Consider the following 57,671-nt stretch of genomic DNA (forward strand, 5'->3'; position numbering starts at 1 on the left):
TCAAGAGCCATGACAACCACACTTTTTACCGCCCCCCGCACCCTCTTACAAATGATTGCCACTGGTGCAGTATTTGTGTCCGGATTCTCCGCCAATGCCCTTCCTACCACCGCTTCCCCTTTAACCGTAAGCCCCGCCCAGGATGCAACGTCCCTATTTTTTGAAGATTACACCTGGTGCGACGCAAAAATGCTGGGGGAATTCTGGGGAGAAGGCCCCGGTAATGCCAAGGTCAGTGCCGGCAAACTCCTCCAGGATGGTGACTATCAAACCGTTGAAAGTAAATTAACGGCGGCCCGGGACTATTACGGTGGCCAAGGTCTTTGCAACTATACCGACGAAGGCTTTAGCTATGAAGATATGGTTGTCGTCGCTGAATATTGGGATGTGTCTGTGACTGAAGCAAAAACAACCATCGCTGACAAATTGGAATGGGGCTTACCGGGTGTTGCCCATGACATCGTTGAGATGGCCTACGCCGAGCAATCCCACTATGATCCCACCGCGATTGTCGAAACCATCGCCTTTGAGAATTTGAATCGTGATGGCCACACTTTGGGTTATTTTGTCCAACGGGCCGATGGTCTATGGGTCGAGCTTACTGCTGCCGGGGAAGAAATTTTTTACTTCAATGAAATTGAGCGGGATCCGTTGGTGGTGACCCTCTTCGACGCTTCACGCAATATGGAAATTCATTTGGACTATCATTTCAATCAAATTCAATATCGCTATTCTTCCGATCCGGGTGCGCCCCAGCCCCTCTATGCGATGGGTTTCTAAGCGGCAATCGTCTTGGGAGGTGAGCCATCATCTCCCACATTTTTTTTGATAAACATCGACGACAACAGACAAGGGCCGAGGCGCAAAAACTGTGATTACTCTAGATTGGAAAATTGGCTTTGAAATTGAGTTATTGGCACCATCAGGAAGCAGTCGTCAGGAGCTAGCAGCGGCGATCGCCACTGCCCAGGGGGGGCAAGTCCATCGCTTTTTTCACCCCCAATCGGAACCCAGCAAAGTACCGGGTAAACCAGTCTTCCACAATTTAACCCTCGGCTTTGAGATCCGAGATCCCCAGCAACGGATGATCGCCCAATGTGTCGATGATCTAACGTTACAAAAAGACTTGAATCGCCAGGCCAAACCCCAGGCAGGTTGGTATCGCATTGTCAGTGATGACGAGCGTCTGCTGCGTTTGATTGCCCGTCAGACCGAGGCTAAAGCCCCTTTAGAAACCGTGATGGAACCTATCGGCGATTTGTTTGGCACGGTACCAGAACCGGGGCCAGGGGGGATGCGGCGGGTGAATGATCAAAGCGGGGCATCCGTGGCGATCGCCGCCCCACTACCCGGAGAACGAGAACGTCCCTGTGAATTGATTACAGCGCCCCTGGAGACAGACCACGAGCATCAATTAGAAACCCTATTATCCTTAGCGCGGCACCTAAAATTTACAGCTCCCGTTGAAGGCGCAACTCACCTTCATTTTGAGGCGACGCCCCTCCAGTCAGCCCCGGCGATCGCCAATTTAGTGAATCTGTTGTGGCGCTATGGGGCTATTCTCAAAACTCTTATGGGCACGAATCCCCATTGTCGTCGCCTCGGCCCCTGGCCCGAAACCCTTTTCACCACCGTGAACCAGCCGGAATTTCGACAACTTCCCTGGCCCGCCGTCCAGCAGCAACTCCATCGCCTCAAGCTGACAAAATATTGTGATTTTAATTTGGTGAACTGCATCAATGCCCTACCCTACAAAAACACGATTGAGGTGCGGATTCTCCCCGTTTGGCTAGAGACAACGCCAATTCTTCAGGCCGCTTCTTTATTTACCGCCGTTTTACATTTGGCTGCTCAGGGAGAGGCGATCGCCCCAGGCCCCCCAGAAAAATATACCCGTGCGAATGTCCAAGCTCTTTTGCAGCAACTGCAACTGGATACAGAGCAAATTGATCTTTGGTTGCAACAGGTGCCCCAAGGCAAGGCCCGGAAAAAAGGTTTTCAGTAATTTCAACGATGGAACCCTTAGATTAAGCGCTATCGCTAGGGCGACAAAGGCTGACCGCACTGGGTACAAAAGCGATCGCCTGCGGTAATGGCTTGACCACATTGGCCGCAAAACCGTTTTGGCTTATTATTTGCTGTCGAATTTGCTGCTGGCGTCGGTTGCTGCTGGGCCGGCTGATTCAGATCATCGATCCGCATCTCCATATTGCCCAGGCGCATTTCCATCGGCTTCATTTTCATTTCCATGTTGCCCATTTTGAGTGGGGGCAGGGGTTCTAAAGGCGACATTGGCTCCGGAGATTTCGCCGCCGTTTGCTCTAAAGGCAGCGATTGGGCATCCTGTAAATTGAGGGGTTGTTCACAAAGGGCGATCGCCTGGCCTTGTACAGTGATTTGCGTCGTTTTTGTCGCGCTAAAAACCGTGATCACCGTGATTCCGCCCGCTTGCATCACCGTTGGTTGTGCCGTCCAGGTGCCCGTTAGGTAGCGGTTTGTGCTTTGTTGTTGTTGTCCGGGGCCAGTTTGACTGAGGGTAACGACCGTATAGGAACCTTGGTTCGCCAAATCAAGCCGTTGCCCAGAACCGAGATAACAGACGTAATTCATGGGGAAACTCCAACAATAATTTGCAAAAATAATGCTCGCGCAGCTTGGAAGATATGCGATGATTAACGTGACAGCAACTGGCTTTTGTCGTCCATATCCTGACAGGTTACGCTCGGCCAACCCAAAATTTTTTCTGTGAATCCCATCAGGTCAAACGAGGTCATCAAGATTGACGTATTGTTTAGGAATCTTAGTTCGCCAGGGTTTTATTCTCGCCGCCGATTCACGCACCAATGCGGGGGTTGATTACGTTTCATCCTATCAAAAGTTATTTGATTTTTCCTGCCCAGGGGAACGGGTGCTTATTCTCTGTACTTCGGGAAATTTATCCATTACCCAAGCCATCACGTACCAACTAGAACAGGAGATTCGCAGTGGTACGCCCCACAATCTCCATACGATTCCTAGTCTTTATGATGCCGCCCGCTACATTGGCAAAAAGACTCGCCAACTGCAACAGGAAGATCGACCTTGGCTCGAAAAGGATCACATTGATTTCCAGTGTAATTTTCTCCTCGCTGGGCAAATTGCCGGGGCACCACCGGAGCTTTTTCTCATCTATAGCCAAGGAAATTGTATTCGCGCGACCCCAGAGACCCCTTATCTACAGATTGGCGAAACGAAGTATGGCAAACCGATCTTGGATCGTACCCTTTCCTATGAGTCTTCTTTAGATGCGATCGCCAAATCAGCCCTCCTCTCCATCGACTCCACAATGCGTTCTAACCTGTCTGTGGGGCCTCCCATCGATATGATTTCCTATGCGGTCAATAGCCTCAAAATCCAGCACCGTTTGCGGTTAGAAGCCCGCGACCCCTACTTACTCAAAATTCGTCGCTATTGGGAAAATGCCCTCAAGCAAGCCTCCGAAGCAATGCCAGGGGTGGAATGGAACCGGGACTTTAATCAGCAGGATCAAGATCCGGCAAGTAACGGGACAGATTTCCTTGAGTGACGCAATCGGGAGTATTGTTTGTCATCCCTAATCACGATACAGACGCTAATTCTTTCGTCTGGCCATGCAAACTAGAGACACGTTCAAGATTGCCTTCGATCACGTCACAAAGCTCGTCTAAGGGCAGATCATTAACATCAAAACCAAAGGGATTTTCTAGCTCCCGGGCGACTTCTTCAACGCCCAGTAACAGGAAGCTAACCACAGCCACAATCGGAATCGCCCACCAGGTCATCTCAGGCACCAAGCGGAACGGTAAACCAAAACAATAAATTAAAATCAAACGTTTTAAATAGACACGATAGGTAATCGGAATTGGGGTGGTTAAAATTCTTTCGCAACCACTCACACTGTCCGTGAGATTATTCAGCATACCGGTGGTCATATTTAGCTGCGCATCCCCAAAATTTTTCAGCTTGAGTTGCTGATGTAGATAGGTGCGTAACCAAAATTGAATATCAAGGGGGCGATTTTTTGAGTCTTTCAGTTGCGCGACCTGCTCCGGCTCGACCAATGCTTCTAGTCTGTCGTTTACTTGGTCTCCCCGTAGGTGCAACTTGGTGGCGATCGCAAAAGCAAGCAGTAGATTTAAAGCCTGTTTTTTGCCCTGTATTTCTTTTTCTGTTGAGGTCGTAATCCCAATCAAAATTTCCTGGGCAAGGTTACGGATATTCACAACGATTCCTCCCCATGCTTTTCGCCCTTCCCAAAAACGCTCGTAGGATGTGTTAGTGCGAAAAACGATGAGCAAACCCAGAATCAGATTGTAAATAACATTTGTGGTCAAATCTCCCAGTTTTTCAAGATAGATAGGCAAACCCTGAAGGTAGATAAATGTCAATGCTGCAGTCAAAATACAGAAAAAAAGGATGCGCGGCAAAATCATAGACAAGACAGCCCCCTTGACCTGAAAGATAGTACTGAGCCAATCGGGTTTATCCAGTTTGTCAGAGGTAATCATCGGTATCTAAAGTAATTTTTTGTGTGAGTCAACAAATTAAATATTCGGTTTTCAAATCAGATTTTTAAGTATCATCTCCTGCAGGTAATTGGTTGGGAAAATAATCATTGTATTTATCCTGATTGTAATAATATAAAGTGCGAATAGGATAGGGGATATTAATATCAGCTGCGTCGAATACTTCTTTGATCTTAATAATTGCTAGGGTTTGGACGCGACGGACTTCTTTTTGTTTAGGCGTTGTCCAATAACGTACAACAAAGTCAATCGAACTATCGCCAAAACTGACGAGATCAATTTCGGGGGCAGGCTGCGCCAAAACCCCATCCAAATTACTGATGGTTTCCTGCAATAAATCCTTGGCCATCGGTAAGGGCGTATTGTAATCTACCCCCACGCCGAGATCAGTGCGCCGATTAGGATAAGCTGTTTTCACCATCACCGCATCAGTAAACACACTAGCATTGGGTAGCAAGACTTTTTCTCCTTGATAGGTGCGAATGCTCGTAGTCCGGATGCTGATATCTTCAATGATACCTTGGTAATCACTGACTGCAATTTCGTCACCAATGCGAAAAGGCTCTTCAACCAATAAGATAATACCCGCAAAAAAGTTTTTGACGATATCCTGAAAGGCAAAACCAATCGCAATGGAACCCACCCCTAAGGTGGCCACAATATCTCCTAAGCTCAAGCCCGGAAAGGCGATTACGCAGGCAAATAAAACACCTAAAACCCACGTCCCCACATAAACGCCTTTGTCGGCCAGAATTTGTAATGAATGATTTTTGATTGTTTTATTCGTGATTTCTTTTGTTATCTTCTGGGAAATTTCCGAGCAATATTTCGTTAAAAATATAATAATGATTCCAGTCAATAAACCAGGAATACGTTGAATGCTAATGCTTAAAATGGCTTGAAGACTGTTAATAATAGTTTCTGTGATCTGGCTCATAAAATGCGAGGCTTTAATTTGGGATAAAAGTTGGCGCCATCAAGCGCATGACGCAACGAAAATTTTAGAATTGGCAACAATGCCATCAGTAATTGAAGAAAATAAAAGGTATTTTGCTCAAGTTAACTGAACCGCTTTTATGGTGAAAGCTTTCCGTAGAACTGTCAAGTTAACAGGGTTTGGCATACGAAAATGATTCGTCAATTTCATTGCTTGGCTTGATTGATGACAGGCCCTAGGGCATTATTGCGATTGAAATTGTGTTTGAGAAAAAAGCTCATCATCAACCAGACGAATATTGCAGACTAAGCTCGTCTGGGGTCTCCCCAAAGCACTCTGGATATCCCCCGAAACCGGGGCCGCCCAGGGAGGTTCTCCTGTTGCTGCGACGACGATGTGATCATCTGTGACCGCTAATCCTAAGGTCGGATCAAAACCGCGCCAGCCTCCCCCCGGCATATAAACTTCTCCCCAGGCATGGAGTTCGTGTTGGGTTGTGGTTTTATCGCCCCGTTGGTAACCACTCACAAACCGGGCTGCTAGGCCGACGACTCGACAGGCCTCAACCCACAGCAAGGCAAAGTCGCGACAAGTCCCTGTCCGCTGGCTAAGGGTGACCCCAGGAAGTTGGGGTGCTCCCTCAAGGCGATGGATATAGCGACAATCTTCATAGATGCGCTGGGTCAGTTGGCTCACAAAGAGGCCGGCATTCCCTTCTACTTGGTGCAAGAGATCCTGGGCTAACTCCACGACGCGGGGATGGGGAGTGGTGAGTTGTCGGTAGGGATACAGTCTGAGGGCGAGGGAACTGGGGTAGTCCCAGGGACAGGCGATCGCCCAGGGAGCCATCAGGTAATCGAAAGGATTCTGACAGACGACTTCCACCTCTGCTGTTGTGACGAACTTTAGGGATTGCACAGGTTTGGGGTCAAACCAGAAGCGATCTGCCACATTGCCATCTGGGTCCAGGAGACGGGTGTGTTGCCGGGGTAAAGGGTCAACCTCTAAGTGAAACTGCCGGAGCCGTTGCTGGCCATCGGTGCGTGGACATAATTTGACACAATGACTGCCCAGTTCTACGGGATGACTATAGGTGTAGAGGGTCGAATGGGTAATCTGATAGCGCACAACACAGGCCTAAAAAAGTAAACAGTCAATTCAAACTAAACCGCCAGGGGGACAGCGATGAAATCTTCATAAATATCCTGACCAACGCGATTCAATTTACTCTGAAGATCGTCAAGAAATTCATGGAGGCCCTGGTCAAAAATTTCATCCATCGTCATGTAGTCCAACGCAGAACAGAGGCGACCAAGGGAGCGCTCACTAGAGCAACTCCAGCTCCCAACGGGAGTCCCGGCAATGCAATGGAGAGATTTTTGGGCTTCGAGCAACGAAAAACAAATCGACCGGGGAAACTGTGCATCCAAGATCAAAAAGGCGGCTACATTCTCTGGGGTAATCCGATGTTGGCGTTTGCGGTACATCTCGTAGGCACTGGCAGATTTGAGCAGGGCAATCCACTGTAAATTATCTAAAGGACTCCCCACATCCTGCAAAGAAGGTAAAAGGATAAAGTATTTCACATCAAGGATTCGCGCTGTTTTATCTGCCCGCTCCAGGAGACGCCCCAACTGGCCAAAGTGCCAGCCTTCATTGTGGGACATCGTCGCTTCCATAATGCCCGCGAACAGATGACTCCCCATGCGAATGGCGGGATAAAATTGATAACGCTCTTCTAGGGTCATGGGCTGACTCGCGGCCCGTTGTACTGTGTGATAAAGCTCGTTGAGCTGTTCCCACATTTCAGAAGAAATATTGGCCCGGACAGCGTGGGCATTTTCCCGCGCCCGTTTGAGGCAGGACACAATTGAACTGGGGTAGTTCTGATCAAAGGTTAAAAATTGCAGGACATTTTCGCTGGTGGCTTCGCCATAGGACTCGCGGAATAGAGCAGAATCTCCTGTGGTGGTGATCAGGGCTTGCCAATAGTTGGTGGTGGTTGTGGTATCTAGCAGGAGGGTTAAATTGACCTCCACAAAGCGGGCGACATTTTCGGCCCGTTCGACGTAACGATTGAGCCAATAAATAGAATCAGCAACACGACTCAACATGGTGGATCTTTACTCCTCGAATTTGCTTAGGGATAGGGTGTAGTAGGGAGTTTGCAGTTTGGCGTAATTTTTTTAGGCGGCCTTGGTATTAATCACCCAGGTATCTTTGCTGCCGCCCCCTTGGGATGAGTTGACGACTAGGGAGCCTTGTTTGAGGGCGACACGGGTCAGGCCACCGGGGTTAACATAGGTGCGATCGCCACCGTTGAGGATAAAGGGCCGCAGATCCACATGGCAGCCGACAAATGCGCCATCAATCAAGGTCGGGACTCGCGATAAACATAATGTGGGTTGGGCGATATATTTTCTGGGGTTAGCTTTGATATAGCCTTTAAATTGTTCCCGTTCGGTGGGGCTGGCGTGGGGGCCGACCAACATCCCATAACCCCCGGAGGCATCGGTGGCCTTCACCACAAGCTCGTCTAAATGGTTCAACACATGGGATTGTTGTTGGGGATCTTCACAAAAATAAGTCTCGACATTGGGCAAAATTTGGTCTTCGCCGAGGTAGTAGCGGATCATCTGGGGAACGTAGCCGTAAACCATTTTGTCATCGGCGATCCCTGTCCCTGGGGCGTTGGCGATCGCCACCCGTCCTTGGCGGTAGACTTCCATCAGGCCCGGCACCCCAAGCACTGAATCCGAGCGGAAAACGAACGGGTCTAAAAAGTCATCATCAATGCGCCGATAAATCACATCAATCCGTTGCAATCCCTTGGTGGTGCGCATCTGTAAATAACCATCCACCACGACCAGATCGCGGCCTTCGACCAACTCACACCCCATTTGCTGGGCGAGGTAAGAATGTTCAAAATAGGCAGAGTTGTAAATGCCCGGTGTCAGCACCACAACGCAGGGATCGGCAATGTGATCGGGGGCCAAATTCATTAACAGATTCAGCAGTTGCCCCGGATAGTCATCGACGGGTTGAATCTTTAGGGTATTAAAAAAGCTCGGAAAAAGACTTTTCATCACCCGACGATTTTCGAGAACGTAGGAGACCCCGGACGGACAGCGGAGGTTATCTTCGAGGACGTACCATTGACCCTGGCGATCGCGCACCAAATCAGTACCCGTAATGTGACACCATTTACCCTTGGGGGGTTTGAGGCCGATGCAGGGTTTTAGGTAGCCCGACGCTGATTCCACCACATGGCGCGGAATCACTTGATCCTTGATAATGCGCTGTTCATTGTAAATATCGTCAAGGAAATGATTTAACGCTTCGATGCGCTGTTGTAAGCCTTTTTCGAGCCAATCCCACTCCGTCTGGGCAATAATCCGGGGAATCACATCAAAGGGAAAAATCCGCTCCGTCCCCTGGTTATCGCTGTAAACATTGAAGGTCACGCCCAACTTGAACAACATATTTTGCGCAGATTTTTGTTGTTGTTCCAGAACGTTGAGGGGGAACTTGCCAATATGCTGAATCAACGCCGCTGCGGCTGGTCGTGGTATCCCCTGATCCGCAAAAAGCTCATCATAAAAATCTCCGGGGTTGTAACCTTCTAGACTATTTACCATGCCATTACCCTCGAACCTGCTGTGAAGTGGGGCCAAAGATCAAGCTACAGTTCAGGCGATCGCCAAACAGACCACTGCCTTCTGTGCTTAAATCGTCCCAGCTAGCTAGATGTATCAAGCATTGAGCGACTGAAGCTGTAACAAGTCATACAGCTACCAAAGACTTCACAAAAATCAAGCTTCCCAAAAGACACCCTTCTCGCTCGCTTAAACCCTAGTGGAATCTCCTCTGAAGCCAAAACTTTGACCTCTGCAACAAAAAAAGCCGAGGCGAAACCCCGACTTTCTAGTGTTTATTTTTTGCGATCGCCCGACGATTGACCGGAGACAATGCAGACCTTGATCGAAATTCTGGATTATTTGACGATGACCGATTTTAGATCAGCCACCCATGGTTGCTTGGGCAAGGCCGATAAAAAGTGGTATGCCGATGGCGATCGCCACAGGAGTACCGATGGCCGTAGACGAACCGATGTAAGCAGAAGGATTAGCAGACGGAATCCCAGCCCGTAAAGTAGGTGGCCCGGAGATGTCCGAACTAGACGCCGCAATAATCGCTAAGAGGGCAACACCACCAGGACTGAACCCCGTAGCATAGTGGGCGATCATGCCGAGACCAAAGGCAATAAACCCATGGAGTAGCGGCGCAATAAACGCATAGACAGCGTACCATTGAGCAACTTTGCGCAGTTCCCCAAGCCTAGACCAAGCTTCCATCCCCATCACCAGCATCAAAATCGAAAGGAAACCACGGAAGAGGGGCTCATAGAAACTTTCAAAGACACTTTCTGGCCGAGTCAATAAACCGAGAGCAAGACCGAGCAACAATGCTGATAGGGCAGAACCCTGGAGACTTTCCTTAACAATGGGCCAAATTTCAACCCGATTAGTAGCCTTACCACGCTTTTGACCCAGATATTCCTGCCTCGTGGTGGGATAAACGGGTTCACCAGAATATTCACCAGCGGCAACGGGTTGTTTGCTGAAATCATCGGCTTCAACCTCGCGCTGCTTGCTCTTATAAAGACTGGCTACAACAATCGCTGTCACCAGGGCGGGAATATCCATAAAAGGATAAAGTGCCGCTGCCCAAGGTTCGTAGAAAACACCTTGCCCTTCCATAACCGTGATTCCAGCAGCAAGGGTCGAACCACTCACTGCCCCAAACAAGCCGGCAGTTGCCACTGCATCTACGGTCCTAATACCTGGCAGTTTCGCTAAGGTAAAACGCCCAATAAAAACGATCAGAATGCCCATGAGTACAGCAAATAACGCAGGCAAGAGCATCTCCGTGATATTGGCATTACGAATCGCAATACCGCCGCTCAAACCGACTTTGATGAGCAGCATAAAAACGATGAACTTATACACTGCATCGGGGATTGTAAGTCGGCTACCGAAGGCAGCAATGACAATACCGCCAATTAAAAAGCCGAGCGTTGGGGACTGCAACTGCGACCCAAATTTCGTCAAAAAATCGGACAAAAAATCCACTAATACCTCCTTCCGCTTCCTCCCATGAAGAGCGGTAATTGTGAGCTTTGAATAGTAAGGCTGCAGGGCTTCACACCTACAGCGCGGGTACGATGCGAAAATCTGTTATCGGGCTTTTATAGATTTAGCTCTATTAACACCCAAATTTCTATGTGCTTAAGTCTATCTTGAATTGCGCAGATTTTTACGTTTTTCAGCCTGGATTTGATACGCAATGTCAAATTTAATTCATAAGTTTTTCTTTTCTATTGTCTTCATTGCTCCTAGTTAAGGTGAATGGTGTTCAAGTAAATGGCGATCGCCTATTGTTTGTGCAACCAAACAATCCTTTGATTTACTTCTCGCTGTATCGAGTGCCTCCAAGGGGAGAATTAGTCCACTTGCAAAGCAGGAGACTGTTCAGGTGCAGGACTTTCTAAAGGGGGACTGTAAGGGGCAATGTTCACCCAGATAACAGAAAGCAGTAAACCAACCCCACAACCGATCAAAAACATCCAACCGTGGGAAGGCTCTAAAACACAAAGTAAGCGGCGGTCACTACCATACACTTGCACTACCCACCCCTCATCTGCATTTAAGGTGGGTTGCGATGGTCTCGCGTCAAATTTTTTCATTGCTTTTTACTCCATGCTGTTTGTATGTATTTCCGAACAATCACGTGCCCGTTTAAAACAGAGAACGTAGCCAACAACCACCAATGCAATATCCATGGCGACTTCAAGTTAAATTTTTAAAATAGTTGAGTAAGCCCAATCCATAGAAATAAGTCTATGGATTGAGTGAATGCCATGTTTTTTAGTCTATACAATACCGGGTCAACAAGTGGCCTTTTTTGTCAAAAATCGCCTTAAACTTGCTGAATCTTTTGATAACCTAAGCTTATGAATTGAGCCTAAATCCCTGGATCTGTGTTTGTGAATTGGGTCAAATTACAAAGCCAACATCCGTTAGAAAAATATCTGTTGTGATGAGGGTGATTCTCAAGGGCTGGCTTGTCGTTAGACGATGAATTAGGATTTGACGGGTTCCATTGCAAACAGCGTTAAAACCAGTGATTAAAAGGCGATCGCGGCACTAAAGGGATAAGCGTTTTTTATAAAATGCTTCGATTAATCTAAATCAATCCTTTCCAATAGAGGGTATCCTTTGGCATAGACTTAAAGGTATGGTTTAAGACAAAACCATAGAGTCTTGTCTTTGATTGTCGCAACCCATATTTTTAATAGAAAAGCGACAATTTTTTTCGACTCGCCATACATCACGCGTCAAGAGGAACCCCCCATGACTCAGCAAGCCATTAAGCTCGTCATCGTTACGGAAAAATTATTACTCAAAAAAATCGCCAAAATTATCGATGGTGTTGGAGCAACCGGTTACACGGTGGTGCCTGCCGGCGGTAAAGGGAGCCGCAACGTGCGCTCATCGGGACAACCCAACGTCTCTGACACTTCCTCGAATGTAAAAATTGAGGTATTGACCGCTAGTCGAGAGATGGCTCTAAAGATTTCGGATGAGGTTGCCGCCCAGTTTTTCGATGACTATTCAGGGATCACTTACATCTGCGACGCGGAGGTACTGTACGCGCACAAATTTTAGGCTAACTTCCCTAGTGCTGAATATTGCAGAAAACCCTGTCAGTCACAGCTAATCGTTCCCTCATCAAACGTCATCACCACAGTCAAGCCCTCTACAGCGACGGACAGCAGCAGTGCTCCACACAACCGTAGGGGGTTTTTTAATGTCAAGGATCAAGTGTGGTGTTTCTTCTTTGATTTTCTTGATCTCATCAGTGTTACGGACATCAAATTTTCTGAGATCATCTTGGGCAAGGAAAGATAATCTAATCGGTAAGTTCGACTACCCTTAAGGGTAAAATAGGGTCAAAAGTCTTTATTTCACGAGCCGCATCTCTAAAATTTTCGTTTTTCTAGTGCCGTGCCCCATCCGCAAACCCTTGTTAATCCGTGATTATTCTGACCTTACTTCATCCCATCCAAGCTACTCCGATGCAAAATTGGTCTTTTGAGACCGAAACCACGATCAGTATTGGCCGTTCAACTGATAATGATGTGGTTCTCTACAGTGCAGTCGTTTCTCGCCACCATGTTGAACTGCGATTGGAGGGGGAAGAGTGGTCAATTGTTAATCTCGGCACCAACGGTACTTATATAGAGGATCAACGGGTCGAGCAATGTGTGGCTAAGGATGGTTTGATTTTCCGTTTGGCAACCTCTGGGCCAAAAATTCTTGTGCGCATCCAAGGGAAACAACTCAGTGAAGGGGAAGCGGCAAGCAAGGAACAACGCTTGAAAAAGTCCTCTAACCCAGATCCGTCCCGGGAAACCTTCGCGCAATTCTAATGCGTAATCTTAAATTTATTCGATAATATTTGCAGCCGTCGATCCGTCCGGATTCGCTGGCTTGCTGAGGGTGGCGATCGCCGTTTTGGTGAGCTGTTTTAGGGCCTCTAAATCGAGGTCAATTTGGGGAGTATCTGTACTTAACCACAGCAGATATTCCACATTTCCGGCGGGGCCAGTGATCGGCGAATAGGTCAGCCCTTGGGGGTGCCAACCGAGTTTTTGGGCGGCTTCTAGTACCGAAAAGATCGCTTGGGCCTGGGCCTGGGGATCGCGAACAACGCCATTTTTTCCTACCTGGGCGCGTCCCACTTCAAATTGGGGTTTAACCAACAGGATCACTTCCTTCGGCTCATCCAGAAGACTCCAGAGGGTAGGCAAAACCTTCGTCAGGGAAATAAAAGATAAATCCATCACCCCTAGGGTTGGTCTTTTTGTACTTTCTGGGTAGAGATCGCCTGGGGTCAAATGGCGAAAATTGGTGCGCTCCCGGAGGATCAGCCGTGGATCTTGGCGGATCTTCCAGGCGACTTGGCCATAGCCCACATCAATGCCATAAACCTGTTGGGCACCGGCTTGTAAGAGGCAGTCGGTAAAGCCACCGGTGGAAATCCCGCCATCTAGACAAATGCGATCTTTGACTGTGATTTGAAAGTGGGCGATCGCCTTGGCTAGTTTTTCGCCTCCCCGGGACACAAAGGGCGGTTTCGCCTGGACTTCAATGTCCACATCCGCAGGAACCAAAGTGCCTGGTTTATCTACAATCTGCTGTTTTACTTTGACTTCTCCGGCCCGGATTACCCGTTGGGCCTGTTGCCGAGACTCGCACAGTTTACGCTCCACCAACAGGAGGTCTAATCGTTGTTTGGCCAAAGTTTTTCTTCCCCAATGCCACCGCTGCTGTTTTAGTCTACTGGGTGTCTGGTGCTTTCGGGAATGACGGGGTCAGGACGACCGGAAACCGTTGAACTCGATACAATACAAAAATTGTCCAGTTTAGCTTTCAAGAAAATCACGAAATCATTATGGCGATCGCAGTGGATTTTGGGACGAGCAATACCCTAGTGACCCGGTGGAATGCCGCCAAAGGAGCCCCAGAAATTCTCCCACTCCAGGGTCTTTCCCAACGCATTTCCCCGAATCCACCGCTGATCCCCAGCCTTTTGTACATCGAAAATGCCGCCGACCAAAAAGTCGTTATCGGTCAAGCCATTGGCGATCGCGGTTTAGATCGCGCCCCCGATCCCCGCTATTTCTGTAACTTTAAACGGGGCATTGGTACAGCAATCCAAGGTTTTTTACCGGAACTAGATGGCGAAAAAATCACCTTCGAGAAGATGGGGGAATATTTCCTCAACGGTATTTTTGCCCAACTCAAAGCCCAGGATGAACCCCTTGATAGCCTCGTTTTAACCGTGCCAGTCGATAGTTTTGAAGCCTACCGGAGTTGGCTGAGTCGGCTTTGTGAGCAGTTGCCAGAACTCGAAAAAATTCAGCTTTTGGACGAACCCACCGCCGCCGCCTTGGGCTATGGAGCTTTGGCCGAAGATTTAAAAAGAGTTCTCGTAGTGGATTTTGGGGGGGGAACCGTAGATTTTTCTCTCGTAGATCTCAACCTGGCCCAGGGCCAAAGCAAACCGACGGGCTTTATTTTGAAGTGGGGCCGCAAATCCTTTGCCGAAAGCAAAACCCAAAAGGTCAAAACCGCAAAAGTGCTGGCGAAAGCAGGTAAAAATCTCGGTGGTTCTGATTTAGATAATTGGCTTTTTGAACATTTCCAGACCCAACAAAATTTGCCCCAGGATGCCCTGAGTTTACGCTTAGTTGAACGGTTAAAAATTGCCCTCTCCCAAAAGACGAAGGCAACGGAGATTTATTACAACGACCAAACCTTTGAGAGCTATGAGTTAAGCCTGGGTCGGTCGGCCTTTGAGGAGATTTTAGAAAGTCAAGGCTTCCTTGCCCAGCTCGATGATTTGCTGGCCCAGGTCTTGCAACAGGCCCGCCGTAACGGTGTCGGCAAAGAGGACATTGAAGCGGTGTTGTTGGTGGGAGGCACGAGCCAAATTCCCCTAGTGCAAAGCTGGTTAGAGGGCTATTTCCCTACGGAAAAAATCAAACGGGATAATCCCTTTGGGGCGATCGCCTGTGGGGCGTTGCAGTTGGCCCAGGGATTTGAACTCAAAGATTTTCTCTACCATAGCTACGGCATCCGCTACTGGAATCGCCGCCATAACCGCCACGATTGGCAACCGATTATTAACCAAGGCCAGCCCTACCCGATGACAGAACCGCTGGAAATCACCCTAGGGGCGTCGATGGATCAACAGCCCAGCATTGAACTAATCGTTGGCGAACTGGGGGAGCAAAGTAGCGGCACGGAGGTTTATTTTGATGGCGATCGCCTCGTGACCCAACAACTAGGAGCCAACCAAACCAACGTCAAACCCCTCAATGACCGGGATGGGGCGCGCACCATTGCCAAACTGGATCCCGTGGGCTATCCCGGCACCGACCGCATTAAGTTGCAATTCCTCGTCGATGGCGATCGCACCTTGCGGGTCACCGTCGAGGATCTACTGCGCAATGTCACCCTCATTGAAAACCAAAAAGTTGCCGAGTTGAGTTAGCTGCCCATCCCCAGGACAGCCCTGCTAAAATCCATAGAAGCCCTTCAATCTCACAAAATCGATGAAAAATCCCCAACTCAAGAAGATGCGTCTCCTGGTCTCGAAATTATACCGACGCGGTTGGACTTTGTTTTTTGTCGGTTTAGTGACGGTACAACTGCTCCCCAGTCCGGCGATCGCCCTTACCCCCAAAGATTACAGTGAGTTAGAATTTCCTCCCCTACCCGAAATCACCCTCCCCGATTACGAACGCTACGAACTAGAAAACGGGATGGTGGTCTATCTCATGGAAGATCACACGCTGCCCTTGGTGGGGGGATCTATGGTCATTCGCACTGGCTCCCGCCTGGAACCCGCCGACAAAGTGGGCCTCGGCAGTATTACGGGCACTGTGATGCGCAGTGGGGGCACCCTCAAACATCCCGCTGACACCTTAAATAACATCCTTGAACAACGGGCCGCCAGCATTGAGACCAGCATCGGGGAAGCTTCTGGCAGTGCTTCTTTTAGTGCCCTCAAGGAAGATTTTGCACTCGTCTTTGATCTGTTTGCCGAAGTGCTCCAGCAACCTGCTTTCCCCCAGGACAAACTCGATCTCGCGAAACGACAAACCGCCGGAGGTATTGCCCGCCGTAACGATGAACCCGATGCGATCGCCGCCCGGGAATTTGACAAACTGATTTACGGTGCCGATAGTCCCTACGCCCGCACCGTCGAATATGCCACCCTCGATAACATTGACCGGGTCGATTTATTTAACTTCTACCGCAGCTATATCCGCCCTGACCAAATGATCCTCGGCATTGTCGGTGACATCGACGTAGAAGCTACCAAAGCAAAAATTGCCGCTAAATTTGGCCCCTGGCGTAACCCCAGTCCCAGTCCTGACCTTGCTCCACCCGCTGTCACCCAACCCGCCCAAAGTGGCGCTTTCCTCGTCGATCAATCCCAACTGACCCAAAGCAGCATTTTGATCGGCCACCAGGGGGGACAACTGAGTAACCCTGATTATCCAGAACTCTCTGTGATGAATGGTGTGATTAATGGCTTTGGGGGTCGACTTTTTAACGAAATTCGCTCCCGCCAGGGCCTCGCTTATTCTGTGTATGGCGTGTGGAGTCCCCGTTATGACTACGATGGTCAATTTATCGCCGGGGGATCGACCCGTACCGAGGCGACGGTGCCCTTTATCACGGCCATGAAAGGGGAAATCAAGCGACTACAAACGGAACTGATTACCCCCGCAGAACTCGCCTATGCCAAGGATTCGATTCTGAATTCCTTTGTCTTTAATTTTGAAGATCCAGGTCAAACCCTGTCTCGCCTCATGCGCTACGAGTACTACGGCTACCCGGAAGATTTTATTTTCCAGTACCAACGGGAAGTGGAAGCAACCACCATTGAAGATGTGCAACGGGTGGCCCAAACCTACCTCAAACCGGAACAACTAACGGTGTTGGTGGTGGGCAATGCCGCCGCCATGGATCCTCCCCTAAGCAGTCTGTTTGAGACGATTAAACCTGTTGACATCACCATCCCTGAGTAGGTGGCGTTGTGGTGCAACTGGTTGAAGAGCGGTCGATACAATTTCAGGTAGATGGGGGATTCTACCGGGCCCACAGCCGCATTGTGCGAGATTTAGGGGTATTAGCGGCGGCAGTCTATCGGCAAAATCAAGGGCAATTGCGGGTTCTAGATAGCCTATCAGCGACGGGGGTGCGATCGCTCCGATACTACCAAGAAGCCCAAGCCGATTGGGTCTGGGCCAATGAAGGAAACCCAGATCTCCTGGAGACATTGACCACGAATTTGCGGCGAATTCCCGCGGCCCAACGGTGCATTAGTGTGCTTTCCCTGCGGCAGCTTTGTTTGGAACGGTCTTTAATGGGCGATCGCTATGATCTGGTTGATTTTGATGCCTTTGGCTCTGGGTCAGCCTTCGTCCAGGATGCCCTCACCGTCACGACCCTGGGCGGATTGATGTACCTGACTAGCACCGATGGTCGAACCTACAGTGGTCGGGAACCGCAACGAGCCTTGCGACAATATGGGGCCTATGGACGATCGCATCCCGCCGTCCAGGAACAGGGCCTACGGCTCTTGCTAGGGAGCCTCGCGCAACAGGCAGCCCAGCGCAATTTCGGCATTGAGCCAATTTTTTCGTTGTTTTGGGGAGATACTTGCCGGATTATGGCCCGTTTGACCCGTAAACCTACCCTCACGGAGACAAACTACGGCTTTCTCGGCTATTGTCACCACTGCGGCACCTATGGCCTACCGACATGGCGTAAACTCTCCCAGGCGACCTGTGCCCATGACGATTTGCCCTTAACCCTCAGTGGCCCGATGTGGTTAGGCAAGCTGCACCACCCGGATTATTTACGGCAAATGTTAGCGATCGCCCAACGCTGGCACTGGCAGGATGTGGTTAAAGTTCTAGAAACGATGGCCTTAGAAAATGATTTACCCCCCTATTTTTTCCCGTTAAAAGAGATTGGTGCCCGGGCCAAAATCGATCTGCCAAAATTAGATTCGCTACTGAACAGTCTCCAGGCAGAAGGTTTCCAAGCCAGTCGCACCCACATTAATCCCCAAGCGCTAAAAACCGATGCGCCAATGGAAAAAATTAAGGCGATCGCCACCCAGTTAGGCGCATCTTAAATTGCCGTTTAACCTTGTAATCCTTAACTCAGTGTCGGGAGGATGTCACCCAAACTTTATTTGTTGTGAAATGTCCAAAAACTATTGTTACTGAGCCCGTTTTTTCTGGAGAAATTCGCTAGGCTAAAGCAGGGGAACCCCCAAAACCCCACCTGTGACGGAGAAGGCCCATGGTAGATCTTGCAGAAATTTCTTTAGTCGAAAATCGCGACTACACCCTCATCATCGATAAAAGTGGCAGCATGTACACTTGCGATCTGCCCACCTCTGACAAAACCCGCTGGGATGCAGCCCAAGACTCTACCCTTGCCCTTGCCCAAACCTGCGAAAAAATTGACCCCGATGGCATTACGGTCTACTTGTTTTCAGGGCGATTCCGGCGTTACGACAATGTCACTGCCGATAAAGTGACCCAAGTTTACGCTGAAAATGAGCCCATGGGACGGACGGACTTGGCGGCAGTTTTGCAAGATGCCCTCGATAACTATTTCCAACGGAAAGAACGAGGGGAAGCCAAACCCAACGGTGAAACATTTTTGGTGATTACCGATGGGGAGCCGGACGATAGTAAAGCTGTGATGCGGGTGATTATCGATGCCGCCAATAAAATTGAGCGGGATGAAGAAATCGGGATCTCGCTGATTCAAGTGGGCCAAGACCGCAAGGCCAAAGCCTATCTCAAAGCCCTCGATGATCAACTAGGTCAGGCCGGGGCGAAGTTTGATATTGTCGATACCATCACCATCGATGAAATGACGGCCATGTCTCTCCCGGAAGTGCTGCTAAAGGCCTTAATTGATTAAGTTGCTTTAAATTGGTTGCCATAAGGGCGATCGCCGAGGGCCACTTTGATATGATGGCGATCGCAGTACCCACAATGCAAGCCATTCAAACAGTTAGGACAAAAAAACAATGGGAGAAGCAAAGCGCCGCAAGAAATCCATGGGGGAAAACTATGGTAAAGAACAGCGCATTTACCCCTGGTTACCCCTCACCAAAACCCAAGCAGAACAAGCTTATAATCTGACCACCAAAGGTGCCTGGATTGGCATTGGTCTCATGGTTGTACTGTGGCTTACCGTGCGAATTATTGGCCCTGGCTTCGGTTGGTGGGCCGTTGACTAAAAGCAAAGGACGCTTTACAACATCCGTTCTCCAGAACATTTCGACATCTTTCGCTAAAGAAATTCATAAGTCCTGATAATGTCATGTTCTATTAACGATTCTTTTGCATGATTATGAGGACAGACTGCAAAATAGCAGTACAACGGTGGGCCGTAGCAGTACAGAAATTTTCACCATTGACCATTAACTAAAATCATTGACTGAATCATGCGCGTTGTCAGACTACGGGAACGTCCCTACCACTGCAATGCTACAAACCCGCGACCCTCGTTTATTTTGTTAGGAGTGATAACTTACTGTGCAAACACAACCTTCTACCTCTGCGACTAATTCCCATGGCCTCCCTTCCCTTGGGGGGAGTGGCGATCGCACGGGGATGGACAAAGAAAGTCTCCGCCGTGCATTTTTCGATCACCTTTTCTATTCCGCCGGAAGTGATAAAGATGCGGCCCAACAACGCGATTATTACGTTGCGCTTGCAAATGTTGTCCGCGATCGCCTTTTAGAACGGTGGAAACAAACCGAGCAAACTTACCTCAACACGGGTGCAAAAACGGTTTGCTACCTTTCCGCAGAATTTTTGATGGGACGGTACCTGGGCAACAACCTCATCAGCCTCGGAATCTACGAAACCGTCGCCGAAATGCTCGCCGAAAGCAACATTAAACTCGAAGATATTCTCGAAGAAGAAGTTGATCCTGGTTTAGGGAATGGCGGCCTGGGTCGTCTCGCCGCTTGCTTTTTAGATTCCCTGGCCTGTCTCGAAATTCCAGCCATTGGTTACGGGATTCGCTACGAATTTGGCATTTTCCACCAATACATCCGCAACGGGTGGCAAGTGGAAGTGCCCGATAAATGGCTCCGTAACGGTAATCCTTGGGAAATTTGTCGCCAAGCTGAGGCCCTAGAAATTCCCTTTGGGGGCCATACTGAGATTTACCACTGCGATAAGGGTTACCCCTGTGCTGTCTGGGTACCAGCCCGCCGCGTTAAAGCAGTGCCCTATGATACCCCAGTTCCGGGCTATAGCAACAATACTGTCAATGTTCTCCGTCTTTGGAGTGCGATGGCAGCGGAAGATGAAGGCTTTAACTTCGAGGCCTTTAATGCCGGGGATTATGACGGAGCGGTCGCCAACCAAATTTCTTCGGAAAATATTTCTAAGGTGCTCTATCCCAACGACAACACCCCCCAGGGACGTCAACTGCGCCTAGAACAACAATTTTTCTTTGTGTCCGCTTCCTTGCAGGATATGATCCGGGCGCACCTGAAGAAACAGCCTAATCTGGATAATTTCTTCGATTTCTACACCGTTCAACTCAACGACACCCACCCGGCGATCGCCGTTGCCGAGTTGATGCGCCTCTTCATTGATGAACATAGTCTCCCCTGGGATCGGGCTTGGTATATCACCCAAAAAACCCTTGCCTATACCAACCACACCCTAATGCCCGAAGCCCTTGAGCGTTGGCCCGTGGAGATGTTCGAGCAGCTACTACCCCGTCACCTAGAGATCATTTACGAGATTAACTTCCGGTTTATTGAAAATCTCAAAACCTGGTATGCCGACCACGATGACCTCGATGCTCTCATTCAAGAGCTGTCCATCATCGAGGAATATCCCCAAAAATCGATCCGGATGGCGAACTTGGCCTGCGTCGGTAGCCATGCGATTAACGGGGTCGCCGCTCTCCACACGGAATTGTTGAAATCCGACACTCTGAAGGGATTTGCCCGCATTTGGCCGGAGAAATTCTACAACAAGACCAATGGCGTCACCCCCCGGCGTTGGATTCGCCAGTGCAATCCCAAACTTGCAAATCTGATTTCTAGCAAAATTGGCACCGGCTGGATCAAAAACCTGGAACAGGTGCAACGCATCGAAGAATTTGTAGATGATCCAGAGTTCCGTCGTCAGTGGCGCGAAATCAAGCATCAAAATAAAGTCAAGCTGGCCAGCTACATTGAGCATCACAACGGTATTGAAATTAATCCGGATTCGATTTTCGATATCCAAGTGAAGCGCATCCACGAATACAAACGCCAATTACTGGATGTGTTGTTTATCATCACCCTCTACAACCGCATCAAGCATAATCCGGCGATCAATATGGTGCCCCGGACGATGATCTTTGGTGGTAAGGCTGCACCAGGCTATTTCATGGCGAAATTGATCATTAAATTGGTCAATGCCGTGGCAGAGGTGGTCAATAATGACCCCGATACCCACAATCGCCTCAAGGTGGTCTTTATGGAGAACTTTAATGTTTCCCTCGGCCAGAAGATTTATCCGGCAGCAGACCTCTCGGAACAAATTTCTACTGCTGGAAAAGAAGCCTCTGGGACTGGCAACATGAAGTTTGCGATGAATGGCGCTCTGACCATTGGGACGCTGGACGGAGCAAATATCGAAATTCGTGAGGAAGTGGGGGCCGATAATTTCTTCCTCTTTGGTCTCACGGCGGAAGAAGTTTCCCATCTCAAGGCCAGCGGCTATGACCCGCTGCATTATTACAACAATAATGCGGAACTCAAAGGCGTCATTGACCGGATTGCCCGTGGTGATTTCTCCCATGGGGACACGGAGATGTTTAAACCGATTGTGGATTCTCTGTTGTACAACGATCAATATGTGTTGTTGGCGGATTATGAATCCTACGTTGAACGTCAACAGGATGTGGCTAATGCCTATACAGAGACGGAACGGTGGACACGGATGTCGATCCTAAATGCGGCGCGGGTAGGCAGATTTTCTTCTGACCGCACCATCGATGAATATGTCAAAGAAATCTGGTGTGCTAAACCTGTTTCAGTCAAGCTGTAGATTTTTAACGGCGATCGCCTAGTCGATGGCAACTGAAAAAATTGTCTAAGCAAGCAAGTGGGTCACGATGGCGGCCCACTTTTTTCGTGCTCACATTAGGAATTTTGGGCAATGCCTAAATCCTGGAGGGCGAGGCGAATTTGTTCGAGGCGGCGACGGTTAACGCCCAGGTCTGATTCCCCAAGACGGGAGGCTGAGCGCATTTGAATCACTGCTTCTGTTTCGGGGAAGTAAAATTCCACATCATCCACAAAGCCGAATAAACGACTGCGAGATTCGGCCCGGAGATAGTTTTCTGTTTGGGTGATGATTTCTGTGCGGGGGACAACTCCGAGAACCTGAACAACAGCTTGGTAGGCCTGTTGGCGATCGCCGACGTAGGGAATCGGCGCAATTTGATGTTCCCCGTCACCGCCCTGGCTCACCACACAATTAGGCGTACTAGGACAGGGCGCGAGGTGTCCGGCTTCGACGCCTAAATCCGTTGGTCGTTCGCCGGCAAAGGGGGAAGCGGCAAAACTTGGCAGTGGCGATACAGCCCAGAGGCAGAGAGCAAGGCAAAGAATCAAAAAACGGCTCAGCATCTTAGAAGAATTTTTAAAACAACATCCCCTATGCTAGACAAAATCCGTGCATGCCGTTGGGTTCATGGCCATTGCGTTGATCTTTCAACTTTCAGAGGGTTGCAGTTGTTGGGCGATTTCCACGAGGGGAAAACCATTGGGATAGACCCGCTCACTGCGAATCCGTTGGAGTTCCTGGGCAGGCAGGTTGATGTTGTATTCCTTGGCGATCGCCTGGACGATTTGCGCGCGGTCGATGATCCCCGCCACAGCACCCGCCGGAGAAAGCACGGTGATAAAGGGTTCTTCAAGGGTTTCGAGGGCACAGATCACCGTGGCGAGGTTGTCCTGTTCAGTGACGGAAGGAATTTTGTCTAGGGGGATGGCGATCGCCATGAGTTCCAACTGATCCCACTGGCTACGCTCAAGGCGGTGAAGACTCTTGGGTCGAATTAGGCCCCGGTAGCGACCTTCGGAACTAGCATAGGTGGGGCGAGTGGGATGGGGCGACAGCACAAGGTACTGTTCAGCAAACTCCCGTAGAGACAAATGGGCATTGACCACCCGAAATTCGCGGCCCATGGCTGTTTCGGCGGTCAGGGTCAAAAGAAGATTTTGGAGATCGCTCAAGCGTTCGTAGGCATCGGCATTGCGCAACACAAACCAGCCAATCAGCGCCAACCATAATCCCCCAAATTCACCAACCAACAACACCGCCAATAGCCCAAAGGCGATCGCCACTGTGCCTAATAATTTTCCACTGGCAGCGGCATAACGAATTCCCTTGAGGCGATCGCCCGTCCATTGCCAGACGATGGCCTTAAACATTTGCCCTCCATCCAAAGGCAGCCCCGGAATTAGGTTAAACAGCGCCAAGACCAAATTTAACCGGGCCAGATCCCGCACCAAAAAAGTACCCGCGCCGCCGAGGGGCGCATATTGCCACAGTACCCAAAACAAACCAAATAACGTAAAACTCACCAATGGCCCGGCGATCGCCACCGCAAAGGCCGCCAAGGGGGTTTGGGATTCGCGGTCGATGGAGGCTACCCCCCCAAAGAGAAAGAGGGTGATTGATTTGACGCTGATTCCCTGGGATTTAGCCACGAGGCTATGGCCCAATTCGTGGAGTAATACGGAGCCAAACAACAATAATGCCATGGCAAAACCCAGCCCCACAGCCACTAGGGGAGATTGCACGAACCCCTGTCCGAGGACGTCATTGGCATCCACCGCCGTGATGAGAACTAAAATTACAAACCAAGAGCGATCTAGATATAACGGAATCCCAAACAGCGATCCCACTTGCCAGTTTTTTTGCATAGCACGCACAAGACCAATTGGCGACGATGGTGAGGGTCACTGTGATCATAGCAACTTTAGGCGATCGCCTTTTTTCGGGACAAAAGTCTTGTCATTTCCCAAAACATCCCCTAGAATGTAATACTGTTGACAAAACGGGACGTAGCGCAGCTTGGTAGCGCACCACTTTGGGGTAGTGGGGGTCGTGGGTTCAAATCCCGCCGTTCCGATACTAAAAAAATCTAATCATCACCCTCGAAAGACCTCTGGATGATCCGGAGGTTTTTTTCGTTTCTGGAAATCGTTTTTGGGAAAAGAAATCACAGGCGATCGCCTAACGACCGATTAAGACTACTCGCCCCGCCAAAACCCGTTCACTTGGATTATCTTTACTGGGACGAAACTCACCCACACCGAGACAGTTATGGGCCTGGTCATAGACAGCCAGAGGTTCCCCCAGGGGATCAGCCAAGGCCACATCCCAACTAATTTTTTGCCCATAACTCCACTGGGTTACTTGGGCTTCATTCAGAACGACGGCTGGCAAATGGGCCAAAGCTTGATCCGGCGCGAGGCAAGCAAATACTCCCGTTTCCCGCTGGGCGGCAATGTCTTCTAGGCTAATACTCTCCTCTAGGTCAAAACCGCCACTGCGAGTCCGCGTTAAACCCGCTAAGGTGGCTCCGACCCCCAACCGTTCACCGAGATCCCTGGCGATCGCCCGAATGTAAGTCCCTTCCCCACAGCAAATCTCTAAGGTCAGTTCTGGAAAATCCCCCGGCTGCCACGCCTTAATTTGTAAATCGTAAATTTCCACCTGACGACTAGGTACATCTACGGCGATCCCTTGGCGAGCCAACTCATATAAGCGTTTACCATCCCGCTGGATCGCGCTAAAGGCTGGGGGAATTTGGGTGATAGTACCGAAAAAGTCCGGTAAAACCCGTTGAATCTCCGCCAAAGTTAAGGCGCTACAAGCTTTTTGGGTAATTACTTCCCCTTCTAGGTCATCCGTGGTTGTCTTGACCCCAAAGCGGACAATCCCTTGATAACTTTTTTGTTTCGGCAAATATTGCAAAAGACGCGTTGCCTTACCCACCGCAACAGGCAAAACCCCCGTGGCCATCGGATCGAGGGTGCCACCATGGCCAATCTTTTTGAGGCCCAGGAGCCGCCGCAGTTTCCCGACACAATCATGGGAAGTCCAGCCAGCCGGTTTTTGCAAGTTAATAAAGCCCCACCCGCTAAAGGCTGATCCTGTCCGTTGCTGATTCAAATGGCCCCCTTTTTTCCGTCACCAATGACAATGAGCCTTTGTATTTTGCCCTATCTTGGCTTGGCACGACAAAAAGGATCTTGCTATACTTCTTGTAACGAAATGTAAAGAATCATTTCTAAGAAATCCCACCGTTGCAACAAGGAGTCCCGTCCATCGTGGTAGACAACAAGGCAACCATCCTCGTAGTCGATGACGAAATCGCCGTACGTCGTATCTTACAAACTCGTTTATCCATGATTGGCTACGACATTATCACTGCTGCCGATGGTGATGAAGCCCTCGACATTTTTTGGCGTGAAGATCCCGACTTAGTCATTTTGGATGTGATGATGCCCAAGCGCGATGGGTATTACGTCTGCCAAGAAATTCGCCGCGAATCTAGTACACCGATCATTATGTTGACGGCCCTTGGGGATGTGGCCGACCGGATTACGGGATTGCGCTTTGGGGCCGATGATTATTTGATCAAACCATTTTCGCCCAAGGAATTGGAGGTGCGGATCCAGTGTATTTTGCGGCGCACCCAAAAAACGCTGCCCCCCACGGAAGAAGCGGGAATTTTACGGACGGCCAACCTAGTGATTGATACGAATCGCCGCAAGGTGACCCAAAATAATAAGCCCCTGCGGTTAACCCACATTGAATTTAATTTGCTGGAATTGCTCGTGAACCAAGCGGGACAACCCCTAAGCCGCACGGATATTTTGACGGCGATCTGGGGTTATGTGCCCCGCCGCCACAGTGATTTGCGGGTGGTGGACGTCCATGTATCGCGCCTGCGCTCGAAGATTGAGCAGGATCCACGCCAGCCAGAATTTATCATTACAGAACGGGGCACAGGCTATCTGTTTCGGAAGCTGCCAGTGGCGATCGCCGCGAATGTATCTTCTTCTATGGCGGCATCGTAGTGGAGTTAATTTTAAAAAAGCTCAGGAGAGTTAGACATAAGCCGGGTTCTGTTCTCTTGCAGCGCAAAAGGGCAGTTATCTATCTAGGATGACTGTTACCAGCCACCTCCAGCGGCACTCCAAATTATGGGATCGGAAAAAGACCAACCATCATCCCACCGTCCTTGCTCCCAACCGGGGTTTACCGAGCCAGCACCTCACGATACTGCTGGTGCGCTCTTACCGCACCTTTGCACCCTTACCAGATAGCTTAGGCGAACCTAATGCTAATCTTCGGCGGTATGTTTCTGTGGCACTATCCTCACGCTCACGCGCACTGGGCGTTACCCAGCAAGTTTGGTCTTTGGGGAGCCCGGACTTTCCTCAGAGCTGATCTTAAGGTCAACCCTGCAACTGCCGCGCTAACTCTCCTAATAGTTAGTGTAGCGGTATTTTATTTCCGACGTCTATCTTGGAGCTTTTTATAAACATCCCGCAGTTCTACGCCATGGTGGGCGATCGCCACGAGGGAGTGATAAAACAGATCGGCCACTTCCCCGGCGATGTCGTCTTTGTCATCGTCTTTACAGGCCATCACCACTTCAGCGGCTTCTTCACCAATTTTTTTGAGGATTTTATTATCCCCTGCTTCCAAGAGGCTGTTGGTGTAGGAACCCGCTTGGGGATTGTCCCGGCGATCGCGGATGACGTTAAAAACTTCTGAGAGGGTATCCGCTGGGGGTGCAGATTTACTGTGATCTAGTTGGTGGAAACAGCTCCGTTCCCCCGTGTGGCAAGCAATATCACCAATCTGCTCAATGGAGATTAAAATCGCATCACTATCGCAATCATAGCGGAGGGATTGTACCTTTTGAATGTGTCCGGAGGTGGCCCCTTTGTGCCATAGCTCTTGGCGGGAACGACTCCAATACCAAGCTTCTCCCGTGTCCATGGTTTTTTCTAGGGATGCTTGGTTCATCCAGGCCAACATCAGCACGGTGCCATCAAGATAATCTTGGGCGATCGCCGGCACCAATCCCTGCTCATTGAAACGCACCTGATCCAGTGGGATAGCACCACGTAAACTCATTTTGACGATCTCCAAATCTTTAAAAAAATAACGACTAATTGGGGCAATGAATGACAATAAAAAAGAAAGCCCAATCATTGAGCTTTCCCAGTTTGACGCTCCAACGGCTAGAAGCGTGTTGGATTCTTAATTCGTCGAGATACCTTACAGTTTCCAGGAGTTCACTTCCTTTCCACCCCAGAGGGTATTCTCTCCAAAAGCGTTGATTATACTGTTTGGGTGCGCCCCACCCTACAGTTTAAAAATTAAATTGTTTCAGTTTTACTGGGACTTCCGTTAGGAAGCAAACGTTTTTATAGAGGTTTTTCGCTCCTCTTTAACTTTCAAAGTATCACAAACTTATCGGTTTGTTAACTGAAAGCTAACGGCGGCTCAAGCCGCCCACGCTACATTTCACGGATGAATCACGAGGTTTTTGCTTGCTGTCCTATAAACGGTGGGGTTTGGGTTTTGTTCCCCAATTCCTCAGAAACCTTTGCTAAAAAAACTTAGGCAGAAGCATCTGCGGGGTAAACACTGACCTTACGGCGGCCACGCTTGTAGTGCTCGAACTTAACGATGCCATCGACAAGGGCAAACAGGGTGTCATCGCCACCACGACCAACATTATTGCCGGGGTGAACTTTGGTGCCCCGTTGACGGACGAGGATGCTGCCAGTGGTCACGGTTTGGCCACCATAGCGTTTTACACCGAGTCTTTGGGCGCGGGAGTCGCGGCCGTTTCTCGTACTACCAGTACCTTTCTTATGTGCCATTGGGATTCTCCAGTTGCTAGAAATCTAGGGATTTATTGTAACAGTGAACTATTGCTGACTGTGAACTATTGCTGACTGTTGAGGGGTTTAGGCGTCTGCTTTGGCCGCAACAACATTGCCACCAACTTTGATGCTATCGATCATGAAGCGGGTGAAATATTGACGGTGACCGCGCTTTTTACGGGTTTTCTTCTTGGGCAGCATTTTGTAAACCAGCACCTTCTTGGCCCGGCGCTGATCAACAACAGTCCCTTCAACGGTTGCGCCGTCGATGTAGGGTTGACCGACGGTGACGCCATTGTCATCGCTGATCAAAAGCACTTTATCAATGGTGTGGTTGCCATCGATGTCCACATCGAGTCTTTCGATATCGTAGAAACGACCGGGCTCAACACGAACCTGCTTACCGCCGGTTTCAATAATTGCGTAGCTCATAAAAATAGTAATTTTTCTATAGGGTTGCCGTACAGGTAGCAATCGCGCTTAAGTCTGTTTGCTTCACAAAGTTAAGGCTGGCGATCGCATTTTCACTGTGTCACCTGATCCGAGCAGGATATAAAGACACAATCATCTAATATAGATTTAATTTGTGGGTTTCGTCAAATCCCGGCACATTACAAGATAACTTCCCAAAAAAATAAAATTACGTGTGGTGCGGAATTTAGGGATTAGGATAGATTTTGTGTAATTTCCTTTGCAGGTGAGTACTGTTATGTCTGCGATCGCCGTCCTTTGTACATTGAATTGTGCTGTGATGCCTGTGGTGGCAGAGCCGTTGATGCAAACGGGCCAAGGTTCACCGATTGCGCAATTACCGGGGGGAGTAGCGGCCCAGGAAATTGAGCTAGAAGGGGAAATGAACTATGGCGAAATTCAAATCCAAGACCGTACTGGCCAGCAGCAGCAATTTTCCTTAGAAGCAAATCCAACCGAGGGGACGACAGATCCCGAAGCAATCCCGACTCCGCCAGCGGTGCTCGAAGTAATCAGCGATCGCCAGGAATATAACGAGCAAACCCAGGTGGTGACAGCCATGGGAAATGTGGTCGTCCGCTTCCAAGAAGCCGTTCTCCGCGCCGACCAACTCCAGATTAATCTCAACAGCAAATTGGCGATCGCCAGGGGAGATGTCGCCTTACGTCGGGGACAACAGATTTTACGGGGTGAACAATTTACCTATTTCTTTGTACAAAATCGCGGCCAGATCCAACAGGCAGAAGGGGAAATTTCCCAAACGACCTTAAACCAAGACTTGGGAGTGCGACCCACACGTTTTGGGGTCAGTAGCAATCCAGCCGTGCTTTTAAACGAACGGCTTTTGCTCAATCAACCGGCCACAGAGGTCATGGGCGAAGAAGGGATTAGTTTTGTCCTGGGCAGCGGGCGCGATATTGGCACCCGTGACATTGATACCCAGACAAACGTCATCAATCGGGTGCGTTTCCAAGCAGAATCGGTGGAATTTGTCGGCGATCGCTGGGAAGCCAAAAATATCAGCATCACCAATGATCCCTTTTCGCCACCGGAACTACAGCTAGTAGCAGACACGGCCACTTACCAAAAAGTAGACGAATTTAACGACGAGCTCGTCACCACCAAAACCCGCCTCGTTATTGATAACAATGTTTCTTTACCTGTATTTCCGCGTACCTTTCGCTTTGGCGAATCCGAGGGGATTTTTAGCCAGGTATCCTTTGGATTTGATGATGAGGAAAAAGGCGGGTTATTTCTGCAGCGGCGATTTTCCCTTTATCGCAGTGCCCAGGGTCGCTGGACAGTGACCCCCCAATACCTCCTCCAGAAGGCTTGGTTCCCGGATACGATCCTCGCAGAAACCAACGATGATGATGCAGGGGAAATCTTGGCCCCTGGGGTGTTTGCGGTGACCAGTGAGTTTGACTATCGGTTTAATCCACGGGTGTCATTTGCGGCACGGGGTTCTTTAGAGAATCTCAAGCTAGATAATTTTGAAGATAAACTCGAGTTGAATTTTCGCCTCGAACAGCAGCTCGGCAATTTAGATAATCCCTTTCGTCTTAGTCAGGAATTTAACTACCGCGATCGCCTTTTTAATGGTTCCCTCGGTTTTCAGCGGGTGCAACGGAGCTTTGGCATTGTGCTGCGATCGCCGCGCTATATTTTGGGAAATTCCGGCTTTGAGGTGGATTTTCAGGCCAGCGTGCAGAATATCGAAGCCGATACCGACCGCCCAGACTTATTGGAACCTGGAGTCAACGAAGACCAAGTAAACCTCACCCGTTACCAAGGCTCCTTTAACCTCGACCATCGTTTTCCTCTCTGGAGCGGTGAACCGTTGCCGCCGACTCGCTTTGAGGGCTTACGATACAGTCCGAGGCCCATTGTTCCCTATGTTTCTCTGGTGACGGGGTTACAGGGGGTAGCGGGGGTTTATAGCAATGGCGATCGCCAAAATTCTCTCCGGGGGAAAATCGGTATCGAAGGACAATTTGGCCGCTTTGCCGGGAACAGTTTCGACTATACGGGTTTTAATCTGAGCTACACCAATAGCGTCCTCAGTGATGAACTATCGCCGTTTCTCTTTGACCGGGCCGTTGACCAACGTACCCTCGAATTCGGCCTGACCCAACAACTCTATGGCCCCTTCCGGGTGGGTTTCCAGACGGCGATCAACCTCGACAGCGAAGAAGCGATTAGCACCGATTATTTCCTTGAATATAGTCGGCGAACCCACGGCGTGCTGTTGCGCTACAATCCCGTCCTTGAAATTGGTTCGGTGAATATTACGATCAATAGTTTTAATTGGAACGGCTCCACAGATCCGTTTACCAACGAAGAAATTCGGCCCGTCAGCGATGGGGTCACACCTTAACGAAATTCACAGAGCTTAGATCTGCCAATCCTCCTGGGCGAGGGTCTGGATGCGGTGCAGGTCATTCATGATGTACTGCAAAGGCGTGATGGTGATATAGCCAGCGGCGATCGCCTGGACATCGGTCGGAAAATCTAGGGGAATATTCGGCTCATCCGGTTGGGGTAATTCTTCGATCACTTCCCCAGAAAGCCAATAATAGGTTTTGCCGCGCGGATCTTGACGCTTCTGAAATTGCTCAATGTAACGGCGCAACCCCTGACGTGTAATTTTTACCCCAGCAAGCTTTTCTTTTTCTAGGTTGGGCACATTGATATTCAACAAAACTGGCGTATCCTGGTTGGCGATCGCCCAGTGGGGACGTTTTTCCATCAGTTGACAGAGGAGCTTGACTGCGAAATCAGCGGCAGGTTGAAAATTGTGGCTGGTATAGTCCGCCAGGCTTAGGGCAATGCTGTGAATACCTTCTAATAACCCTTCCATCGCCGCCGAAACCGTCCCCGAATAAAGCACATCTGTTCCCAGATTAGAGCCGTGGTTAATGCCAGAGAGGACAAAATCAGGGCGTTCCTTGAGGACAGCACTGAGGGCAAATTTGACACAGTCCGATGGTGTACCAGAGCAGCTCCAGGCGGTGACACGGGGATCAAAAATCCCTTCGACAATTTCAGTGCGGATCGGGCGGTGGAGCGTTAAACCGTGCCCCGTGGCAGAACGTTCCCGGTCAGGACAAACGACGGTGACCTGGTGACCTGCTTCGGCGAGGGTATTGGCGAGGGTACGGATCCCCAGGGCGGAGATGCCATCATCATTACTGATTAATAAATTCAGCGGCGTAGCAGGTGTCATGGGTTCCTGGTGAAAAATTGACGTTTTTTTATGATCAAGGATGGTTTAACGGCAAAGGGTTGAAATCCCCGCCCCTTGGGGCGTAATGTTCTATAATCATATCGTTGACACGGCAACGGATAGCGAAGACCAAGCTAGACACATACAAAGTATTTTTTGTAACCGTGATTTTTGTCCTCGGGAACCGGGGAGTCCGCCTATCGCCAGAATATAAGACTCGCTATTCCTCGGAATAAAAAGCTATTCTTTGGGTAGGAAGCCCCGCTGCTTGCGGCGGGGTAGTTCACACTGTTAGGGTCTTCACCATCGAAACAAGTTTAGTCGCACTCTTTTTGGCATGACCACTTCTACTTTGACCCAAATCGAATCTGATTTGCAAGCGCTCCAACAGGAAGCCACCGGCGCGATCGCCACGGCGACAGATCTCGACACCCTCGAAAAATTGCGGGTCAACTACCTCGGCAAGAAGGGTCAACTGTCCCAAATCCTCCGGGGCATGGGCAAACTCTCCGCTGAAGAACGGCCAAAAATTGGGGCGATCGCCAACCAAGTTAAAGAAGCCCTCCAGGGGGCTCTTGATACCAAGCTTGAAACTCTCCAGAAAGCGAAGATCGAAGCCCAACTCAAGGCCGAAACCCTCGATGTCACCATGCCCGGTGTGGGGCGTCCCCTGGGGAAAATGCACCCGCTCCAGAGCACCATTGATCGGGTTTTAGATATTTTTGTGGGCCTGGGCTATACCGTCGCTGAAGGCCCCCAAATTGAGACAGACTATTACAATTTTGAGGCACTCAATACCCCTGCTGACCACCCAGCACGGGATATGCAGGATACATTTTATCTGCCGGGCGATCGCCTATTGCGCACCCATACTTCCTCGGTGCAGATTCGCCACATGGAGCAAAACGAACCCCCTTTAAGGATCGTTGCCCCGGGCCGGGTTTACCGTCGCGATACCGTCGATGCGACCCACTCTGCCGTGTTCCATCAGATTGAACTGTTGGCAATTGATAAAAATTTGAAATTCACCGACCTAAAAGGCACCCTCAAGGAATTTTTGCGGCAGATGTTCGGCGAAGACCTAGAGGTAACCTTCCGGGCCAGCTACTTCCCCTTCACTGAGCCCTCCGCCGAAGTAGATGTGAAATGGCAGGGTAAATGGCTGGAGGTGATGGGTTGTGGCATGGTGGACCCCAATGTCCTCAAAGCTGTCGGCTACGACCCAGAAGTTTATACGGGCTTCGCCGCTGGGCTAGGGGTAGAACGCTTTGCGATGGTTCTGCACAAGCTGGACGATATTCGCCGTTTGTATAACAGTGATCTGCGCTTTTTGCGTCAGTTCTAGGCCGTTTTCGACTAGGGTTTCTACAATAGTGGGGAAAGGCGATCGCCTGGTTGATTGCCAATGTCCGCTTAGTATGACCAAGAACCCTGCATGAGACAGAAAAGTACAGCCGCAGTGTTAGCCTTTTTCCTCGGTGGTGTGGGGGGGCATAAATTCTATCTGGGGGAAATCGGCTGGGGGATTATTTACGCTATTTTTTTCTGGACTTACATTCCCACCATTGTCGGCTTTGTCGAAGCAATCGTGTTGGTTAGTATGTCCCAGGATGATTTTGACAAAAAGTACAACACCAAAGCCCTCATGGGATACGAGTCTAAACGCTTAACCCGTGACGCGATCCCCCCCCAAGTGATTGTGAATATTGGGGATCAGGCGATCGCCGCCAATCAGCAAAATGTGCCTCCCAGTTTGGCCCCAGACACACCTGTCGATCAAAACATTGCCAAAGAAGCCCTCGATCGTCGCATCCTTAAATTTTGTCAGACCAAAGGCGAAGTTACCCTTCTAGACTGCTTCCTTGAAATTGAAGAAGTTCCAAGAAATATCCTCGAATCCCACCTAGAAAATTTAGTGCGGGCAGAATTTTTGCAAGTGACGAATCGCGCCACCGATGGCAAAATTGTTTATCGTTTAGACAACTAATGGATGTCTTCGTGCTCGCAAAACGTAACATTCATAACAACCATTTAACCTTTATTTAAAAAATACAACTTTACTCAAGTTAGGAGAATTTAAGCGATGACCTTTGATCCCGATAAAAGAAAACTGCTTTCGAGTCTTTGCCACGGAGCCATTTTTATTAACTATACATTTGTCTCCATTGGAATTCCGGTGGCCCTGTTACTTGTGAGTGAAGATCCTGTCGTTAAAGCCAACGCACGGGAATCCCTCAATCTCCACCTAAACCTCTGGGTCGGTTGGGCGATCGCTGGTTTTTGCTTCGCTACCGTAATCTTGAGTCCCATTGCGATCATCTTAGCCATTCCCCTACTGCTCCTGAGCTTTGTAATGCCAATTCTGGCGATTTTAAAAATCTTGGGCAGTCCAGCAACAGAATATCGCTACCCTTTTATCATCCATATTCTGTAACTAAAATGACGATGGTTGACTTCGTTCTTTTGCCTTTTGTTATCAAGTTCAGCTTAAATAATCATTAAGATACATGATCCATTTAGGTGAACTTTTAAGATTGTGATTTGCGGCAATTAATCGAGTCCAAAGAAACAGTTAAGACGTAACCATGGTTACAATCTGTTGACATTAACTTTGTTAACGTAGGAGCAACAATCGCAAGGAAGTCAAACCATCGTGACTTTAATCTCTGTTGCCATCATCGAAGGAAATCCCCACTTGAGATCATTGCTTGGGTGGCATCTTCAACAAGCCAACTATGCCATTTACCAAGCAGCAAATCTCAACCAGTCGCGGCGTGTCTTTGAACAGCACATGCCCGCCTTGGTGCTACTAGACTCGGAATTACCGGACGGTGATGGCCTCGAACTCTGCCGTTGGTTGCGCCAAAATACCCAGGCCATCATTCTCATCCTGTCGGCCAAAAATACAGAAAAAGATGTTGTGGCAGGGTTAAAGGCCGGGGCTGATGATTATTTAACGAAGCCCTTTGGGATGCAAGAACTTTTAGCGCGGGTAGAAGCCTTGACGCGGCGGATTAGGGCAGTGAGTGCTCCCCTCCAACTTGATTATGGTGAATTGCGCATTGATCTCGTGCAGCGGCGGGTACAATTCCGGGGTCTATACATCGATTTAACGCCCCAAGAATTTAGTTTGTTGTATGTGCTCGCCCAGGCCAACGGGGAACCCCTCAGTCGCTCAGAATTATTGCGGCGGGCATGGCCAGATGCCATTGATAACCCCCGTACCATCGACACCCATGTGTTATCCCTGCGGAAAAAAATTGAACAGGATCCCCGTCAGCCCAATTTAATTCAAACGGTACGTAATGTGGGTTATCGTTTCAATCTCGATGGGATTGGGTCTGGTCTCGGCAATGGCAATAATGCAACCTTAGAACCCTCGCCGACGCCGGCTCGCCCAAGCCACCCAAAACTCAAAACCCGGACCTCCATTCGTGAGCTGGTTAATCAAGGTTAGAGGGTCGTCACCAAGGTTCGCTATTGGTGGATTGACGACTTTGGAGGGTTTGCTGGATGACTGACCAAGGAATGGAGTGATTGTTGTATTGGTGCTGGATTTGGCCTTGGTCGAGGTAAATCAATTTTGTTGCGAGTTGCTGGGCAAAGTCGAGGTTATGGGTAGAAATAACCAAAGGGATATTGGATTGAGCCTGATATTTCAACAACAGCGCAACTAAGGTTTGAATGCGACCTAAATCTAGGGCGGCGGTGGGTTCGTCTAGGAGAAGAACTTGGGGTTTGCAGAGGAGTGCTCTGGCGATCGCCACCCATTGTTTTTGGCCGCCGGACAGGAGTGCTTCGTGGCGATCAAGCCATTCTGGGGGAATATCCAGTTGATCTTGCCACTGTTGCCAATGGTTGCGGATAGTTGGGGCCGATTGTTTCCGTAACTGGAGTGGGTACCATAGGGCATCCTTGACGGTCATCGCCAGAAGGCGGGCCTCCTGGGGCACGAGGGCAATGTGTTGCCGCAGGACAACGGGATTATAGGCGCTGTAGGGCTGACCTTGGAAGGTGAGGCGGCCTGCGGTGGGACTCTGGAGTTGATTGAGACAGTGGAGGAGGGTTGTTTTTCCGGAGCCCGATGGCCCCACCAGCACTAGGCGATCGCCGGGCTCTAGGGCAAAGGAAATATCCCGGAGAATATCCTTCGGCCCAAGGGTAAGGGTGAGTTGTTCAACCGTTAAAATCGCCATGGATAAGGTGCCAGAGTACAGAGTGCTGCTGTTATTGTTTCACGCGGTAATGGAGAAATAATTCCGAGGCGATCGCCTCATATTCCAGAAGTTCGAGGGTCAAGCCCGCTGTCTGTAAAAACCCGTGTCCTGCCATGGGGGTGGGGGTCGCTGTTCCGCCGAGTAAAACAGGACAAACCGTTAGCCACAGTTCATCCAAGCAGCCTTGCTCCGCGAAGCTGGCGATGAGGTTTCCCCCTCCCAACAGGCCCAACTTTTCAATCCCCCGTTGCCTCAGTTCCGTGAGAGTTGGCAGCCACGCTCCGGCTGGATCTAGGGCAATAATTTGCTCAAAACCTGGAAATTTGGCCCACCGGGGGAGTTGTTCGGGAGCGGTTAAAAGACCCCGGCGGAGGGGCTGCCGAAAAAAAGGCAAATCCTGGGAAAGATTGCCGGAGCCAGAACAAACAAAGTGGATTGGTTGGGGCGGTTGGTGGCGGTCTTGGCGTTGTTGCAACAGGTGGCGATCGCCAATCGGAAGACTTGTGCCATAGGCGCGGAGGGTATTGGCCCCAAACATCACCGCATCCACCTGGGCAATTAACCGTTCCAAGTGAGCCTTATCCTGAGCCGAAGGAAACCGTGCTGGAGCGCCACTGTAATCGGCAATTTTACCGTCGGCACTCATGGCGGCGATCGCCGTTACCAGGGGTCGCTGCCTATGCATACCAACTGTCAGCTTCGTCCCGTTCGATGGGCCAATCTTCATTTTCGCCCCCCACCACAATCCGGCGCAGATCCACAAAATCCTTGCTTAACTGCTTTAGGGCATTAACCAAAACATCTAAAGCAATGAGATCACTCGTCCCCAAATCAAACCAGCAACGCCCCCAAATGCCCTCATATTCAAAGTCCCCTTTATTGTGCATTGGGGCCATCAGCGCATTATCCGCTTGGTCTTCGTCGTAGGTGAGGTAGCTAATATCTACCCCGGTTTCTTGGATCTGGAGATTCTCCGCATTAAAGCCCCCTAATTTCCCGATGTAAAACCAAGAGTCAAATAGCTCTTCGACATATTGTTTTTCTGTCTCCGAAGGCACATGGTCAAACTCCAACCAAATCCAGAGGTCGAAGGGGGAAAATTCGCGAAATTGGACTTCCATATTGTTTGTGGATAATAGGGCTTGAGAAATGTCAGTATAAACGTTTTGAAAAAACCAAGAAACATCCTCCCTGGAGGGAGGTGCCCAACGGGCGGAGGGTGGATTCCCTCTTGGGATAGTTAAAGGGCATTCCAGGCTGCTGCCGCATCAGCCACCGCCTGGGGAACTGTCTTTTGGTCGAGCATCGCTGCTTGGAGATTCTCGTAGATAAGCTTTTGCAGTTCCGTGAGATTCTCCTGGGCAGGGATCAAAATTTCGGCATCAGCCAGTTGTTCGGCACTAATTTTCCGGGCCAAACTGAGGCTATCAGTGGTGGCGCTGGTGGCGAGTTTCGCAATGTATTGTTCCACTGCGGCCTGGGTAGAGGGCAAAACATTGGCGGCTTCAGCAAAGGCAAGTTGATTTTCAGTATTGGTGACAAAGAGGGCAAAATCGAGGGCAGCCTCTGGATCGTCGCTATCTTTGGGGATCACAAGGTTCATTACGGCGACGTTCTTCTTACCTGTTTCCCCGGTGATTTGGGGGGCCGGGACAGATACCACCGCAATTTGGGGCGCGTTCTGCTGGATGGTATTGATAAATTCGGGGGAAGTGTTGGCGATCGCCGTTTCCCCGGCTTGGTAGAGTTCAATGCCGTGGCTATGGCCTTGGGTCAGCACTTCTGGGGGTAATAATTCCGCCTGGTAAAGATCGACCCAGTACTGAAAAGCAGCAATGCCTTCGGGGGTATTAAAGCCCGCAGAACCATCGGCATTGACCAGGGTGACTCCCATTTGTACCAAGGACTCTAGAACTTCATTGGAGTCACCGGGGACGAAGGTAACGAAAAAGGCATATTTCCCGGTTTTTTCTTTGATCGTTTGGGCGGCGATCGCCAACTCTGTGTAGGTGCTGGGGGGAGCGTCAATGCCCGCCTCGGCAAATAAATCTTCGTTATAGAAACTAATCCGGGTCGTGAGATACCAGGGAATACCAAAGGTTTGGCCGTTGATTTGATTCGCCTGCCAAATTTTCGGCAAATAGCGATCGCGCAATTCTGGCGTCAGACGATCATCCAGCACCAACCAAGCATCACGACTGGCCAACTGGGAAGCAAAATTAGGATTGAGGTTTACCACATCCGGAGCCGTGCGCGCCGAGACCGCCGTCAGGATTTTACTTTCCATCGCTGACCAAGGAACATCTACCCAGCGCACCGTTTCTGCCGCATTTTCGGTTTCAAAGGCCGTAATTAATTCATTGAAATAATCTGTAAACTTTGGTTGCAATTGCATTGTCCAAAATTCGACCGTTTCTGGGGTGTTGCCATTGCCCCCAGGTACCTGCTGACAGGCGGCGATCGCCACCAAACTCACCCCCACAAACAGTCCACGCCGTAGCCCTTTGAGACCATTAAACATAAAAACTTTCCTCCCAATTTCAGCCGCAGTGATCACTCACATTGAATTGACCTTCAGATCATGCCATTATCCAGACAGCTTCAGGGGCAAAATTGCTCCCTTTTTTGCGATTGTTATTTACTTTCGGCAAACTGAGCTAAATTTAATAGCAACCGGGGTATGGGTGGTTAGCACCGATGGCTCCATAGGTCATCCTTTCGGAACATTTTCCTATGCTAGATTTCTTCAAAAATATCTTCAAACCAAAGCGTAAAGGGATTGGCATCGAGATCTCAACGGAACGCTTAAACATTGTCCAACTCAAAAAACAGGGACAGGTCTATAAGCTGGCGACCTACATCACCGAACCCGTACCCGAAGGTATTTTTGAAGAAGGAAAAATTGTTGATGTTCCCGCCCTCGCCGAGCTGATCCAAAATACCCTCAGCGCCAACAACATCAGCGTCAAACAAGTTACCGCCGCCGTGCCCATGCGGGAGGCAATTATTCGCCTGATCCCGATCCCCGCCGAACTCGATGATGCCGAACTGCGGGATATGGTCCTCAACCACGAAGCAAGCCTCTACCTGCCCTACCCGCGCGAAGAAGTGGATCTCGATTATCAAAAACTTGGGTTTTTCCAGGATGAAGATGGCATTGAAAAGGTGCAAGTTCTGTTGGTGGCCACCCGGCGAGAAGTGACCGACGCCTATGTGGAGACCATTGTCCAGGCGGGACTAGAGATCAATATCCTCGAAATCAATAGTTTTGCCCTCCTCCGGACGATTCGTGAGCAACTACGGCAGTTTAGCTCCCAGGAAGCGGTGGTCTTGGTTGATATTGAATTTGACTGTACCGAAATTGCCATTGTGGTCGATGGGGTACCACAGTTTTCTCGGACGGTGCCCATTGGTGCTTCGCAACTGCAAAATGCCCTATCCCGCGCCATGAATTTACCTGCCCCCCGCGACATCGAACTTCTCCAGGGGATGACCATTCCCAACACACCAATGGAAGGATCGCGCACTGGCGCCACAGGCATTAACCCTGGGATGGCGGCCCTCCTGCGCGTTCTAGGGGAACTGACAGACGAATTGCGCCGTTCCATTGATTTTTACCTCAACCAGAGCGGTGAGCTGGAAGTGGCCCAATTAATGTTGGCTGGCCCTGGGGGGGGATTAGTCAACTGGATGAATTTTTTACGCAGCGTCTCAGCATTCCGACGATTCAAATTGATCCGTTTGAGGCGCTGTCTATTGACGTTGATGAAGAAATTTCCAAGGTGCAACGACCGTCCTTGGGCACTGCACTGGGTTTAGGACTCCGGGAGGTATAGGGCTATGTATGGTTTAGATATTAATTTCCTGAAAGACCGTGGTTTAACGAAAGATTCTTCGATGGCGATCGCCGATCGTCTGGTGAGCAAACCTGGGGTGATTCCGGGCCAAGAGCCAAAGCCACTAATTATCGGTGGGGCGGTCACTGCGGCGGCCTTGGCGGTGGTGGGTCTGTTGTGGTTCCAGCAAAGTCGTGAAAAAGCGAACATCCAAGAAGAGATTGCCGTTGTCGATCAACAGCTCCAGGGAGCCAATGCCCAGCAGGCGAGGTTACAGCAAATTCAACAAGAAATTGACACCTACAGATCCCAAAGCCAAGCCTTTGTGGATGTGCTGCAAACGAGGATTAAACCCTGGTCGGCAATTTTGCGGGAAGTGGGTGATTTAACCCCACCCGGTCTCAAGATCACCTCCTTCGAGCAGTCGGATAATCAAGTGTTGGTACGGGGTAACGCACGCACTTTTAATGAAGTGAATGATTTTGTCCTCAACCTGCCGGAATCGCCTTTGCTGCAAGGGGAAGAAATCTATATTGTCAGTGCAAATTTAGTCGATAACCCGATTACCACTGCCCAGGTGGATTTTCCGCGGCCCGTTGCTTCTTTTAGCATGCCCCAGGTGGTGGATTATACGGTATCAATCTCCCTCAATGACCTCACCGATGCAGAGGTGATTCGCACCCTAGACAGCCAGGGGGCACGGGGGATGGCCGAACGCTTGCGGAGTAGCTTTTAGGATTTAACGATCTCGATATTCATCAACACTGTGAGGAGGAGCAACAACCGATGACATACGCAGAAGAGTTCCGGCAAACGATGACGGAAATGACCATGGTTGGTCAGGAACAGGGCTTTTTTGAAGCTTTTGGGATTCAGTTCACTTCAAAAGTTTTAGGGACGATGTTGGCGATCGCCGGCATTGGGGCCAGCGCCGGACTATGGTGGTTTCTCGTTCGACCCATCCAAGGGGAAATCAGCACCCTCGAACAGGAACTCCAGACAAAACAAGCAGAATTACAAGAAAAAGGCGCCGGGAATATCCAAGAGCAAATTGCCCAGCGCGAGGTGGAATTAGCCAACGAGCAACGGATTGCCACCGAAATTCTCAATGCCTATGGTCAAGACAAGCAAATGCAGACTTTTTTGCTTGATTTCAACCGGATCCTCACAGCCAGCAATGTACAACTAACGAGCTACGAGCCCACACCGCCTAAACCCGAATTTATTACCGATGCCGCTACCTACGGTGAAGCCGCCCAAAATAAACTGAAGTACCAAACCTTCAACGTCAGCTTCGATAATATGACCTACACAGAAGCAGAGTCCATGCTCACGAGCATCGATGTGTTGCAGCCGTTGTTGGTATTGCGTAATTTTTCGACGACGGTGGCTGAACCAGCGACATTCCGCTACGAAAATGGCCGTTTGGTAACACAAACCCAAGCCCAGCTAGGGGTTTCCTTTGTGGTAGATGCCCTCATTGCCCCGACCCCGGAAGAGCTAGCCGCCCGACAAGCAGAATTAGCTGCTGAGGCCGCCCCAGCCGAGGGAGAAGAAGGTCAAGAGGAACAACCTGCAGAGAATGGTGGCTAGGTTTTGAGGTCAAAACAATTTGCTGAGGAGATAGGGAGGTAAACTAGCGGCATAAGAACCATTAATTTTGGTTTCAAAACAAATTTCTGAAGACATCATTAGCAAAACTTATTTTAAATTGCTAATTATTTTGGATTTTTAGGGTTGTTTTTTAAAATTATTGTTAATTTCAAGCGGGATTCATTTCGGTTTTTCGATTACATTTAATTAGTGTGTGTGGAGATTTTCTGTCGTGAATATCAAGTCCTATTCCGGAGTCGTCGCTGGTGTCGTTGCTTCTACAACAGTTTTAGTTACCCCAGCCCAGGCAGCAAATATACAAGTACGGGAACTGGCGGTACGGCCAGGGGATGGCAACCTAGAGCTCGCCCTTAGTCTTGCGCCAGAGAGTGCAAACCTGTCTGGTGAGAAGCCCCAGATTTCGACGACCCAAAAAGACCGGGTACTCATTGCAGAAATTGCCAATGCACGGTTAGATCTCGGCAATGGACAGGATATTTTCAGCCAAGATAATCCTTTACCGGGGATTGAGCGCATCGAGGTGATGGAGTCGGCTCCAGGCAATGTCAAAATCGTTGCCCTAGGGGAAGTGGCAGCACCAAAAGGGGAAATCCTCAGCCAGGATAACAACAGCATTTTGCTCAATGTGACCACCTCGACAGCAGACACGACAGAAATGGCCCAGGTCACAGAGCCCTCCACAGTCATTGAACCGACCTTGTTGGCTCAGAGTGCCCCCAGCAATAACAATCAAAATAATTTCCTCCAACCGACGGCCCCCATCCCACCGTTTTTACCAAGGGCCAGTGCGCCACCAGTGGGGGATATCTCTATTTCAACCATTGATACAACTCTACCTAGATATGTAGATCTGCGGACGAACGCAATCGTACCTCGCCTTGTCCTTAAACAGGCTCCTGCAGAGGATGTGATGGCATTGTTAGCGCGAACGGCAGGTATGAATTTAGTAGTTTCCGATGATATTAGCGACAGCACAGTTTCTTTAGATTTAGAGAATGAGCCTGTACAAGAAGTTTTCAACTATGTTTTGATGATGGCTGATTTAAAAGCCGTTATGAAAGATCGGACAATTTTTGTTGGGAAAAATCTTCCAGGTGCTATTAACCCAAGCATTACTAGAACTTTTCGTTTGAATCAAATTAAGGTTGAGCAAGCTAGAGCTTACTTAGAGACGGGATCAACAGGAATTACAAGAACAAGATCAGTCACAGCAAATGCAGGGACTGGTATCGCTCCGTCAGTTGCCACAACGGTTTCATCTTCAATTAATTTTGGAGAAGAAGGAGGTACTAGTACTGGAGAAAGTTCTTCTACTGAAGGAGAAACCGAAACTCAAGGGCGTTTACAATCTTTACTTTCTCAGTTGGAAATTCGTACTGATGAACGCCTCAATTCGATCACTCTAACAGGTGAGCCAAAAATTGTTGAAATTGCAAGTACGATGCTTCAACAACTGGATGCACGTAAACGTCAGGTTGCATTGAATGTCAAAATCATTGATGTAAGACTAGACGGTAATCGTTCCATAGCCTCAGATATTAAGTTTTTGCTGGATGATCGTGTAGGCTTTGATGCTGATAATGGAATTATTTTGTCTCCTAATGGAGAAGCAAGGGATATTCTAGGTCGTGGCCCTCTGTTTGTTCCCAATGTAGGAGGTATTGATATTTTGGGTTTTGGAAACCCTGATATCGAATCTGGGCGCACTAATCTCGCTGGCTCTTTAGTAGCAGGTTTATTGGAGCAAGGAACTGGAAAAATTTTGGCTGACCCAACCTTAATCATCCAAGAAAATGAAACAAGTGAACTTCGCCTAACACAGGAAGTTATTGCTAATATTACCCGCACTGAGGAGGAGGATGACAATGGCGATTCTACCATTACTGTTGAAGCTGAAATTGATGAAGTTGGTTTAATCGTGCCGATTACTGTTGATAGCATCGATGATAATGGTTTTGTCTCATTGAATATCAGTGCAGAAGTATCGGATGTGGGAGATGAGCGAGAATTTGTATTTGATGGAAATGGTGCAATTATTTCTTTGAAGCGAACGAGTCTATTAAATTCAGGTCTTGTTCGTCTAAGAGATAATCAGACTCTCATTTTAGCTGGTGCAATTAATGAAGAAGATTTTGTAAATACCTCTAAGGTACCTATTCTTGGTGACATTCCTATCATTGGATCATTGTTTAGAAGTACAACTAGAGAAAATATTCGTCGCGAGCTTTTATTTATAATTACTCCCCAGATTATTGATGAATCTGATGGAGCGACTTGGGGTTATGATTATCAGCCTAGTGAAACAGTCCGTGAAATGCTAGACAATGCTCGTTTCCCCACCCGTTAACCATCCGTAGGGGCTTGGTTCCCATGCCCTTGGTTTCTATTATTTTGGATTTGGAAACCAAATCCCTACGGTTATTGCGATGGCAAATCAATATAATCCGCAAATTCATCATCGGCGCTCCATTCGTTTGAAATCTTATGATTACAACCGGGCAGGCGCATATTTTGTGACAATTTGTGTGCAGGCCCGTGAATGTTTATTTGGCACGATCACGGATAAAATCTTGCACTTAAACGAGTATGGAAAAATTGTTGAACAAGTTTGGAATTATTTGCCTAGACATTTTGAAAATCTAGAAATTGATGCCGCCGTGATTATGCCCAATCATTTTCATGGCATCTTAATTTGTACCGAACCTGAAACGACAGATTTCCCTGTGCCACCGCCAAAAGATGCTTTTAACGCCATTCACAACAAAGGCGATCGCCCTTTTTACGAACAAAAAACAAATCTTGGCAAAATCATCGCCTATTTTAAATATCAAACAACGAAAAAAATCAATCAAAAACACGGTCTAGTTGGGACAAAAATTTGGCAAAAAAACTATTACGAGCACATTATTCGCCATGAAAAATCTCTCAATATCCTCAGAGAATACATAGAAAATAATCCCTACAATTGGCACACCGACCAATTACACCCCAATATCCCATCGAAATGGTAGGGATTTGGTTGCCAGGGGATTTCATAATAATGGGATTTGGAGACCAAATCCCTACGGGAAAAACGGGACTGGCCGGATTCGAACCGGCGACCTAGCGCTTCAGATTGGTGTGGGTTTCCCCAACTCTCTGGACTATCTCTTCACCTTAGAAATAGGGATTTAGTAATCAAATCCCTGCGGTTTCCGTAGGTGGTGGCCGTTATGCTGGGTTGGCGATGACCTTTCGCTACAAACGTTAGCATTCAAGATCCTCAAAAAAATTTGCCCCAAAACCAACCTGCTAGTCTCTGCACCTTCCTCCGGCGAGGCACCGAAAGGCTTGGCTCAGGGTTACCCTATGATGAAAATTTCCATCACTTAGGCTTCCTTGAATTTGACCACATTCAGCCATGGCGTTTCCGATCCATGCTGCCCGAAAGATTCAGGAGGCGCTTGCTCTATCCTGCTGAGCCACAGCCCCAATAAAGCGCCCAAATTATAACATAGCTTTTTTTCTATGCTAACTAGCGACCTGTTCTCGGATCAGTTGCACCGCTTCCCATAAATTTTCCACAATGAAATCTGGGTTGTGGGCGGCCAATAGTTGGCGATCGCGAATCCCCGAAAGAACTGCAATCACGGGAATATTATGGCTCTGGGCCGAGCGGATGTCGGCTTCCGTATCCCCCACCATCCAAGTGGTTTCTTTGGGACGCAGTCGGGCGAGGCTTTCGCCCATGAGTAACGGCTTTTGATAAAAATCTTGGTTGCGATCCGTTGAGTCGGGTAAACAAAAACGGCGATCGCCCGGAAAAATATCCTGCAAAACCGGATGAAGCTGCAGAATTTTGTCTAGTTCGCTGTAACGGCGCATGGTAACCGTCATCACTTCCCAGCCCAAGTTTTGGGCCGTCGTCAATGCTTCTAAGGAACCTTCAATCAGGCGATCGTGCACCATATTTTCCAGTCGATGCACATGGTCATCTCGGAGCCGCTTAAACTCTGGTAACTGATCCTCCCGGAGACCCGACCGCAAACCAATATCGGTCTGGGAAGTCTTTTGTCGCTTTAAAGCCCAAAATTCCTCCTTTGTTAAGGGGGATAACGTTTGCTCCGGTGCTGCGACTTGGGTTAACCGCCAGCGATAAACACGATAGTAGCGTTCCGACAGATCTACGACCACCCCATCAAAATCCGAAATCAACCTGACCATAACCTTGCTCTCATGCTCACAATACTTTAAAGATTGCCAGTATTAAACCAAACAATCTATCTCATTAAATAATTTTCGAGTTCAGGATATTTTCCAAAAAGCCCGTCAATACTGGCAAGCTGAGCCTGATACACCAGAGCTGTCGCAATAATCATGCGATCAAATGGGTCTCGATGAATAGGAGATAAATTTACAGCCCTTGCTGCAATTGTTGCCGTTAAAGGCAAAATCTCGATACCTGCCGGATCTAAAGCCTGCCGTATCCATTCTTCGGGGCGACAAGTCAGTTGCAAACGCTGTCGCTGACAGGCTAGAGCGATTTCGTAGCAAGATAGCGGCGAAACACCAACAACATCGACTCGTTCCAGCTTCTCAACCCAGTGGGACGGAAATTGATCAAAATCGCCATTGATGAGCCATAACCAAATATGGGTATCTAGGAGAATTACTTCAGACATTCCCAATCTGCTTCATCTACTAGGGGTGCCACAATATCACCGAGGACTTTCGCTTTGTCAGCCAAGTGTGATGGGGGAAAGTGGCGTTTTTTCTGAATCGGAGAACCTTCCTCAATGATCGTCACAATTACCCGTGCTTGATCAATTTGGGGCACTTCCCCAAGCCAAATCATTTGTCCTGCCTCATAAATTGCCTCGTAACTTTTCAGCATATCGATTCATCCAGAGCATTACCCATACATTTTAGAAGTTTTGTCCGATTCAAACCCAAAGCTAAGTTCAGAAGTAGTGGGGAGGAACAGACTAGGGGATAATCAACCTACTACGTTTTTATCGGATTTAATGTCTTCAGCCCGCCAACTCGCCTTCCTCGCCCTCCGGCAAATCATGTACCACAACGCCTATACCGATGTGGCCCTTGATCGAGTCCTCCACAAAAGTAACCTCACCGGGAGCGATCGCGCTTTAGTTGCCGAATTAGTCTATGGTACTGTCCGTCGCCAAAAAACCCTCGATGCGATTATTGATCAACTAGGAAAAAAGCCCATCGATCAACAACCGCCTGATCTACGGGTACTCCTTCAACTGGGTTTGTACCAACTGCGTTACTTAGATCAAATTCCCCCCTCGGCGGCGGTCAATACCAGCGTTGAAATTGCGAAAACCAACAAGCTGGGCCAATTAGCAGGGGTGGTAAATGGCTGTCTGCGCGGTTATCTGCGGCAACGGGACAAAGGCCATGATCCGCTCCAGTTACCAGAGACAGCAGCAGAGCGGCTAGCTTTGCAATATAGTTTTCCGGAATGGCTGATTGGACAATGGCTTGAACAATTTGGAGCGGAGGAAACGGAACAGCTTTGTCAATGGTTTAATCGGCCTGCCCAACTGGATCTCCGGGTGAATCCCCTCCGGGCGAATGTCGCCGCTGTCCAGGATAAACTCACCCAGGCAGGGGTCAAAGCCGAGGCGATCGCCAATTTACCCAATGCCCTGCGCCTAGTCGAAAAACGGGGTTTGATCCAAGATTTGCCGGGTTACAAAGAAGGCTGGTGGACAATCCAGGATGCCAGCGCCCAATTGGTAACCCACTTGCTCGATCCCCAACCGGGGGAAGTGATTATCGACGCCTGTGCAGCCCCCGGCGGCAAAACGACCCACATCGCCGAAAAAATGCAAGATCGCGGCACCATCTGGGCCAGCGATAAATATCAAGCCCGCATTAATAAAATTGAGCAAAATGCCCGCCGTCTCAAGCTCTCGATGATCCGCACCCTCATCGGTGACAGTCGCACCTATTCGCAGTTTCGCAATATGGCCGACCGAGTCCTGCTGGATGTGCCCTGTTCGGGCCTAGGGACACTCCACAAACGCCCCGATATCCGCTGGCAACAAAACCCCCAGAAAATTGCGCAACTGACCCAACTCCAGAGAGAACTGCTCACCACGGGGGCCACTTGGGTCAAACCGGGAGGCTATTTAGTCTATGCTACCTGCACGCTAAATCCGGCAGAAAATGAGGCGATCGCCAACCAATTTCTCGCGGAACACCCAGACTGGCAGATTGTCCCCCCCAGACCCGATTCACCCGCTTTTCCCTACGCCCAGGAACAGGGTTGGATTCAGGTCTTACCCCAGCGCCATGACATGGATGGTTTCTTTATGGTGAAGTTGCAACGGCCTGCCTAGAGGGATTGGGCGATCGCCTCGGTGAGGGTTTGCAGAGATTCAGAAATTTTGACGGGATAGGCCTCAGGCTTTCCTAAACGTTTTACTTCATCGGGCAGTTGGCGCACGTTAGCCGTCGTTCGTTGGCGAATGGTTGCTAAATCCTCTGGGGATACAAGGCGTTTTCCTTGGGCCATCACCTTTTCGAGCAGAGGCATTTCTCCTGATTGGGGAGCTTCATTCACTAAACCGAGGCGATCCCGGCCAGCCTCTAGATCGCGGAAAATCTGCTTACAACCCGGATAGGTGGCTTTTCCGCTGGACTTTTTCATCGTCGGGCGATCGCCAATTTTCACTAATTTATACACGCCATTAACTGGGTCGCCTGTCACCAATTTCGTCCCCAAACCATAGCCATCAATGGTTGCCCCAGCCGCCTGGAGCCGCGCCATTTCTACTTCATCGAGATCACCGCTGGCAAAGATTTTTACCGTCGTTGGTAACGCTTGCCGCACCTGTTGGGAGAGGGTTAATAAATCCCCCGAATCGAGGCGTACTCCCGCTAAATGGGTTTCGCCAGCCTGGATCGCCTTACCTAAACGCTCCGCCGCCGCCACGGTGTCGTAGGTATCAATGAGCAAAGGGGCCGCCGGAAAATAACGGTGAAACGCCCGGAACGCATCGTCCTCGGAGCCTTTGAGGGTGCCCACTGCCATCACCAAGGCATGGGCCATGGTTCCCACGGGTTTAATTCCTAACTGTTGTGCGGCTAAAACATTGGACGTGGCATCTAACCCGCCAGCCAAAGCCGCCCGTGCCGCCCAGGTAGACCCCTGGGGACTAAAAGCCCGCCTTGTGCCGAATTCTAATAATTGGCGATCGCCCGTAATATGACGCATCCGTGCCGCCCGTGTTGCAATTAGGGTTTGGTAATTAATGGCATTGAGCAGAAACGTTTCAATAATTTGGGCTTGCCACAGGGGGGCTTCGATCCGCAAAAACGGCTCCTGGGGAAAAATCACGGTTCCCTCCGGGACGGCCCAAAGATCCCCTGTAAAACGGCCCGTGGCGAGTAAATCCCAAAAGGCAGCTGGGGCCTGCTCAAAAATTCCGGTACTGCGGAGATAGTCAATTTGCGTCTCCGTAAACCGTAATCCTTCTAGGTAGCTTAAAACCTGCTCCAGGCCCATCGCCACCAGATAGCCAAAGTCATCGGGCAAGCGACGGGCAAACATTTCAAAGCAAGCCGGGGTCTCCGCCAGCCCTTCCCCCACATAACAGGCTGCCATGGTGAGTTGGTAAAGATCCGTTAACAGACTGTAGTCCTGGGCCGTGATGTCCAAATTTTTCCCAACCATGGTGCGTCTTTCGCCTCCAATGAATTAATTTAGTGTTTATTTTACAATAAAAAATCTGGATCGGCTGCTTTTAGGGGTGAATGTTAAGATCCCATCAGAAAGTTCAGGGGAAAAAGATCCATGGCAACCCAACACCAGCGGCGATCGCAAAATGTGCCCGGTGACTTTTATGTGGACAGTAGTTGCATTGACTGTGACACTTGCCGTTGGCTCAGTCCAGAGATTTTTAACCGCCAGGATGGGCAATCCGCCGTCTACCACCAACCCCAAACCTCTGACCAAAGGCGGGCCGCCTTGCAAGCTTTATTAGCCTGTCCCACGGCCTCGATCGCCACCGAAACCGCACCGAAAGATCTCCCCGCAATCCAGGCTGAGTTTCCCCTGCCCATTGTTGAAAATATCTATTATTGCGGCTACCATTCGCGCAAATCCTTTGGGGCCGCCAGCTATTTTATCCAGCATCCAGAGGGGAATATTCTGGTTGATTCTCCCCGCTTCCAACCCTCTTTAGTGAAGCAACTCGAAGCCCTTGGCGGCGTGAGATATTTATTTTTAACCCACCGGGATGACGTGGCCGATCACCAAAAATTCCATGATCATTTCGGTTGCGATCGCCTGTTGCACCGGGCCGATCTTCGGGAGGGAACAAAAGCCGTAGAAACCGTTCTCGAAGGCACCGAAGCGATCCCCTTTCTCAAAGATTGCCTAATTATTCCCGTGCCGGGCCACACCGAAGGCCATGCAGTGTTACTCTACCGCGATCAATATCTTTTTACCGGGGATCACCTAGCTTTTTCGGCGCGCCTGGGTCATTTGACGGGCTTTCGGAATCACTGTTGGTATTCTTGGACAGCGCAAATTGAATCGATGAAAAAACTCCTCTCCTACCCGATCACCTGGATTTTGCCGGGCCATGGCCGCCGCTACCAGGCCGACAGCGCAACCCTACACCAAGATTTAAAAGCTTGTATTCAGTGGATGGAGTCCGTGGCATGAGCGTAACGTTTTTCTGGTTGGTGGCGATCGCCAGTAATCTTTGTCTCATCGGGGTGAATTATATTCTCTGGCGCAAAGTTCGCCGTTGGCACCAGGATCTGCGCCTTAGTCGCCACCGTTTCGCCCTAAACGAACGCAAAATCAAAATTGTCGTGGAAGATTTAATTCAACAAGCAGACGTGATCCCCGCCACCACCCAACAGATCCAGATGAAAAAACAGCAAGGGCAGCAAGTCATCGCCCAGATTAAGCTGCTCCAACAACTCCTTCGGGCGTTAATCTTTGTGCGACGTCGCCTCTGAAATTACCTGTTTACAAAGCCTGCAAGTAACCTGTTAACCGAGTTAAAGTGCGCTGATTTTCCGCTGGTGTTCCTACACTAATCCGCAGGCCGCCCCCCGTGTGTCGAATTAAAGTCCCCTGATTTTTCAGAGTTTCGACGAGGTTTGCTAAGGCTTCTGCCTGGGGTTCCATCGCTGGCTGGAGGCGACCATAGAGGAAATTCGCATCGCTCGGCCACACCTGGAAATTCGGCAGTTGCCCTAACACTTGGTAAAGTTTCCCCCGTTCCTGTTGAGCTTCGGGAATGGTTTCTAACAGGCGATCGCCATGGTCGAGGGCGAGTCGGGCCGCCGCCTGGGAAAAACTAGGCAAATTATAGGGGAGGCGTACCTTTTCGAGGGCTTGGATAATTTCTAAACTGCCCACGGCATAGCCCACCCGCAGGGCCGCCAACCGGAACGCCTTCGAGAAGGTGCGCAGGATCACCCAGTTGGGCCGCTGTAGGACTTCTGCCACCAAAGTTTTTTGACTAAATTCAAAATAGGCTTCGTCCACCACCACGAGAATATCCGGCGGCAAAGACTGGAGCCAGCTAATTTCTGCTGCCGTGAGACATTGGCCTGTGGGAGAGTTGGGATGCACCACAAATACCACCCGCACCGGTGCCCCTTGGGGTTGGTCAATGGCGTTTTGGGCCGCCGCAAGATCCCAACTAAAGTCTTCTGGCTGTCGGGCGATCGCCACGGTGTGAATTCCCAAAGTTTGCGCCAAAATGCGGTACATCGAGAAGGTGGGTTCGGCCACCAGGATCGACCCTTCCCCGCCCAGGCAAGTGGCAATTAACAATGAGCGGATCAACTCATCGGAACCATTTCCCACGGAGATGTGGGCCGCTTGAATATCCCCGGTCAACTGCCCAGAACGATTCACATAGTCGGCAATGCCTTCCTTGAGCGCCCCATGGCCCCCGTCAGGATAGCGGTTTGTGGCAATTTGATTTTGATAATGTTCGGCCAAAATTTCCTTGAGATCCGCTGGGAGATCGTAGGGACTTTCATTGGTGTCGAGAATATCTACCGGCGTATTTACCGGGCCACCGGGGTGGGACACATAGGCTTTGAGTTGGGCCAAGTCAGAACGCAAAAAGGACATAGGTGCTGTGCAAAAAAGAAGAATGAAAATCAATTCCCCAAGGGCATTGAAACGAACGCAAATGAAATGTAATCAATCTGTGAAATCGATCATAAGTGTGAACTACCCGACGCTCATTGCTAGGCAATAGAGCGCGGGCTTCCTGTTTCAACGGGAACTGCATCCAACAAAACAGACGTTTTGCCAGGTTGTCTTACATTCCCTCCACAGGCAGTATCGCTGGTTCCCAACGACAATACTTGAACTGAGTCCAGTCGAAGTATCCGCAAGCCTTCATTTCTGATATTGATTGCTGCATTGATGTCCCTGTCATGATGAGTGCCACACCCTTCACAATTCCAAGTTCGTACATCCAACGGCAGACTTTTTACCCGGTTTAGACACACATGGCAGGTTTTAGAACTAGGAAAGAAGCGGTCAATCTCCAGATATTGCTTTTTTTCCCATTCCGCCTTGTACTTAAGCATCGTGCAAAACATTCCCCAGCCCGCATCACTGATTGCTTTGGCTAAATTATGATTTCTCACCATGCCCTTCACATTGAGATTTTCCACCACAATCACTTGGTTTTCGTTCACTACCTTGCGGGATAGCTTGTGGAGAAAATCCCCTCGACAGCGCGCAATCTTGCCATGGACTTTTGCCACCGCCAACCTTGCCTTCTGTCGATTCCGACTCCCTTTCCGTGTCCGAGAAAGCCTTTGCTGTTTTCGCCTTAGGTTCCGTTGATGATTGGCAAAATGCCGGGGGTTTGCAAACTTAGAACCCTCACTGGTAATCGCAAAGTGAGTTAATCCCACATCAATTCCTACAGCCTTGCCTTTCTGTTTTGACTCAACCTTTTCTTTCCCGTCACCTACTAGTACAGAAGCAAAATACTTCCCATCAGGGTTCCGTGAAACAGTGACAGTTTTTATCGTCCCCTCAAAAGGACGATGAACACGACAGTAAACAGCACCAATCTTGGGTAGATGTACGTAATCCCCCTCAAATTTGACATTCTGGGGGTAGCTAATGGATTGCTTTCCATGCTTTGACTTGAAGCGGGGCAACATTGCCCGCTTCTCAAAGAAGTTTTTGTAGGCAGTCGAGAGATTGAGGGCGACCGCCTGAAGACATTGAGAATAGGGTTCTTTTAGCCACTCATGCTCCTTTTTGAGAGCAGGTAAAAGCCCTTGAAGATAGCCACGAGATAAACCCTTACCAGTTGCCTGGTAAGTCTGTTGACACAAATGCAGCGCATAATTCCAGAACCAGCGAGCACAACCAAAAGATTTCGCCAGAGAAACCCGTTGAGTGGCAGTAGGGTAAAGTCTGTACTTGTAAGCGCGATACATTTATCGGGAGAAAAGAAACGTGATAAATAAATTTGTAGTATAGCATCAGATAAAAGCTTGTCTCATCCCCATCGAAGGGAATCGACAAGCGCAGGATGTCCGTGTTGTTGCTGAGTTTACCGAAGCATCCCGATGCTGAAGTGAACTGCCCCGCCGCAAGCAGCAGAGCTTCCTACCCAAAGAACAGCTTTCTATTCCGAGGAATAGCGAGTCTTAATATTCTGGCGATAGGCTGACTCCCCAGTTCCTGAGGGCAAAACTCATGGTCACAAAAAATACTTTGTATGTGTCTAGCTTGGTTTTCGCTATCTGTTGCCATGTCAACACCATGATTATAGAGGATTACGCCCTAAGGGGCGGGGATTTCAACCCATTGCCGTTAAAATTACAGCGTTCGACTGAGCTCACGCCGAAGTCGCGGGACTTACTGCCTCCCGAACCCACCAAAAGTTAAGGTTGCGTTATGTAAAAATAATGTTGGTGCAGTGGGGAGTCGCCTTAGCCTAAAAATTGGGAATTTTCCTGCACCGTTATTTCACGTTTTCCACTTCCTATCTAAACGCAAATCACCATGAAATTGGCAGCCAGAGTCGGTCAAATCAAGCCTTCGATTACCCTCACAATCTCCGCAAAAGCAAAGGCCATGAAGGCGGATGGGATTGACGTGTGCAGCTTTAGTGCTGGAGAACCAGATTTCGACACCCCCGATCACATTAAAACTGCTGTCAAAGCCGCCCTCGATGCGGGAAAAACCAAATATGGCCCTGCCCCCGGAGAACCAGCCCTGCGTCAGGCGATCGCCAAAAAATTACAGACAGAAAATAATCTCCCCTACAACCCCGAAAATGTAATCGTCACCAATGGCGGCAAGCACGCCCTCTATGGTTTGATGATGGCCCTCATTGAACCGGGGGATGAGGTGATTATCCCGACCCCCTACTGGTTGAGCTATCCAGAAATGGTGATTTTAGCGGGCGGCACCCCGATCTTCGTCGAAACCACGGCAGCAACGGGCTACAAGATCACTCCGGATCAGTTGCGCCAGGCGATCACCGACAAAACGAAATTATTTGTTTTCAACTCCCCTTCGAATCCCACCGGGGCCGTCTACAGTCCGGCAGAGGTAGCGGCGATCGCCCAGGTTTTAGTGGAAAAACAAGTGTTGGTGGTGGCCGATGAAATCTACGAAAAAATTCTTTATGGGGATGCTGTTCACCAGAGTATTGGCTCTGTGAATGATGAAATTTTTCCCCTAACAATCACCTGTAATGGCTTCGCGAAGGCGTTTTCGATGACGGGCTGGCGCTTGGGTTACATTGCCGCGCCGGTGGAACTAATTAAAGGCATGATCACGATCCAGAGCCACAGCACATCCAACGTTTGTACCTTTGCCCAATATGGGGCGATCGCCGCCCTAGAAGGAGGACTTGATTGCGTCCAGGAAATGTTAACCGCCTTTAGTAAGCGTCGGGAAGTAATGCTGGGGGCGATTCAAGATCTGCCGGGTTTGAGTTGTCCATCCCCCGACGGTGCCTTTTATCTCTTTGTGGATATCAGCGCCTACGGTCTTGATTCCCTCAGTTTTTGTAAACAGCTCCTCGCCGAGCAGCAGGTGGCGGCGATCCCTGGGGTGGCCTTTGGCAACGACCGCTGCATTCGTCTGTCCTACGCCACAGATCTCGGCACCATTGAAAAGGGAATGTCCCGTCTTGGCAAATTTCTCCAGTCCCTCTCAAGGTAAGTAAAATTTTGCCGAAGCCCAGTTCTGACTGTTATAAATCAGGGGTAAATTTCTAATTGACTTTATGGCCGAGCTTGACGATCACACTCTCCCCAATCCCGACTCAACATCGACGGAGTTTTCTTCTAACTCCAGTGAAAGCGCGACCCCGGAGATTGTTACGGAACGTGATGATCTCAACCCAAAAGAGCCAGAAGCAGTCATGGCGACCCCGGAGTTGCAGTTCGGCCTTGAAGCTGACCACCTCACCCTAGTCTTACCCACCACCCAGACCTATGAAATTGAGGCTTGGGACACAATCTGGGCCAATTTTCGGGAGCAGTTGCAGGCTGCTGCTGATTTTCCAGTCGCCCACGTTCACTTAATCGCTCAAAATCAACTGGTAGGGGGCCGTCAACTCCAGGAACTGGCTGACCTACTCAAACCCCACGACCTAAAGCTCAAACGCATTTACACCAACCGACGGCAAACGGCGATCGCCGCCGCTACAGCAGGTTATAGCGTCGATCAAGATCCCCCGAATCAACTGTTGGCGGATGTTCCTCTAAAGTTAAAACCGCTCCTGGCCCCCGATAAAGAACCGGAGGTGTTGTACATTGACCAAACCGTCCGCTCCGGAGTTGAAATCGTCTATCCCGGTTCGGTGATTGTCACAGGGGATGTCAATCCGGGGGGAAGCATCGTCGCGGACAAAGATATTGTGGTGTGGGGTTGTTTGCGGGGAGTTGCCCATGCTGGTGCAAAAGGCGATCGCACGGGACGGATTATGGCGTTGCAAATGGAGCCGACCCAACTGCGCATTGCCGATGTGGTCGCCCGTGCTGCCCCCCAGGCCGTTGAGCAACGAAAGCCAGAGGTGGCCTATCTGACCCAAGAGGGAATTCGTCTAGCTCCGGCCCTCAAATTTTCGAAAAACTACCAATACCAAGCCGATCAACAGCATTGGCAGGAAACATCTGATCCCCTCTTACCTGTAATATCGTAGCTAAGCTGCCGCAACCAGTGGCTATGTCGTAAGCTTATTGAATTATTTATCCACCCAGAAGTCTATGAGTCGCGTTATCGTTGTGACCTCCGGAAAAGGAGGCGTCGGCAAAAGCACCTGTACCGCCAACCTCGGTTCGGCCTTGGTCAAGCTCGGCAAAAAAGTGGCCCTGGTCGATGCGGATTTTGGTCTGCGAAACCTGGATTTGCTTTTGGGTTTAGAAAATCGCGTTGTCTATACGGCCATTGAGGCGATCGCCGGAGAATGTCGCCTCGAACAAGCCCTTGTGAAGGACAAACGGCAGAATGGTCTCGTCCTCCTGCCAGCAGCCCAAAACCGGAATAAAGAATCCGTCACTCCCACCCAGATGAAACAGCTCATTATGCGGCTGAATAAAGCTTTTGATTATATTTTGGTGGACAGTCCGGCGGGCATCGAGATGGGTTTTCGGAATGCGATCGCCGCCGCGAGGGAAGCACTGATCGTCACAACCCCCGAAGTGGCTGCCGTACGTGATGCAGACCGGGTTGTGGGTCTTTTAGAAGCCTATGGCATTAAACGGACGCGCCTCATTGTGAATCGCCTCAAGCCAGAAATGGTCAAGCAAAATGAAATGATGAGCGTCGAGGATGTCCTCGAAATTCTCGCCATTCCGCTCCTGGGGATTATTCCCGACGATAAACAAGTCATTGTTTCCAGTAACCGGGGCGAACCGTTGGTGCTAGGAGACAAACAAAATGACCTCCCTGCCACCGCGTTTATGAATATTGCCCGCCGTCTAGAGGGGGAAAAAGTGCCCCTGTTAAACCTAATGGCCAACCAAGAGGGATTCCTTGCCAAAATTCGCCGGATCTTTGCCAGTTAACTGCTGTCTCTGATGCGGAATATCGCCCTCATTCCCCTCTATGCTGAAATCTAATTAATGTTTCCCTTTGTAATGATGTAATGAGTCATGATCCAGGAATTACTTGAAAAGCTGCTCCATTGGCAGTCTCCCAAGAGCAGTGACGAAGCAAAACGACGCCTCAAGCTGGTCATTGCCCACGACCGGGTGGGCCTCAGTCCCGAAAAAGTCGAGGAGATGCGCCAGGAAATTTTGGCCGTCGTCGCTAAATACGTCGAGGTGGATCCAGAGGAAATGGAGTTCGACCTTTCGAGTAGTGACCGGATGACGGCTTTGGTGGCAAATCTACCGATTCGTCGAGTACGGGATATTCGTTCCCTAGAATAGTTTTTTACGCGAAGATCCGATGATTCTGGCACAATAGGGCAAGCAGTTAGCATCAGTAGGAGTTGTTGGTCATGTTGGCACAAATTTTGGCGATCGCCGTTGCCCTGGGGAGCGGGTTGCTATTTCTGACTGCCTTTATTTTCCCGAAACTCCACCGCCAAGATGACTTTTTTTGGAGCACTGTTGGTCTTTTCTACGCCCTCGTCCTTTGGGTTTGTGCCGGGCAAATGGCTGGGGCCATCCTGTTGGGGCAATTGGCCAGTGTGATCCTCCTCGGTTGGTTTGCTTGGGAAACCCTCCGACTCCGCCAGGTGATCGCTGATCCCAGCAAAATCCCCAACCTCGACAAAGTTTCCCTGGTTGGCTACGTCAAAGACCGTTTTAAAAAGCCCAAAGTTACGTCTGCCCCAGCAACCAAAAAGACCCAAAAATCTTCCTCCGATTCCTCTAAAACTACTGACCTCGCAAAGGAAGCTCCAGAAACCTCTACACCATCTGAGTCTCCTGAAACGGCCCCAGTTACATCTCCCGAAACTGAAAAGCCGACCCCAGAACCAGCAACGCCCTCTGCTTCAAAAGATTTAGACAAAGCTGACTCTACAAAGCCCGTTCCCTCGCCAGAAGAAGCTTCTGAGACACCCACGGAAGTATCCGACACCCCAGAAACAGAAAGCGACGCCATCACCGCTCCACCGATTACGGCACAACCCTCTAAAAAAGGATTTTCCTTCGGTCGGCTATTTGGACGTAAATCCGCATCTACCGCAGCCCCAACGGAAACCAGTGCATCAGCAGGAGACGAAGATA

General features: G+C 49.6%; 55 protein-coding genes, 1 tRNA gene, 1 other RNA gene and 1 pseudogene (1 of these 58 only partly in view). 31 read left to right on the top strand and 27 right to left on the bottom strand.

The genetic code is table 11. The features are described 5' to 3' along the window. Window positions 1-9 precede the first annotated feature (9 nt). Window positions 10-780 carry a hypothetical protein gene (locus tag AACR41_RS07780; RefSeq protein WP_030007079.1) on the top strand — a complete coding sequence of 257 codons (771 nt, stop codon included), beginning with the start codon at window positions 10-12 and terminating at the stop codon, window positions 778-780. Window positions 781-871: 91 nt separating this feature from the next. Next, window positions 872-2,005: an amidoligase family protein gene (locus tag AACR41_RS07785; RefSeq protein ID WP_045441966.1), complete on the top strand. Its 1,134-nt coding sequence runs from the start codon at window positions 872-874 to the stop codon at window positions 2,003-2,005. Between the two features lie 35 nt (window positions 2,006-2,040). On the opposite strand, the gene AACR41_RS07790 is transcribed toward AACR41_RS07785, so the two are convergent. Then, a complete protein-coding gene (locus AACR41_RS07790; RefSeq protein WP_030007081.1) occupies window positions 2,041-2,610 on the bottom strand; it encodes a zinc-ribbon domain-containing protein in 570 nt (189 codons plus the stop codon). Between the two features lie 169 nt (window positions 2,611-2,779). Here AACR41_RS07790 and AACR41_RS07795 point away from each other — a divergent pair, with 169 nt between their 5' ends. Further along, window positions 2,780-3,565, top strand: coding sequence for a proteasome-type protease (locus tag AACR41_RS07795; RefSeq protein ID WP_030007082.1), 786 nt, complete (start codon window positions 2,780-2,782; stop codon window positions 3,563-3,565). A 31-nt stretch (window positions 3,566-3,596) separates the two neighbouring features. On the opposite strand, the gene AACR41_RS07800 is transcribed toward AACR41_RS07795, so the two are convergent. The 7 genes from AACR41_RS07800 to AACR41_RS07830 form a co-directional block, all read right to left on the bottom strand. After that, window positions 3,597-4,526 (bottom strand): bestrophin family protein, encoded by a 930-nt coding sequence (locus AACR41_RS07800; protein WP_030007083.1) that lies wholly within the window; start codon window positions 4,524-4,526, stop codon window positions 3,597-3,599. A gap of 64 nt (window positions 4,527-4,590) precedes the next feature. Next, window positions 4,591-5,481 (bottom strand): mechanosensitive ion channel family protein, encoded by an 891-nt coding sequence (locus AACR41_RS07805; RefSeq protein WP_030007084.1) that lies wholly within the window; start codon window positions 5,479-5,481, stop codon window positions 4,591-4,593. Window positions 5,482-5,724: 243 nt separating this feature from the next. Next, window positions 5,725-6,609: a transglutaminase family protein gene (locus AACR41_RS07810; RefSeq protein WP_030007085.1), complete on the bottom strand. Its 885-nt coding sequence runs from the start codon at window positions 6,607-6,609 to the stop codon at window positions 5,725-5,727. Window positions 6,610-6,644: 35 nt separating this feature from the next. Continuing rightward, window positions 6,645-7,595, bottom strand: coding sequence for an alpha-E domain-containing protein (locus AACR41_RS07815; protein ID WP_030007086.1), 951 nt, complete (start codon window positions 7,593-7,595; stop codon window positions 6,645-6,647). 72 nt (window positions 7,596-7,667) lie between these two features. Next, the gene (locus tag AACR41_RS07820; RefSeq protein WP_030007087.1) at window positions 7,668-9,119 is read right to left on the bottom strand and encodes a circularly permuted type 2 ATP-grasp protein; all 1,452 of its coding nucleotides are present in this window, start codon (window positions 9,117-9,119) and stop codon (window positions 7,668-7,670) included. Between the two features lie 381 nt (window positions 9,120-9,500). Continuing rightward, window positions 9,501-10,613, bottom strand: coding sequence for a sodium-dependent bicarbonate transport family permease (locus AACR41_RS07825; protein ID WP_030007088.1), 1,113 nt, complete (start codon window positions 10,611-10,613; stop codon window positions 9,501-9,503). Window positions 10,614-10,984: 371 nt separating this feature from the next. Further along, window positions 10,985-11,227 carry a hypothetical protein gene (locus AACR41_RS07830; protein WP_030007089.1) on the bottom strand — a complete coding sequence of 81 codons (243 nt, stop codon included), beginning with the start codon at window positions 11,225-11,227 and terminating at the stop codon, window positions 10,985-10,987. Window positions 11,228-11,894: 667 nt separating this feature from the next. Here AACR41_RS07830 and AACR41_RS07835 point away from each other — a divergent pair. Next, window positions 11,895-12,209 carry a P-II family nitrogen regulator gene (locus tag AACR41_RS07835; RefSeq protein WP_012306104.1) on the top strand — a complete coding sequence of 105 codons (315 nt, stop codon included), beginning with the start codon at window positions 11,895-11,897 and terminating at the stop codon, window positions 12,207-12,209. 368 nt (window positions 12,210-12,577) lie between these two features. Then, a complete protein-coding gene (locus AACR41_RS07840; protein WP_012306106.1) occupies window positions 12,578-12,973 on the top strand; it encodes an FHA domain-containing protein in 396 nt (131 codons plus the stop codon). Window positions 12,974-12,988: 15 nt separating this feature from the next. Here the strand turns inward: AACR41_RS07840 and AACR41_RS07845 are convergent, their stop codons facing one another. Continuing rightward, window positions 12,989-13,846, bottom strand: a complete 858-nt coding sequence (locus AACR41_RS07845; protein WP_030007091.1) for a TlyA family RNA methyltransferase — start codon at window positions 13,844-13,846, stop codon at window positions 12,989-12,991. Window positions 13,847-13,998: 152 nt separating this feature from the next. Here AACR41_RS07845 and AACR41_RS07850 point away from each other — a divergent pair, with 152 nt between their 5' ends. From AACR41_RS07850 to AACR41_RS07875, 6 genes are all read left to right on the top strand, one after another. Continuing rightward, window positions 13,999-15,603, top strand: a complete 1,605-nt coding sequence (locus AACR41_RS07850) for an Hsp70 family protein (protein ID WP_030007092.1) — start codon at window positions 13,999-14,001, stop codon at window positions 15,601-15,603. Between the two features lie 85 nt (window positions 15,604-15,688). Continuing rightward, window positions 15,689-17,149 (top strand): M16 family metallopeptidase, encoded by a 1,461-nt coding sequence (locus AACR41_RS07855; protein WP_045441984.1) that lies wholly within the window; start codon window positions 15,689-15,691, stop codon window positions 17,147-17,149. 8 nt (window positions 17,150-17,157) lie between these two features. Continuing rightward, window positions 17,158-18,264 (top strand): N2,N2-dimethylguanosine tRNA methyltransferase, encoded by a 1,107-nt coding sequence (locus AACR41_RS07860; RefSeq protein WP_052349663.1) that lies wholly within the window; start codon window positions 17,158-17,160, stop codon window positions 18,262-18,264. A 170-nt stretch (window positions 18,265-18,434) separates the two neighbouring features. Next, a complete protein-coding gene (locus tag AACR41_RS07865) occupies window positions 18,435-19,067 on the top strand; it encodes a vWA domain-containing protein (protein WP_012306111.1) in 633 nt (210 codons plus the stop codon). A 109-nt stretch (window positions 19,068-19,176) separates the two neighbouring features. Next, window positions 19,177-19,389: a DUF2839 domain-containing protein gene (locus AACR41_RS07870; protein WP_012306112.1), complete on the top strand. Its 213-nt coding sequence runs from the start codon at window positions 19,177-19,179 to the stop codon at window positions 19,387-19,389. 298 nt (window positions 19,390-19,687) lie between these two features. Further along, window positions 19,688-22,213, top strand: a complete 2,526-nt coding sequence (locus AACR41_RS07875; RefSeq protein WP_030007095.1) for a glycogen/starch/alpha-glucan phosphorylase — start codon at window positions 19,688-19,690, stop codon at window positions 22,211-22,213. 95 nt (window positions 22,214-22,308) lie between these two features. Here the strand turns inward: AACR41_RS07875 and AACR41_RS07880 are convergent, their stop codons facing one another. Then, the gene (locus AACR41_RS07880) at window positions 22,309-22,797 is read right to left on the bottom strand and encodes a DUF1499 domain-containing protein (RefSeq protein ID WP_030007096.1); all 489 of its coding nucleotides are present in this window, start codon (window positions 22,795-22,797) and stop codon (window positions 22,309-22,311) included. An 84-nt stretch (window positions 22,798-22,881) separates the two neighbouring features. Then, a complete protein-coding gene (locus AACR41_RS07885; protein WP_030007097.1) occupies window positions 22,882-24,099 on the bottom strand; it encodes a site-2 protease family protein in 1,218 nt (405 codons plus the stop codon). A gap of 135 nt (window positions 24,100-24,234) precedes the next feature. Between AACR41_RS07885 and AACR41_RS07890 the strand changes: the two genes are divergently transcribed. Continuing rightward, window positions 24,235-24,308: transfer RNA gene (locus AACR41_RS07890), tRNA-Pro, on the top strand. Between the two features lie 104 nt (window positions 24,309-24,412). On the opposite strand, the gene truB is transcribed toward AACR41_RS07890, so the two are convergent. Further along, a complete protein-coding gene (gene truB / locus AACR41_RS07895) occupies window positions 24,413-25,354 on the bottom strand; it encodes a tRNA pseudouridine(55) synthase TruB (RefSeq protein WP_030007098.1) in 942 nt (313 codons plus the stop codon). 158 nt (window positions 25,355-25,512) lie between these two features. Between truB and rpaB the strand changes: the two genes are divergently transcribed. Next, window positions 25,513-26,265 (top strand): response regulator transcription factor RpaB, encoded by a 753-nt coding sequence (rpaB, locus tag AACR41_RS07900; protein ID WP_030007099.1) that lies wholly within the window; start codon window positions 25,513-25,515, stop codon window positions 26,263-26,265. Between the two features lie 22 nt (window positions 26,266-26,287). On the opposite strand, the gene rnpB is transcribed toward rpaB, so the two are convergent. From rnpB to rplU, 4 genes are all read right to left on the bottom strand, one after another. Next, window positions 26,288-26,674, bottom strand: an RNA gene (gene rnpB, locus AACR41_RS07905) — RNase P RNA component class A. A 24-nt stretch (window positions 26,675-26,698) separates the two neighbouring features. Beyond that, the gene (gene hisIE / locus AACR41_RS07910) at window positions 26,699-27,334 is read right to left on the bottom strand and encodes a bifunctional phosphoribosyl-AMP cyclohydrolase/phosphoribosyl-ATP diphosphatase HisIE (RefSeq protein ID WP_030007100.1); all 636 of its coding nucleotides are present in this window, start codon (window positions 27,332-27,334) and stop codon (window positions 26,699-26,701) included. A gap of 488 nt (window positions 27,335-27,822) precedes the next feature. After that, window positions 27,823-28,089 carry a 50S ribosomal protein L27 gene (rpmA, locus tag AACR41_RS07915; RefSeq protein WP_012306120.1) on the bottom strand — a complete coding sequence of 89 codons (267 nt, stop codon included), beginning with the start codon at window positions 28,087-28,089 and terminating at the stop codon, window positions 27,823-27,825. A gap of 87 nt (window positions 28,090-28,176) precedes the next feature. Next, entirely contained in the window at window positions 28,177-28,524 is a 348-nt protein-coding gene (rplU, locus tag AACR41_RS07920) for a 50S ribosomal protein L21 (protein ID WP_030007101.1), read from the bottom strand. A 277-nt stretch (window positions 28,525-28,801) separates the two neighbouring features. Between rplU and AACR41_RS07925 the strand changes: the two genes are divergently transcribed. After that, the gene (locus tag AACR41_RS07925) at window positions 28,802-30,940 is read left to right on the top strand and encodes a DUF3769 domain-containing protein (RefSeq protein WP_339367632.1); all 2,139 of its coding nucleotides are present in this window, start codon (window positions 28,802-28,804) and stop codon (window positions 30,938-30,940) included. A gap of 15 nt (window positions 30,941-30,955) precedes the next feature. Here AACR41_RS07925 and surE read toward each other — a convergent pair whose 3' ends face one another. Beyond that, window positions 30,956-31,789, bottom strand: coding sequence for a 5'/3'-nucleotidase SurE (surE, locus tag AACR41_RS07930; protein WP_030007103.1), 834 nt, complete (start codon window positions 31,787-31,789; stop codon window positions 30,956-30,958). Window positions 31,790-32,126: 337 nt separating this feature from the next. On the opposite strand from surE, the gene pheS reads away from it, so the two are divergent. The 4 genes from pheS (at window position 32,127) to AACR41_RS07950 (ending at window position 35,246) form a co-directional block, all read left to right on the top strand. Continuing rightward, window positions 32,127-33,134, top strand: coding sequence for a phenylalanine--tRNA ligase subunit alpha (gene pheS, locus AACR41_RS07935; RefSeq protein ID WP_030007104.1), 1,008 nt, complete (start codon window positions 32,127-32,129; stop codon window positions 33,132-33,134). 90 nt (window positions 33,135-33,224) lie between these two features. Continuing rightward, a complete protein-coding gene (locus AACR41_RS07940; RefSeq protein WP_030007105.1) occupies window positions 33,225-33,776 on the top strand; it encodes a TM2 domain-containing protein in 552 nt (183 codons plus the stop codon). 96 nt (window positions 33,777-33,872) lie between these two features. Continuing rightward, window positions 33,873-34,223 carry a DUF4870 domain-containing protein gene (locus AACR41_RS07945; protein ID WP_030007106.1) on the top strand — a complete coding sequence of 117 codons (351 nt, stop codon included), beginning with the start codon at window positions 33,873-33,875 and terminating at the stop codon, window positions 34,221-34,223. Window positions 34,224-34,442: 219 nt separating this feature from the next. After that, window positions 34,443-35,246, top strand: a complete 804-nt coding sequence (locus AACR41_RS07950) for a response regulator transcription factor (RefSeq protein ID WP_012306127.1) — start codon at window positions 34,443-34,445, stop codon at window positions 35,244-35,246. 7 nt (window positions 35,247-35,253) lie between these two features. Here the strand turns inward: AACR41_RS07950 and AACR41_RS07955 are convergent, their stop codons facing one another. The 4 genes from AACR41_RS07955 to AACR41_RS07970 form a co-directional block, all read right to left on the bottom strand. Then, window positions 35,254-35,985, bottom strand: coding sequence for an ABC transporter ATP-binding protein (locus AACR41_RS07955; protein ID WP_030007107.1), 732 nt, complete (start codon window positions 35,983-35,985; stop codon window positions 35,254-35,256). Window positions 35,986-36,016: 31 nt separating this feature from the next. Next, window positions 36,017-36,691, bottom strand: coding sequence for a RibD family protein (locus AACR41_RS07960; protein WP_030007108.1), 675 nt, complete (start codon window positions 36,689-36,691; stop codon window positions 36,017-36,019). Next, window positions 36,684-37,127 (bottom strand): DUF3531 family protein, encoded by a 444-nt coding sequence (locus AACR41_RS07965; RefSeq protein WP_030007109.1) that lies wholly within the window; start codon window positions 37,125-37,127, stop codon window positions 36,684-36,686. Before AACR41_RS07965 ends, AACR41_RS07960 begins: the two co-directional genes overlap by 8 nt. A gap of 119 nt (window positions 37,128-37,246) precedes the next feature. Continuing rightward, window positions 37,247-38,527, bottom strand: coding sequence for an ABC transporter substrate-binding protein (locus AACR41_RS07970; RefSeq protein WP_030007110.1), 1,281 nt, complete (start codon window positions 38,525-38,527; stop codon window positions 37,247-37,249). A gap of 212 nt (window positions 38,528-38,739) precedes the next feature. Here AACR41_RS07970 and pilM point away from each other — a divergent pair. The 5 genes and pseudogenes from pilM (at window position 38,740) to AACR41_RS07995 (ending at window position 44,467) form a co-directional block, all read left to right on the top strand. Then, a pseudogene (gene pilM / locus AACR41_RS07975) lies at window positions 38,740-39,842 on the top strand (type IV pilus assembly protein PilM). A 4-nt stretch (window positions 39,843-39,846) separates the two neighbouring features. Then, window positions 39,847-40,578, top strand: coding sequence for a PilN domain-containing protein (locus tag AACR41_RS07980; protein WP_030007111.1), 732 nt, complete (start codon window positions 39,847-39,849; stop codon window positions 40,576-40,578). 50 nt (window positions 40,579-40,628) lie between these two features. Then, entirely contained in the window at window positions 40,629-41,435 is an 807-nt protein-coding gene (locus tag AACR41_RS07985) for a hypothetical protein (RefSeq protein ID WP_030007112.1), read from the top strand. Between the two features lie 232 nt (window positions 41,436-41,667). Next, the gene (locus AACR41_RS07990) at window positions 41,668-43,803 is read left to right on the top strand and encodes a secretin N-terminal domain-containing protein (protein ID WP_052349664.1); all 2,136 of its coding nucleotides are present in this window, start codon (window positions 41,668-41,670) and stop codon (window positions 43,801-43,803) included. 79 nt (window positions 43,804-43,882) lie between these two features. Beyond that, complete coding sequence (locus AACR41_RS07995; protein ID WP_030007114.1) at window positions 43,883-44,467, top strand: transposase; 585 nt, start codon at window positions 43,883-43,885, stop codon at window positions 44,465-44,467. A gap of 499 nt (window positions 44,468-44,966) precedes the next feature. Here AACR41_RS07995 and AACR41_RS08000 read toward each other — a convergent pair whose 3' ends face one another. The 3 genes from AACR41_RS08000 to AACR41_RS08010 are packed head-to-tail and all read right to left on the bottom strand — an operon-like array spanning window position 44,967 to window position 46,329. Continuing rightward, window positions 44,967-45,659: an HAD family hydrolase gene (locus tag AACR41_RS08000; RefSeq protein WP_030007115.1), complete on the bottom strand. Its 693-nt coding sequence runs from the start codon at window positions 45,657-45,659 to the stop codon at window positions 44,967-44,969. Between the two features lie 56 nt (window positions 45,660-45,715). Next, the gene (locus tag AACR41_RS08005; protein WP_030007116.1) at window positions 45,716-46,117 is read right to left on the bottom strand and encodes a type II toxin-antitoxin system VapC family toxin; all 402 of its coding nucleotides are present in this window, start codon (window positions 46,115-46,117) and stop codon (window positions 45,716-45,718) included. Next, complete coding sequence (locus AACR41_RS08010; protein ID WP_030007117.1) at window positions 46,105-46,329, bottom strand: hypothetical protein; 225 nt, start codon at window positions 46,327-46,329, stop codon at window positions 46,105-46,107. Before AACR41_RS08010 ends, AACR41_RS08005 begins: the two co-directional genes overlap by 13 nt. A 130-nt stretch (window positions 46,330-46,459) precedes the next feature. Between AACR41_RS08010 and AACR41_RS08015 the strand changes: the two genes are divergently transcribed. Continuing rightward, on the top strand, window positions 46,460-47,803 hold the full coding sequence (locus AACR41_RS08015) for a 16S rRNA (cytosine(967)-C(5))-methyltransferase (protein WP_030007118.1): 1,344 nt from the start codon (window positions 46,460-46,462) through the stop codon (window positions 47,801-47,803). Here the strand turns inward: AACR41_RS08015 and AACR41_RS08020 are convergent. Next, window positions 47,800-49,140, bottom strand: coding sequence for a nicotinate phosphoribosyltransferase (locus AACR41_RS08020; protein WP_030007119.1), 1,341 nt, complete (start codon window positions 49,138-49,140; stop codon window positions 47,800-47,802). The two genes, AACR41_RS08015 and AACR41_RS08020, sit on opposite strands and share 4 nt — an antisense overlap. A 120-nt stretch (window positions 49,141-49,260) precedes the next feature. Here AACR41_RS08020 and AACR41_RS08025 point away from each other — a divergent pair, with 120 nt between their 5' ends. Both AACR41_RS08025 and AACR41_RS08030 read left to right on the top strand, forming a co-directional pair. Next, complete coding sequence (locus AACR41_RS08025; protein WP_030007120.1) at window positions 49,261-50,136, top strand: MBL fold metallo-hydrolase; 876 nt, start codon at window positions 49,261-49,263, stop codon at window positions 50,134-50,136. Continuing rightward, window positions 50,133-50,438 (top strand): hypothetical protein, encoded by a 306-nt coding sequence (locus AACR41_RS08030; protein WP_012306141.1) that lies wholly within the window; start codon window positions 50,133-50,135, stop codon window positions 50,436-50,438. Before AACR41_RS08025 ends, AACR41_RS08030 begins: the two co-directional genes overlap by 4 nt. Before the next feature lie 10 nt (window positions 50,439-50,448). Here AACR41_RS08030 and AACR41_RS08035 read toward each other — a convergent pair whose 3' ends face one another. Continuing rightward, on the bottom strand, window positions 50,449-51,570 hold the full coding sequence (locus AACR41_RS08035) for a histidinol-phosphate transaminase (RefSeq protein WP_030007121.1): 1,122 nt from the start codon (window positions 51,568-51,570) through the stop codon (window positions 50,449-50,451). A 119-nt stretch (window positions 51,571-51,689) separates the two neighbouring features. Continuing rightward, on the bottom strand, window positions 51,690-52,907 hold the full coding sequence (locus AACR41_RS08040) for an RNA-guided endonuclease InsQ/TnpB family protein (protein ID WP_030007122.1): 1,218 nt from the start codon (window positions 52,905-52,907) through the stop codon (window positions 51,690-51,692). Between the two features lie 571 nt (window positions 52,908-53,478). Between AACR41_RS08040 and AACR41_RS08045 the strand changes: the two genes are divergently transcribed. The 5 genes from AACR41_RS08045 to AACR41_RS08065 all read left to right on the top strand — a co-directional run. Then, window positions 53,479-54,648: a pyridoxal phosphate-dependent aminotransferase gene (locus tag AACR41_RS08045; protein ID WP_030007123.1), complete on the top strand. Its 1,170-nt coding sequence runs from the start codon at window positions 53,479-53,481 to the stop codon at window positions 54,646-54,648. Between the two features lie 64 nt (window positions 54,649-54,712). Continuing rightward, window positions 54,713-55,633: a septum site-determining protein MinC gene (gene minC, locus AACR41_RS08050; protein ID WP_030007124.1), complete on the top strand. Its 921-nt coding sequence runs from the start codon at window positions 54,713-54,715 to the stop codon at window positions 55,631-55,633. A 64-nt stretch (window positions 55,634-55,697) separates the two neighbouring features. Further along, window positions 55,698-56,498: a septum site-determining protein MinD gene (gene minD, locus AACR41_RS08055; protein ID WP_012306145.1), complete on the top strand. Its 801-nt coding sequence runs from the start codon at window positions 55,698-55,700 to the stop codon at window positions 56,496-56,498. An 87-nt stretch (window positions 56,499-56,585) separates the two neighbouring features. Continuing rightward, window positions 56,586-56,864: a cell division topological specificity factor MinE gene (gene minE / locus AACR41_RS08060; RefSeq protein ID WP_012306146.1), complete on the top strand. Its 279-nt coding sequence runs from the start codon at window positions 56,586-56,588 to the stop codon at window positions 56,862-56,864. A gap of 71 nt (window positions 56,865-56,935) precedes the next feature. Next, a protein-coding gene (locus tag AACR41_RS08065; RefSeq protein ID WP_030007125.1) for a Ycf66 family protein crosses the window boundary here: on the top strand, window positions 56,936-57,671 show its 5' portion. 188 nt of this gene lie beyond the right edge of the window; only the first 736 of its 924 coding nucleotides appear in the window; its start codon is at window positions 56,936-56,938; its stop codon lies beyond the right edge, outside the window.

Origin of the sequence: Picosynechococcus sp. NKBG042902, from assembly GCF_963864045.1 — a bacterium.
Lineage (GTDB): Bacteria > Cyanobacteriota > Cyanobacteriia > Cyanobacteriales > MRBY01 > MRBY01.

Bases quoted from the DNA above. Each gene is read 5' to 3' on its own strand.
- AACR41_RS07780 (WP_030007079.1), top strand. From the start codon at position 10: ATGACAACCACACTTTTTACCGCCCCCCGCACCCTCTTACAAATGATT.
- AACR41_RS07790 (WP_030007081.1), bottom strand. From the start codon at position 2,610: ATGAATTACGTCTGTTATCTCGGTTCTGGGCAACGGCTTGATTTGGCG.
- AACR41_RS07800 (WP_030007083.1), bottom strand. From the start codon at position 4,526: ATGATTACCTCTGACAAACTGGATAAACCCGATTGGCTCAGTACTATC.
- AACR41_RS07805 (WP_030007084.1), bottom strand. From the start codon at position 5,481: ATGAGCCAGATCACAGAAACTATTATTAACAGTCTTCAAGCCATTTTA.
- AACR41_RS07815 (WP_030007086.1), bottom strand. From the start codon at position 7,595: ATGTTGAGTCGTGTTGCTGATTCTATTTATTGGCTCAATCGTTACGTC.
- AACR41_RS07820 (WP_030007087.1), bottom strand. From the start codon at position 9,119: ATGGTAAATAGTCTAGAAGGTTACAACCCCGGAGATTTTTATGATGAG.
- AACR41_RS07830 (WP_030007089.1), bottom strand. From the start codon at position 11,227: ATGAAAAAATTTGACGCGAGACCATCGCAACCCACCTTAAATGCAGAT.
- AACR41_RS07835 (WP_012306104.1), top strand. From the start codon at position 11,895: ATGACTCAGCAAGCCATTAAGCTCGTCATCGTTACGGAAAAATTATTA.
- AACR41_RS07850 (WP_030007092.1), top strand. From the start codon at position 13,999: ATGGCGATCGCAGTGGATTTTGGGACGAGCAATACCCTAGTGACCCGG.
- AACR41_RS07855 (WP_045441984.1), top strand. From the start codon at position 15,689: ATGCGTCTCCTGGTCTCGAAATTATACCGACGCGGTTGGACTTTGTTT.
- AACR41_RS07865 (WP_012306111.1), top strand. From the start codon at position 18,435: ATGGTAGATCTTGCAGAAATTTCTTTAGTCGAAAATCGCGACTACACC.
- AACR41_RS07870 (WP_012306112.1), top strand. From the start codon at position 19,177: ATGGGAGAAGCAAAGCGCCGCAAGAAATCCATGGGGGAAAACTATGGT.
- AACR41_RS07880 (WP_030007096.1), bottom strand. From the start codon at position 22,797: ATGCTGAGCCGTTTTTTGATTCTTTGCCTTGCTCTCTGCCTCTGGGCT.
- AACR41_RS07885 (WP_030007097.1), bottom strand. From the start codon at position 24,099: ATGCAAAAAAACTGGCAAGTGGGATCGCTGTTTGGGATTCCGTTATAT.
- hisIE (WP_030007100.1), bottom strand. From the start codon at position 27,334: ATGAGTTTACGTGGTGCTATCCCACTGGATCAGGTGCGTTTCAATGAG.
- rpmA (WP_012306120.1), bottom strand. From the start codon at position 28,089: ATGGCACATAAGAAAGGTACTGGTAGTACGAGAAACGGCCGCGACTCC.
- rplU (WP_030007101.1), bottom strand. From the start codon at position 28,524: ATGAGCTACGCAATTATTGAAACCGGCGGTAAGCAGGTTCGTGTTGAG.
- AACR41_RS07925 (WP_339367632.1), top strand. From the start codon at position 28,802: ATGTCTGCGATCGCCGTCCTTTGTACATTGAATTGTGCTGTGATGCCT.
- surE (WP_030007103.1), bottom strand. From the start codon at position 31,789: ATGACACCTGCTACGCCGCTGAATTTATTAATCAGTAATGATGATGGC.
- pheS (WP_030007104.1), top strand. From the start codon at position 32,127: ATGACCACTTCTACTTTGACCCAAATCGAATCTGATTTGCAAGCGCTC.
- AACR41_RS07940 (WP_030007105.1), top strand. From the start codon at position 33,225: ATGAGACAGAAAAGTACAGCCGCAGTGTTAGCCTTTTTCCTCGGTGGT.
- AACR41_RS07945 (WP_030007106.1), top strand. From the start codon at position 33,873: ATGACCTTTGATCCCGATAAAAGAAAACTGCTTTCGAGTCTTTGCCAC.
- AACR41_RS07955 (WP_030007107.1), bottom strand. From the start codon at position 35,985: ATGGCGATTTTAACGGTTGAACAACTCACCCTTACCCTTGGGCCGAAG.
- AACR41_RS07960 (WP_030007108.1), bottom strand. From the start codon at position 36,691: ATGCATAGGCAGCGACCCCTGGTAACGGCGATCGCCGCCATGAGTGCC.
- AACR41_RS07965 (WP_030007109.1), bottom strand. From the start codon at position 37,127: ATGGAAGTCCAATTTCGCGAATTTTCCCCCTTCGACCTCTGGATTTGG.
- AACR41_RS07970 (WP_030007110.1), bottom strand. From the start codon at position 38,527: ATGTTTAATGGTCTCAAAGGGCTACGGCGTGGACTGTTTGTGGGGGTG.
- AACR41_RS07980 (WP_030007111.1), top strand. From the start codon at position 39,847: ATGTATGGTTTAGATATTAATTTCCTGAAAGACCGTGGTTTAACGAAA.
- AACR41_RS07985 (WP_030007112.1), top strand. From the start codon at position 40,629: ATGACATACGCAGAAGAGTTCCGGCAAACGATGACGGAAATGACCATG.
- AACR41_RS07995 (WP_030007114.1), top strand. From the start codon at position 43,883: ATGGCAAATCAATATAATCCGCAAATTCATCATCGGCGCTCCATTCGT.
- AACR41_RS08000 (WP_030007115.1), bottom strand. From the start codon at position 45,659: ATGGTCAGGTTGATTTCGGATTTTGATGGGGTGGTCGTAGATCTGTCG.
- AACR41_RS08005 (WP_030007116.1), bottom strand. From the start codon at position 46,117: ATGTCTGAAGTAATTCTCCTAGATACCCATATTTGGTTATGGCTCATC.
- AACR41_RS08010 (WP_030007117.1), bottom strand. From the start codon at position 46,329: ATGCTGAAAAGTTACGAGGCAATTTATGAGGCAGGACAAATGATTTGG.
- AACR41_RS08015 (WP_030007118.1), top strand. From the start codon at position 46,460: ATGTCTTCAGCCCGCCAACTCGCCTTCCTCGCCCTCCGGCAAATCATG.
- AACR41_RS08020 (WP_030007119.1), bottom strand. From the start codon at position 49,140: ATGGTTGGGAAAAATTTGGACATCACGGCCCAGGACTACAGTCTGTTA.
- AACR41_RS08025 (WP_030007120.1), top strand. From the start codon at position 49,261: ATGGCAACCCAACACCAGCGGCGATCGCAAAATGTGCCCGGTGACTTT.
- AACR41_RS08030 (WP_012306141.1), top strand. From the start codon at position 50,133: ATGAGCGTAACGTTTTTCTGGTTGGTGGCGATCGCCAGTAATCTTTGT.
- AACR41_RS08035 (WP_030007121.1), bottom strand. From the start codon at position 51,570: ATGTCCTTTTTGCGTTCTGACTTGGCCCAACTCAAAGCCTATGTGTCC.
- AACR41_RS08040 (WP_030007122.1), bottom strand. From the start codon at position 52,907: ATGTATCGCGCTTACAAGTACAGACTTTACCCTACTGCCACTCAACGG.
- AACR41_RS08045 (WP_030007123.1), top strand. From the start codon at position 53,479: ATGAAATTGGCAGCCAGAGTCGGTCAAATCAAGCCTTCGATTACCCTC.
- minC (WP_030007124.1), top strand. From the start codon at position 54,713: ATGGCCGAGCTTGACGATCACACTCTCCCCAATCCCGACTCAACATCG.
- minD (WP_012306145.1), top strand. From the start codon at position 55,698: ATGAGTCGCGTTATCGTTGTGACCTCCGGAAAAGGAGGCGTCGGCAAA.
- minE (WP_012306146.1), top strand. From the start codon at position 56,586: ATGATCCAGGAATTACTTGAAAAGCTGCTCCATTGGCAGTCTCCCAAG.